This window comes from Roseovarius litorisediminis, assembly GCF_900172295.1.
Classification (GTDB): Bacteria; Pseudomonadota; Alphaproteobacteria; order Rhodobacterales; family Rhodobacteraceae; genus Roseovarius; species Roseovarius litorisediminis.
In genome coordinates this window covers 1-57047 of record NZ_FWFL01000004.1, presented here as the reverse complement: position 1 = coordinate 57047, position 57047 = coordinate 1, and the positions used below count along the sequence as shown (strand labels likewise).

The 57047-nt window shown below is 57.8% G+C and carries 54 protein-coding genes, 1 tRNA gene and 1 pseudogene (1 of these 56 running past the window's edge); 33 read left to right on the top strand and 23 right to left on the bottom strand.

Annotated features, from left to right (window positions below; genetic code table 11):
- The 4 genes from dusA to PEL8287_RS08765 all read left to right on the top strand — a co-directional run.
- Positions 1-613, top strand: the 3' portion of a protein-coding gene (gene dusA, locus PEL8287_RS08785; RefSeq protein ID WP_085892026.1) for a tRNA dihydrouridine(20/20a) synthase DusA. Its footprint begins 404 nt before the window's first position; the window shows 613 of its 1017 coding nt (coding positions 405-1017); its start codon lies off the left edge, out of view; the stop codon is at positions 611-613.
- A gap of 109 nt (positions 614-722) precedes the next feature.
- Positions 723-1547: a sulfite exporter TauE/SafE family protein gene (locus PEL8287_RS08780; protein WP_085892025.1), complete on the top strand. Its 825-nt coding sequence runs from the start codon at positions 723-725 to the stop codon at positions 1545-1547.
- A gap of 5 nt (positions 1548-1552) precedes the next feature.
- Complete coding sequence (locus PEL8287_RS08775; RefSeq protein ID WP_085892307.1) at positions 1553-2329, top strand: hypothetical protein; 777 nt, start codon at positions 1553-1555, stop codon at positions 2327-2329.
- Between the two features lie 851 nt (positions 2330-3180).
- The gene (locus PEL8287_RS08765) at positions 3181-3858 is read left to right on the top strand and encodes a hypothetical protein (RefSeq protein WP_139837745.1); all 678 of its coding nucleotides are present in this window, start codon (positions 3181-3183) and stop codon (positions 3856-3858) included.
- A 55-nt stretch (positions 3859-3913) separates the two neighbouring features.
- On the opposite strand, the gene PEL8287_RS08760 is transcribed toward PEL8287_RS08765, so the two are convergent.
- From PEL8287_RS08760 to ccmI, 3 genes are read right to left on the bottom strand one after another with little or no spacing between them, the layout of a single operon-like run.
- On the bottom strand, positions 3914-4150 hold the full coding sequence (locus PEL8287_RS08760) for a DUF1289 domain-containing protein (protein WP_085892022.1): 237 nt from the start codon (positions 4148-4150) through the stop codon (positions 3914-3916).
- Positions 4147-4623, bottom strand: a complete 477-nt coding sequence (ruvX, locus tag PEL8287_RS08755; RefSeq protein WP_085892021.1) for a Holliday junction resolvase RuvX — start codon at positions 4621-4623, stop codon at positions 4147-4149. The genes PEL8287_RS08760 and ruvX overlap by 4 nt, the downstream gene beginning before the upstream one ends.
- Positions 4620-5852: a c-type cytochrome biogenesis protein CcmI gene (gene ccmI, locus PEL8287_RS08750; RefSeq protein ID WP_085892020.1), complete on the bottom strand. Its 1233-nt coding sequence runs from the start codon at positions 5850-5852 to the stop codon at positions 4620-4622. The genes ruvX and ccmI overlap by 4 nt, the downstream gene beginning before the upstream one ends.
- Positions 5853-6064: 212 nt before the next feature.
- On the opposite strand from ccmI, the gene PEL8287_RS08745 reads away from it, so the two are divergent.
- The 8 genes from PEL8287_RS08745 to rarD all read left to right on the top strand — a co-directional run bounded on the left by PEL8287_RS08745 (position 6065) and on the right by rarD (position 15012).
- Positions 6065-7309 carry a sarcosine oxidase subunit beta family protein gene (locus PEL8287_RS08745; RefSeq protein WP_085892019.1) on the top strand — a complete coding sequence of 415 codons (1245 nt, stop codon included), beginning with the start codon at positions 6065-6067 and terminating at the stop codon, positions 7307-7309.
- Positions 7310-7478: 169 nt separating this feature from the next.
- Positions 7479-7727, top strand: a complete 249-nt coding sequence (locus tag PEL8287_RS08740; RefSeq protein ID WP_085892018.1) for a hypothetical protein — start codon at positions 7479-7481, stop codon at positions 7725-7727.
- A gap of 114 nt (positions 7728-7841) precedes the next feature.
- Positions 7842-8171, top strand: coding sequence for a sarcosine oxidase subunit delta (locus PEL8287_RS08735; RefSeq protein ID WP_085892017.1), 330 nt, complete (start codon positions 7842-7844; stop codon positions 8169-8171).
- Between the two features lie 61 nt (positions 8172-8232).
- Positions 8233-11244, top strand: a complete 3012-nt coding sequence (locus PEL8287_RS08730; protein WP_085892016.1) for a sarcosine oxidase subunit alpha family protein — start codon at positions 8233-8235, stop codon at positions 11242-11244.
- A complete protein-coding gene (locus PEL8287_RS08725) occupies positions 11237-11806 on the top strand; it encodes a sarcosine oxidase subunit gamma (RefSeq protein WP_085892015.1) in 570 nt (189 codons plus the stop codon). Before PEL8287_RS08730 ends, PEL8287_RS08725 begins: the two co-directional genes overlap by 8 nt.
- 95 nt (positions 11807-11901) lie before the next feature.
- The gene (locus PEL8287_RS08720; protein ID WP_085892014.1) at positions 11902-12501 is read left to right on the top strand and encodes a superoxide dismutase; all 600 of its coding nucleotides are present in this window, start codon (positions 11902-11904) and stop codon (positions 12499-12501) included.
- Between the two features lie 146 nt (positions 12502-12647).
- On the top strand, positions 12648-13898 hold the full coding sequence (locus PEL8287_RS08715) for an Hsp70 family protein (protein WP_085892306.1): 1251 nt from the start codon (positions 12648-12650) through the stop codon (positions 13896-13898).
- Between the two features lie 217 nt (positions 13899-14115).
- Entirely contained in the window at positions 14116-15012 is an 897-nt protein-coding gene (rarD, locus tag PEL8287_RS08710) for an EamA family transporter RarD (protein ID WP_085892013.1), read from the top strand.
- Here the strand turns inward: rarD and PEL8287_RS08705 are convergent.
- On the bottom strand, positions 14973-15524 hold the full coding sequence (locus tag PEL8287_RS08705; protein WP_085892305.1) for an LOG family protein: 552 nt from the start codon (positions 15522-15524) through the stop codon (positions 14973-14975). The genes rarD and PEL8287_RS08705 overlap by 40 nt on opposite strands.
- Positions 15525-15627: 103 nt before the next feature.
- Here PEL8287_RS08705 and PEL8287_RS08700 point away from each other — a divergent pair, with 103 nt between their 5' ends.
- Positions 15628-16953 carry a LysM peptidoglycan-binding domain-containing protein gene (locus PEL8287_RS08700; RefSeq protein ID WP_235862257.1) on the top strand — a complete coding sequence of 442 codons (1326 nt, stop codon included), beginning with the start codon at positions 15628-15630 and terminating at the stop codon, positions 16951-16953.
- Positions 16954-17134: 181 nt separating this feature from the next.
- Complete coding sequence (locus PEL8287_RS08695) at positions 17135-18955, top strand: ABCB family ABC transporter ATP-binding protein/permease (RefSeq protein ID WP_085892012.1); 1821 nt, start codon at positions 17135-17137, stop codon at positions 18953-18955.
- A 21-nt stretch (positions 18956-18976) separates the two neighbouring features.
- Here the strand turns inward: PEL8287_RS08695 and PEL8287_RS08690 are convergent, their stop codons facing one another.
- Together PEL8287_RS08690 and PEL8287_RS08685 are read right to left on the bottom strand one after the other, a co-directional pair.
- Positions 18977-22768 carry an efflux RND transporter permease subunit gene (locus PEL8287_RS08690; protein ID WP_085892011.1) on the bottom strand — a complete coding sequence of 1264 codons (3792 nt, stop codon included), beginning with the start codon at positions 22766-22768 and terminating at the stop codon, positions 18977-18979.
- Positions 22765-24006: an efflux RND transporter periplasmic adaptor subunit gene (locus PEL8287_RS08685; protein WP_085892010.1), complete on the bottom strand. Its 1242-nt coding sequence runs from the start codon at positions 24004-24006 to the stop codon at positions 22765-22767. Before PEL8287_RS08685 ends, PEL8287_RS08690 begins: the two co-directional genes overlap by 4 nt.
- Before the next feature lie 211 nt (positions 24007-24217).
- On the opposite strand from PEL8287_RS08685, the gene PEL8287_RS08680 reads away from it, so the two are divergent.
- The 4 genes from PEL8287_RS08680 (at position 24218) to PEL8287_RS08665 (ending at position 29024) form a co-directional block, all read left to right on the top strand.
- Entirely contained in the window at positions 24218-24883 is a 666-nt protein-coding gene (locus PEL8287_RS08680) for a tetratricopeptide repeat protein (protein ID WP_085892009.1), read from the top strand.
- A 58-nt stretch (positions 24884-24941) separates the two neighbouring features.
- Positions 24942-26273, top strand: coding sequence for a PQQ-like beta-propeller repeat protein (locus PEL8287_RS08675; RefSeq protein WP_503167647.1), 1332 nt, complete (start codon positions 24942-24944; stop codon positions 26271-26273).
- A 50-nt stretch (positions 26274-26323) separates the two neighbouring features.
- A complete protein-coding gene (gene der, locus PEL8287_RS08670; protein ID WP_085892007.1) occupies positions 26324-27781 on the top strand; it encodes a ribosome biogenesis GTPase Der in 1458 nt (485 codons plus the stop codon).
- A 112-nt stretch (positions 27782-27893) separates the two neighbouring features.
- Positions 27894-29024 carry a T6SS phospholipase effector Tle1-like catalytic domain-containing protein gene (locus PEL8287_RS08665; RefSeq protein WP_085892006.1) on the top strand — a complete coding sequence of 377 codons (1131 nt, stop codon included), beginning with the start codon at positions 27894-27896 and terminating at the stop codon, positions 29022-29024.
- Here PEL8287_RS08665 and serS read toward each other — a convergent pair.
- Positions 29021-30313: a serine--tRNA ligase gene (gene serS, locus PEL8287_RS08660; RefSeq protein WP_085892005.1), complete on the bottom strand. Its 1293-nt coding sequence runs from the start codon at positions 30311-30313 to the stop codon at positions 29021-29023. The genes PEL8287_RS08665 and serS overlap by 4 nt on opposite strands.
- Positions 30314-30696: 383 nt before the next feature.
- Here serS and yajC point away from each other — a divergent pair, with 383 nt between their 5' ends.
- The 9 genes from yajC to PEL8287_RS08615 all read left to right on the top strand — a co-directional run bounded on the left by yajC (position 30697) and on the right by PEL8287_RS08615 (position 37530).
- Positions 30697-30978: a preprotein translocase subunit YajC gene (yajC, locus tag PEL8287_RS08655; RefSeq protein WP_085892004.1), complete on the top strand. Its 282-nt coding sequence runs from the start codon at positions 30697-30699 to the stop codon at positions 30976-30978.
- Between the two features lie 38 nt (positions 30979-31016).
- Positions 31017-33650 (top strand): protein translocase subunit SecD, encoded by a 2634-nt coding sequence (gene secD, locus PEL8287_RS08650; RefSeq protein WP_085892003.1) that lies wholly within the window; start codon positions 31017-31019, stop codon positions 33648-33650.
- Positions 33643-34404: a sulfite exporter TauE/SafE family protein gene (locus PEL8287_RS08645; RefSeq protein WP_085892002.1), complete on the top strand. Its 762-nt coding sequence runs from the start codon at positions 33643-33645 to the stop codon at positions 34402-34404. The genes secD and PEL8287_RS08645 overlap by 8 nt, the downstream gene beginning before the upstream one ends.
- A gap of 1 nt (position 34405) precedes the next feature.
- Complete coding sequence (locus PEL8287_RS08640) at positions 34406-34759, top strand: Mth938-like domain-containing protein (RefSeq protein ID WP_085892001.1); 354 nt, start codon at positions 34406-34408, stop codon at positions 34757-34759.
- A 67-nt stretch (positions 34760-34826) separates the two neighbouring features.
- The gene (ccmA, locus tag PEL8287_RS08635) at positions 34827-35444 is read left to right on the top strand and encodes a heme ABC exporter ATP-binding protein CcmA (RefSeq protein ID WP_085892000.1); all 618 of its coding nucleotides are present in this window, start codon (positions 34827-34829) and stop codon (positions 35442-35444) included.
- On the top strand, positions 35441-36097 hold the full coding sequence (gene ccmB, locus PEL8287_RS08630) for a heme exporter protein CcmB (RefSeq protein WP_085891999.1): 657 nt from the start codon (positions 35441-35443) through the stop codon (positions 36095-36097). The genes ccmA and ccmB overlap by 4 nt, the downstream gene beginning before the upstream one ends.
- A gap of 14 nt (positions 36098-36111) precedes the next feature.
- Positions 36112-36849 (top strand): heme ABC transporter permease, encoded by a 738-nt coding sequence (locus PEL8287_RS08625; protein WP_085892303.1) that lies wholly within the window; start codon positions 36112-36114, stop codon positions 36847-36849.
- Complete coding sequence (gene ccmD, locus PEL8287_RS08620) at positions 36849-37004, top strand: heme exporter protein CcmD (RefSeq protein WP_085891998.1); 156 nt, start codon at positions 36849-36851, stop codon at positions 37002-37004. The genes PEL8287_RS08625 and ccmD overlap by 1 nt, the downstream gene beginning before the upstream one ends.
- Positions 36997-37530 (top strand): DsbE family thiol:disulfide interchange protein, encoded by a 534-nt coding sequence (locus tag PEL8287_RS08615; RefSeq protein WP_085891997.1) that lies wholly within the window; start codon positions 36997-36999, stop codon positions 37528-37530. Before ccmD ends, PEL8287_RS08615 begins: the two co-directional genes overlap by 8 nt.
- 93 nt (positions 37531-37623) lie before the next feature.
- Here PEL8287_RS08615 and PEL8287_RS20445 read toward each other — a convergent pair whose 3' ends face one another.
- From PEL8287_RS20445 to acnA, 3 genes are all read right to left on the bottom strand, one after another.
- Positions 37624-37758 (bottom strand): hypothetical protein, encoded by a 135-nt coding sequence (locus PEL8287_RS20445; protein WP_268877801.1) that lies wholly within the window; start codon positions 37756-37758, stop codon positions 37624-37626.
- A 135-nt stretch (positions 37759-37893) separates the two neighbouring features.
- Entirely contained in the window at positions 37894-38286 is a 393-nt protein-coding gene (locus tag PEL8287_RS08610) for a Hint domain-containing protein (RefSeq protein ID WP_176228593.1), read from the bottom strand.
- Between the two features lie 357 nt (positions 38287-38643).
- Complete coding sequence (gene acnA, locus PEL8287_RS08600; RefSeq protein WP_085891994.1) at positions 38644-41391, bottom strand: aconitate hydratase AcnA; 2748 nt, start codon at positions 41389-41391, stop codon at positions 38644-38646.
- Positions 41392-41610: 219 nt separating this feature from the next.
- On the opposite strand from acnA, the gene PEL8287_RS08595 reads away from it, so the two are divergent.
- Positions 41611-42306 carry a DUF1223 domain-containing protein gene (locus PEL8287_RS08595; protein ID WP_085891993.1) on the top strand — a complete coding sequence of 232 codons (696 nt, stop codon included), beginning with the start codon at positions 41611-41613 and terminating at the stop codon, positions 42304-42306.
- A gap of 32 nt (positions 42307-42338) precedes the next feature.
- On the opposite strand, the gene PEL8287_RS19975 is transcribed toward PEL8287_RS08595, so the two are convergent.
- Both PEL8287_RS19975 and purB read right to left on the bottom strand, forming a co-directional pair.
- Positions 42339-42506, bottom strand: a complete 168-nt coding sequence (locus PEL8287_RS19975) for a hypothetical protein (protein WP_176228594.1) — start codon at positions 42504-42506, stop codon at positions 42339-42341.
- A 62-nt stretch (positions 42507-42568) separates the two neighbouring features.
- A complete protein-coding gene (purB, locus tag PEL8287_RS08590) occupies positions 42569-43876 on the bottom strand; it encodes an adenylosuccinate lyase (protein WP_085891992.1) in 1308 nt (435 codons plus the stop codon).
- An 81-nt stretch (positions 43877-43957) separates the two neighbouring features.
- Here purB and PEL8287_RS08585 point away from each other — a divergent pair, with 81 nt between their 5' ends.
- Both PEL8287_RS08585 and PEL8287_RS08580 read left to right on the top strand, forming a co-directional pair.
- Positions 43958-44386, top strand: coding sequence for a DUF6314 family protein (locus tag PEL8287_RS08585; RefSeq protein ID WP_085891991.1), 429 nt, complete (start codon positions 43958-43960; stop codon positions 44384-44386).
- Positions 44387-44389: 3 nt separating this feature from the next.
- Positions 44390-45127, top strand: a complete 738-nt coding sequence (locus tag PEL8287_RS08580; RefSeq protein WP_085891990.1) for a heme-dependent oxidative N-demethylase family protein — start codon at positions 44390-44392, stop codon at positions 45125-45127.
- Between the two features lie 20 nt (positions 45128-45147).
- On the opposite strand, the gene PEL8287_RS08575 is transcribed toward PEL8287_RS08580, so the two are convergent.
- The 6 genes from PEL8287_RS08575 to PEL8287_RS08550 all read right to left on the bottom strand — a co-directional run bounded on the left by PEL8287_RS08575 (position 45148) and on the right by PEL8287_RS08550 (position 50455).
- Positions 45148-45582: a glyoxalase superfamily protein gene (locus PEL8287_RS08575; RefSeq protein ID WP_085891989.1), complete on the bottom strand. Its 435-nt coding sequence runs from the start codon at positions 45580-45582 to the stop codon at positions 45148-45150.
- 204 nt (positions 45583-45786) lie between these two features.
- A complete protein-coding gene (locus PEL8287_RS08570; RefSeq protein WP_085891988.1) occupies positions 45787-46521 on the bottom strand; it encodes a hypothetical protein in 735 nt (244 codons plus the stop codon).
- 130 nt (positions 46522-46651) lie between these two features.
- The gene (locus PEL8287_RS08565; protein ID WP_139837766.1) at positions 46652-47440 is read right to left on the bottom strand and encodes a lytic murein transglycosylase; all 789 of its coding nucleotides are present in this window, start codon (positions 47438-47440) and stop codon (positions 46652-46654) included.
- Positions 47441-47570: 130 nt separating this feature from the next.
- Entirely contained in the window at positions 47571-48434 is an 864-nt protein-coding gene (locus tag PEL8287_RS08560; RefSeq protein ID WP_085891986.1) for a hypothetical protein, read from the bottom strand.
- Between the two features lie 222 nt (positions 48435-48656).
- A complete protein-coding gene (gene glnA, locus PEL8287_RS08555; protein ID WP_085891985.1) occupies positions 48657-50063 on the bottom strand; it encodes a type I glutamate--ammonia ligase in 1407 nt (468 codons plus the stop codon).
- A 53-nt stretch (positions 50064-50116) separates the two neighbouring features.
- Positions 50117-50455 carry a P-II family nitrogen regulator gene (locus PEL8287_RS08550; protein WP_085891984.1) on the bottom strand — a complete coding sequence of 113 codons (339 nt, stop codon included), beginning with the start codon at positions 50453-50455 and terminating at the stop codon, positions 50117-50119.
- Positions 50456-50627: 172 nt separating this feature from the next.
- On the opposite strand from PEL8287_RS08550, the gene PEL8287_RS08545 reads away from it, so the two are divergent.
- On the top strand, positions 50628-52199 hold the full coding sequence (locus PEL8287_RS08545) for an NAD(P)H-hydrate dehydratase (protein WP_085891983.1): 1572 nt from the start codon (positions 50628-50630) through the stop codon (positions 52197-52199).
- Positions 52200-52353: 154 nt separating this feature from the next.
- Here PEL8287_RS08545 and PEL8287_RS08540 read toward each other — a convergent pair whose 3' ends face one another.
- Positions 52354-52857, bottom strand: coding sequence for a Hint domain-containing protein (locus tag PEL8287_RS08540; RefSeq protein WP_085891982.1), 504 nt, complete (start codon positions 52855-52857; stop codon positions 52354-52356).
- 176 nt (positions 52858-53033) lie between these two features.
- Here PEL8287_RS08540 and PEL8287_RS08535 point away from each other — a divergent pair.
- Positions 53034-53117, top strand: a tRNA-Leu gene (locus tag PEL8287_RS08535).
- Positions 53118-53210: 93 nt separating this feature from the next.
- Here the strand turns inward: PEL8287_RS08535 and PEL8287_RS08530 are convergent.
- From PEL8287_RS08530 to PEL8287_RS08515, 4 genes are all read right to left on the bottom strand, one after another.
- On the bottom strand, positions 53211-53552 hold the full coding sequence (locus PEL8287_RS08530; RefSeq protein ID WP_085891981.1) for a DUF427 domain-containing protein: 342 nt from the start codon (positions 53550-53552) through the stop codon (positions 53211-53213).
- A gap of 53 nt (positions 53553-53605) precedes the next feature.
- On the bottom strand, positions 53606-55408 hold the full coding sequence (locus PEL8287_RS08525) for an aminopeptidase P family protein (RefSeq protein ID WP_085891980.1): 1803 nt from the start codon (positions 55406-55408) through the stop codon (positions 53606-53608).
- Positions 55409-55964: 556 nt separating this feature from the next.
- The gene (locus PEL8287_RS08520; RefSeq protein WP_085891979.1) at positions 55965-56351 is read right to left on the bottom strand and encodes a hypothetical protein; all 387 of its coding nucleotides are present in this window, start codon (positions 56349-56351) and stop codon (positions 55965-55967) included.
- A gap of 27 nt (positions 56352-56378) precedes the next feature.
- Complete coding sequence (locus tag PEL8287_RS08515) at positions 56379-56600, bottom strand: hypothetical protein (protein ID WP_139837744.1); 222 nt, start codon at positions 56598-56600, stop codon at positions 56379-56381.
- A 41-nt stretch (positions 56601-56641) separates the two neighbouring features.
- Here PEL8287_RS08515 and PEL8287_RS08510 point away from each other — a divergent pair.
- A pseudogene (locus PEL8287_RS08510) lies at positions 56642-56866 on the top strand (transposase); the annotation flags it as partial.
- Positions 56867-57047 lie beyond the last annotated feature (181 nt).

The window sequence follows — 57047 nt, the reverse complement described above, 5'->3', positions numbered from 1 at the left end:
ATGCCGTATCGGCGTTGATGACCAAAATCCCGAGATCGTGCTGCCAGAATTTCTCTCGCGGGTCAGCGCTGCAGGGGTCGGGCGGTTTGCCATCCATGCGCGCAAGGCCTGGCTTAAAGGGCTCAGCCCGAAGGAAAACCGCGATATTCCGCCGCTGGATTACGATCTGGTGCTGCGGATGCGCGGGCTTTTCCCCGCTCTGCATCTGAGCATAAATGGCGGTATCACCACGCTGGATCAGGCCGAGGCGTTTCTGCAGGCGGGTCTTGATGGGGTAATGTTTGGCCGGGCCGCCTATCACCAACCTGCGGATGTTCTGTGCCAGGCCGACCGCCGGATATTTGGTGCCGAGGGGCCCGACACCACGCCCGAGGACGCCGTGCGCGCCATGTTGCCCTATATTGAAAGGCATTTGTCCCAAGGCGGCAAGCTTAACCAGATTACCCGGCATATGCTGGGGCTCTTCTCGGGCCGTCCCGGGGCACGGGCCTGGCGGCGGATGTTGTCCGAAGGCGCCCACCTTGCGGGGGCGGGCCCCAAGCTTGTCGAACAAGCCCTGGCTCGGATCACAGACGAAACGGATGCCCGGGAAGTTGCCAACTTGCCGGAATAAGGGGCGCGACCGGGTCTGCCCGATCTGAAACTCCGGCGTGTAAGCATCCGCTTTCCCTTGTGCTCACACCCGTGTAATCCTGCCCATGGACAGGACAAGGAATTCCCCGATGCCCGATACTATGTTGCTGATGCAGATGCTGGCCCTCCTGCTGGTGATCGGCGCCTTTGCCGGGGTCCTTGCGGGCCTTCTGGGAGTGGGCGGCGGTATCGTGTTGGTCCCGGCATTTTTCTATGCTTTCCAGACTCTGGGATATGAGGGGCCGCAACTGATGCAGGTCTGCCTTGCCACGTCGCTGGCGACAATCATCGTCACCTCTTTGCGGTCGGTGCTTAGCCATAACAAAAAGGGTGCGGTGGATTGGGATATTCTCAAAACCTGGGCTCCGGGTATCGCCATCGGTGCAGTTCTGGGGGTTCTGGTGGCTTCCAGCCTGCGCTCGACCACGTTGCAGGGCGTGTTTGGTGTTCTGGGCATTGTGATCGGCGCCTATCTGGGGCTGGGCCGGGCCCATTGGCGGCTGGGACAGGCGATGCCAAAGGGCTTCGCCCGCGCGATCCTGTCACCGATCGTCGGGTTTCTGTCTGTCCTGATGGGAATAGGCGGCGGCAGTTTTGGTGTGCCTCTGATGAGTCTGTACAACACTCCCATCCACCGCGCCGTGGCAACGGCTGCCGGGTTTGGCATTACCATTGCCGTGCCGTCGGTCATCGGGTTCCTGTTTCTTACCATCGCGCCCGAACACCGGCCGCCCTATACCCTTGGGGCGGTTAATCTTGTGGCCTTTTTCATCGTCATTGCGATGACGTTGATCACCGCGCCCTGGGGGGTGAAACTGGCGCACGCGATGGACCCAAAACCGTTGAAACGGGTTTTTGCCGTTTTTCTCACACTGGTTGCGCTGAACATGTTGCGCAAAGCCCTGGGATGGTAGCGGCGATGCTGGACAGGGGCTGGGCCCGGTTTGGGTTCGACCCGGCGGTGCTGGGCTGGGCCCGGCACGCCCGGCATGCCGCTCTTTCCCGTATCGCCGACCCCACGCAGCAGGCCCAGTGGCTGCAATGCGAAGGCACGTGGTTTGTAGGTGTCGATACCCTTCCCAATACCCCTGATGGCGCACTGCCGGACGGCATGCCCCTTACGGGGCAGGCCTATGCCGGCGCGCGGCAGCTTTACGGCCAGTTGCCGCTGCACCCCGGTCAGGTGTCGGTGATCTATCCCGGCTATCCCAAGCCCCGCAAAGGCGAGGGCCCGGGCGCTTTTAAATACCGCCTTAACCGTGATGCGGCGCATGTGGATGGCCTGCTTGCCATTGGCGATGATCGCCGCCGGATGCTGAAAGAACAACATGCCTATATCCTGGGGCTGCCATTGACCGATTGCAGCGCGGATGCCAGCCCTCTTGTGGTGTGGGAGGGAAGCCAGCGGATCATGCGGGAAGCCTTCAAGTCGGTTCTGGAACCACTACCGGCCGCAGAGTGGGACAGCGTTGATCTGACAGACGTTTACCAGGCCGCGCGTCGCGAGGTTTTTGACAGGTGTACCCGTGTCACGGTGCCCGCCAAACCCGGCGAGGCCTATCTGGTGCATCGCCACGCCCTGCACGGCGTGGCCCCGTGGGCCGCTAATGCCACAGCCCCGTCAGAGGGCCGGATGATCGCCTATTTCCGCCCGGAATTGCCAGCAGGTTCCCGCGATTGGCTATGCGCGCCCTGATATCGCTTTGATCGTGAGAAATTAGCTTTCAAAAAACTTTGGAAATAGTCAGCAAGTTCCGCTTTGAGCTCATTTTGACGAGTGCTGCAATAATCTCGAATGTCGGCTCTCCTCGTGGTGGGGTCAAAAACGTTTTAAAACCTCTGAGTTTTGCATGGGGGTGGTGACACGGCTAAGCCGTTGATCCTGCGTAGGGCAGGATGGCGTGTCAGACCTACCGTTTTTGGCACAGCCTTCGGGCAACATCACACCCAATGGTTGTGGAGCAACGTTGCAACCGAGGTCGGCTTCGAGCCCAATGCAGACCACTGTTAGCGGCGTCTTATTAAGTCCCGGCGCAGGACAATGTGGACGACAGCGCATACCGGCAACCAGATGGGTGCGAAAAAAGCTCCACCAAAAAGGTTCCAGAAGAGTGCCTCGCCCCCGCCCGAGAACCCATTCGCGATACCAGAAGCCAGAAACGCCGTAAAAAATGCGGTCAGACAGGTTAACAGGAAAGACAGCCATGGCCTCATCGGCATGCGCCTCACGAAAAAAATAGATAACGCCACGGAGACCAAAGCGATGAAAATGGAGTAGGGCAACCACGGCTCGCCGAGCAAATATCTGTAGCCAAACATTTCCATGTTTTTGAGTTATATCCTTATTCCCAGAAAATGTCTTGATATCCAGTGACAGGTCATGCGGTTATTCTGTGACGAGTGAAAGCTTCCAGAACGACGCTACAGACCAGAAGAAGCCGCCATGTGTCCTGGCGAAATTAATTCAAATCAAGGAGTTGCTCCTCCGCCCAGTCTAGCCTGCTCACTATCGTAAAAAGCTGAGCGCCAAACAAGAGGAGCAATGCCGTGTCTAAGCCATCCGCAACAGTTTCAACGCCTTTTGGTTATGTGATCCTTTTCGCGGCGATACTGGTTTTTGCCTTTGGGCTATTTGATGCAAGCTATTCCGGGCCAGGTATCAAAGCCACGTCGTCGTTCAAGGCACCCAAAGGCTGCAAGCCCGATAGCAGGCTGGCGGCGCAGTTCAATGCTGTGCAGGCTTGTATAGAGCGTTTCTCGGATACTCATGAGTTTGTGCTTCTTTTGCAGGAGAAGCGCTACAGCACGGCCGCGACCTCAAAAAATGAGGCACGTAAGTCGGTTAAGAAGATCGCAAGAAGTTACCTTTCGGACTTAAGAAGAACAAATTCCAAGGCTGTCGGGCAGTCAATGGAGCTTTTTAAGTCTTTCGACTACAAGACATCTGCTGTGTTGCCGATCGGGGCCGAGTTTTGCACGTCGGCAAACGCTATCGTTATTGACCGACATGTGCCGGGTTACATTGGAGACGAGTTTCGCATCTGGATGCAAACAGATGTATGTACGAGGTTCGACCCCGAAAGCCGCACAGTACAATTGGTAGAATTACGGGCAAGCGAGCGGTTTCGCGTCGCGACTGCGGGTTCTTTGGTGCTTGAAAGGTTCAAGTATCTTACACCGTTGGGCATGCATCAAAAGGCGATGAAGACACTGCGCCTCTACTAACGATTTTTTTTTACGATCTTTTGTCCGCATAGTGGCAACAGACATCCACAAGGTTTTAACCCCGGGCGATGCGCGCCGCACGTCCGCCACGGCGTTTGCGCAGCATCGAGGACCGGTCGGGCAGGACGGCCATGATCTCCTGCCGCTCTTCAGGGGTCATTTTCGACCAGCGCGAAATCTCGTCGGTGGTGCGGTTGCAGCCGGTGCAGATGCGCGCCTCGGGGTGCACGACGCAGATACGCACGCAGGGGCTTTCGATCTCGTTGCGTTTCCAGACTTTTTGGTCGTTCAATTTGCCGTCCTCATGTGCCTCAAGCGGTCAAGCACCCCTTGCAGGATATACGACGCGGCGATGCTATCGATGACCTCGGCGCGACGTTTTCGTGACGCATCCGCCTCTAAAAGGGCCCGTTCTGCCGCCACGGTCGAAAGCCGCTCATCCCAAAAGCCGATCGGCAGCTCCGTCAGCCGTTCCAGATTGCGGGCAAAGGCGCGGGTTGACTGGCAACGTGGCCCTTCGCTGCCGTCCATGTTGCGCGGCAGGCCAAGGATGATCCCGCCAACGTCGCGCATTGCAACAATTTCAAGCAGTCGCGCGGCATCTGTCCCGAATTTCTTGCGCCGCACGGTCTCGAACGGGCTGGCCACCGACAACAGACTGTCCGATACCGCAACGCCAATCGTCTTGTCGCCCAGGTCCAGCCCGATCAGGGCCCGGCGCGGGGGCAGGGCGGCGGCGAAATCGGCCATGTCTTCGATGATCATTCGGCAACGCCTGCGCTTACCGCTGCGGGCCGGATCTCATCCAGCGCGCCGGAATTGCCCTCAAACACCTGCTGTGCCTCATACCAGATCTCTGCCGCGCGTCCGGTTTCCCCCAGAACGCCGTAAGCACCAATCAGCCGCGCCCATTCCGCCGGGCTGCCGCCATCCGTGGCCAGCCGTTCGGACAATCGCTGCACCATACCGCGAATCATCTCGGCCTGATCCTGCTCCGACATATCTCCGGCGGCTTCGATATCCCCGGCGCTGGGGCCTGCCAGTGTCTCAACCGGGGGCAGCTGATATTTCACCCCCGCCATCTGTGCCACTGTTTCAAGCTGGGTCCGGATTGGCGGAACCCAGGGCGCGTCGGGCTGACTGTCCTGCAACAGCTGTTCCCAGGTGCGAAATGCGCCGTCGGGGCGATCCACCTGGATCAGATAGAGGCCAAGATAATAACGTGCCGTAGGTTGGGTTGGATCACGCTGCAACGCCGCGCGCAGCACGGCCTCGGCATCAGACGAAACATACCCGGCAGCGGCGTTGATCATCAGATCAGCCCTCAGGGCATAATCGTTTGCGGTCGCTTCGGCACCAAGCTGCTCGATCAGCCGCGCCTGCGCCTTGTGGGCGGCGGCCAGATTTCCAAGGGCGGCTTCATTCCGTGCCAGAAGGCGCAGCCCCTGAACATCGCCGGGGCGTGACTCAACCGTCTGGCGCAGTTTTTCCATCAGGGCCATGAACTCGGGCGTGGCCTGCGGATTGACCTCGGCAGGGGGCAGATTGGCGGCGTCTTCGGCAGCAGCCTGATCCAGCCGGGTGGCCCGCGCCTGATCCGAAGCGGCAATTCGTGCTTCCAGCGGCAGATCCGGATAACCCGGCGCGCCCAGCTGACTGTAAAGCAAAAGTGCGCCACCACCCACCAGAATGGCCAGTATGCCCGCCATTGCAGCAGTTACCCCGCGTGGCTGTCCGCCGGATTCGCCCCCCGCCTGCAACTGCGCATCAGCGCTCAGAACACGGCGCGACACTTCGGTGCGCACGCGCTCGGCATCCTCGGCGCTGATCACACCGCGTGCCAGGTCGCGGTCAACCTCTTTCAGCTGATCGCGGTAAACCCTAAGGTCATAAGCTGCAGGCGGGGCGTCGCCCACCCGGCCCCTGATCAGGGTCAGGCCCAGTATGGCGGCAACGCCCAGGGCTAGCCCGGCAATGATGATCCAGAAAACCATGATCTCTCCCGTTTCTGCCTCCCATGTAGCCGCGCCGCGCCGCGGAAAAAAGGCCCAACTGACCACAATGGCCCCGGCGGGCAGCGCCTTGATGTCGCAATGTCGCGAATCGCATGTGTTTTGCCGCGCCGGGTATCCTTTCCAGATCAGGTCTGACGCATTACGCTGACAATGCAGACTGTCTGCGATTCCAACCTGACCTGAGAGCGCGCATGAAACGTTATTCCGCCTTTGCCATCGCCCGCGAAGCCCTGCGTAACCACATGGGGTGGGAACGGGCCTGGGCCTCGCCCGAGCCAAAGAAGAAATACGACGTCATTATCATTGGCGCCGGCGGCCATGGCCTGGCCACCGCCTATTACCTGGGCAAGAATTTCGGCATCACCAATGTGGCCGTGCTGGAAAAGGGCTGGCTGGGAGGTGGCAACACCGGCCGCAACACCACCATCATCCGCTCAAACTACCTGCAGGACCCCTCGGCGGCGATCTACGAAAAGGCCCGTTCGCTTTATGAAACCATGTCTCAGGATCTGAACTACAACGTCATGTTCAGCCCCCGTGGCGTGATCATGCTGGCCCAGACCGAACACGAGGTGCGCGGCTACAAGCGCACCGCTCAGGCCAATGCCCTGCAAGGGGTGACAACCGAATTCATCTCGCCCAAGCGGGTCAAGGAAATTGTGCCGATCATCAACCTTGATGGACCGCGCTACCCGGTGCTGGGCGGTCTCTGGCAGGCGCGCGGCGGCACTGCACGCCACGACGCCGTGGCCTGGGGGTATGCGCGGGCGTGCTCGGACATGGGCATGCACATTATCCAGAAATGCGAAGTTACCGGCATCCGCTCCGAGGGGGGCAAGGTAAAAGGCGTGACCACCAGACGTGGCGATATCGACTGTGACAAGCTCGGCATGGTCGTGGCCGGCAACGCAGGCCACGTCGCAGGTATGGCGGGTTTCCGCATTCCGGTTGAATCCGTGGCACTGCAGGCATTGGTATCCGAACCAATCAAACCCTGCATGGATTGCGTTGTCATGGCCAACACCGTGCATGGCTACATGTCCCAGTCTGATAAGGGCGAAATGGTGATCGGTGGCGGTACCGACGGATTCAACAACTACACGCAGCGGGGCAGTTTCCACCATATCGAGGAAACCGTGCGCGCCCTGATCGAGACTTTCCCGATGGTTGCCCGCCTCAAGATGCTGCGCCAATGGGGCGGTATTGTCGATGTCACCGGGGACCGGTCGCCGATCATCGGCACCACGCCGGTTGACGGTATCTTCATCAACTGCGGCTGGGGCACTGGCGGCTTCAAGGCAATTCCGGGTTCAGGCTGGGGCTTTGCCGAGCTGATGGCCAAGGGCCATTCCCCCCTGACCGAAGCCTTCGGTCTCAACCGTTTTTACGAAGGCCGCTTCATCGACGAATCCGTTGCCGCCGGGGTTGCGCACTGATGAAAGCACCACGTGCCCCCTGTGATCGCGCTTTTCGGGCGGAAACTGGCCGAGGTCAGCCCGCAGGACCCGCGGGGTTTGGCGCATTTCACCCGGGGATTTCCGCTTATTCTTTTCAACTGACGGCCATGTGCCCATCCTTTCCGATACATGGAAAGGAGGACACCCCATGTCCGACTACGATCAATCCCGCTACAATCGAAACTTCCCGCATACGCCAATCGATTCCGGCGGCAGCGGAACGGGCCTGTTGTGGCTTCTCTTCGTCGTTGCAGCCCTTGGGCTTCTTGTACTCATCGGCAGCTTCGGTGTTGGCTCAACGCCGGTTGGAAACCCCGGCGGCACGGGTGCCGAACAGGCCATCACACCGGACGATCCAGCTGCGAACACGACTGGCACTGCGACAGTCATCGAATAAACCTGCCACTCACGTACACGCAATGGACGGGTGTCTTTCGGCGCCCGTCCTTGCTGTGCGCGTGTCTGATTCACAGGCGCGAAACGTCAATCATTTCAACTTCGGGAACATGCCATGCTCATCCTGACCTGCCCCAGCTGCGGCGTCACCGGCGAGGAAACAGAATTCCACGCAGGCGGCGAGGCGCATATCAAACGTTTCGGTCCCGGTTCGGATGACGACCAGTTCCACAGCTACCTGTTCGCCAAGGAGAATCCCAAGGGCGTGCATTTCGAACGCTGGCGCCACAACAATGGCTGTGGCAAGTGGTTTCATGCTGCCCGTGATACCATGACGCTCGAAGTGTTCGGCACCTATCCGGCGCAGACCCTTGAGCCGCCCAAACAGATCCGGGACAAGATCACCGCCAAACACCCCGGCTGGAAATGGAGAGAATTCTCATGAGCTTTCATTTTTCCACAAATACTCAAATTCTTCCTGCAGCCACAGGCATGAGGGTCTCAGCATGAGCACACGTCTGGCCACGGGCGGCCGCCTTCTTGAAACAGGCCGCGCTGTGAACTTCACCTTCAACGGCAAGCGCCTGACCGGGTACGAGGGCGACACGCTTGCCTCGGCCCTGCTGGCCAATGATCAGATGCTGGTCGGCCGTTCGTTCAAATACCACCGTCCGCGCGGCATTGTCGCCAGTGGCGGGGAAGAGCCCAATGCGCTTGTGGGTCTGGGCACCGGTGCGCGTTTCGAACCCAACCAGCGCGCCACCACGACCGAACTGTTTGATGGCCTCACCGCGACCAGCCAGAACCACTGGCCCAGTCTCGAGTTTGATGTAGGCGCTGTAAACAGTAAGCTGGGTCGTTTCCTGACGGCAGGTTTCTATTACAAGACGTTCATCAGCCCCCGGCCGTTCTGGAAACATATCTACGAGCCGATCATCCGTCAGTCCGCAGGTCTGGGCAAAGCACCCAAAGATCGCGACGAGGATAAATACGAACATTTTTATGCCTTTGTAGATGTTGTGATCATCGGTGGTGGTGTGGCCGGTCTTCAGGCCGCCCGCGCGGCGGGTCAGGCCGGGGCCAAGGTTCTGCTGATGGAACAGACCGCCCATTGGGGCGGGCGCGCGCCGGTGGATGGCGGAAGTGTTAACGGCCAGCCTGTGGATAAGTTCGTGGACGAAATTGTCTCCGAATTGGAAACAATGGATAACGTGACCCTGCGCACCCGTATGATGGGGGCAGGGGTTTATGACCACGGATATGTGCTGGGATACGAACGGGTTAACGATCACCAACCCGACGCACCGGGCCCGCGCCACCGGCTTTGGCGTATCCGGGCCGGTCAAATTGTTACCGCTACGGGGGCAATTGAACGCCCGCTCAGCTTTGCCGGAAACGACATTCCGGGCGTCATGCTGGCCTCGGCCGTTCGGGATTATGCTGTAAATTACGGGGTTTCCATTGGCGATCGCACTGTTGTCGTCACCAATAACGATGACGCTTACCTAACGGCAATTACCCTTAAAAACATGGGCCTTGATGTGCCCGTAATCCTTGATGCCCGCGCTGGCGGGGGCGGGGCACTGGCCGATCAGGCGCGCGATTTGGGTATCCGCGTCGAAAACGGCAAGGGCATTGCCAAGGTTCTGGGCGGAAAGCGTGTAAGCGGTGTAGCGGTCTGTGCGCAGGCAGGTGAAGGGGCCGTCGTTGAGGAAATCGAATGCGATGCTGTCGCGATGTCTGGCGGCTGGTCGCCGGTGGTGCACCTGTGGTCGCATTGCGGCGGCAAGCTGATCTGGGACGACGCCCAGGCCCATTTCCGCCCTGATGTGGATAAAGCGCCCACCGGTGCGCAGGGTGAGGCGTTTGTCGCGGTTGCGGGCACCGCCAATGGCCATCTCGATCTGGCCGCGGTTCTGGCGGATGCCGACGCCGTGGGCAAGGCCGCGGCCAAAGCCACCGGCTTTAACCCAAAACGCAAAGCCGCGCCTGTGGCCGAAGCCACGCAAGCCGCCCCGGTCGAAGCGATCTGGCTGATGCCGCAGGGTGCAGGCATCAATCTGCGGATGAAATCCTGGCTGGATTATCAGAACGATGTGAAAGTCAGCGACGTGCAACTGGCGGCCCGCGAAGGATTCGAGTCCGTTGAGCACGCCAAACGCTACACCACGCTTGGCATGGCGACCGATCAGGGCAAGCTTAGCAATATCAACGGGCTGGCCATTCTGTCGGATGCGCTGAACCAGCCCATTCCGCAGACCGGTACCACCACCTTCCGTCCGCCTTATACACCGATTTCACTATCGGCGATCGCCGGGCAGGCGCGCGGTGAGATTTTCCAGCCGATCCGCAAAACACCGATGCACAGCTGGCATCAGGAAAACGGCGCGCATTTCGAACCCGTCGGCCAGTGGCGTCGGCCCTATTGCTATCTGCAATCGGGCGAAAGCACCAAAACCGCCGTCCACCGCGAGATCACCCAGACCCGCAACAGCCTTGCACTGCTGGATGCCTCGACCCTTGGCAAGATCATCGTCAAAGGTCCGGATGCCGGCAAATTTCTCGACATGCTCTACACCAATATGATGTCGACGCTGAAACCGGGTAAATGCCGCTATGGGCTGATGTGCTCTGAGAACGGCTTTTTGATGGATGACGGTGTTGTTGCACGCATCGACGACGATACATTCCTGTGCCACACCACCACTGGTGGTGCTGAATCGATCCATGGCCACATGGAAGAATGGCTGCAGACCGAATGGTGGGACTGGAAGGTTTACACCGCCAACGTCACCGAACAATACGCCCAGATCGCCGTGGTCGGCCCCAACGCCCGCAAGGTGCTGGAGAAACTAACCCAGGATGACATCAGCGCCGATGCGCTGGCGTTCATGTCCTTTGCCGACATCACGCTGGCCGGGATCAAGGCGCGCGCTTACCGGATCTCGTTTTCAGGTGAACTCAGCTATGAAATCGCGGTTTCCGCCTCCGAGGGCCGCGCGCTTTGGGATAAGTTGCTGGAGGCTGGCGCCGAGTTTGACGTCACCACCTACGGCACCGAAGGGCTTCACGTGATGCGCGCTGAAAAAGGCTTCATCATGATCGGTGATGAAACCGATGGCACTGTGATCCCGCAGGACCTGAACATGCAATGGGCGATTTCCAAGAAGAAAGACGACTATCTTGGCAAACGTGCGCAGGAACGCAGCCACATGACTGACCCCACCCGCTGGAAACTGGTCGGGCTGGAAACCACCGATGGCTCGGTCCTGCCAGAAGGGGCTTATGCAACAGCCCCCGGCACCAACGCCAACGGCCAGCGCAACACCCAAGGGCGGGTTACCTCGACCTACCATTCTCCGACCTTGGGCAAAGGCATCGCCATGGCGCTGGTTCTGAACGGGCCGGATAGGATGGGCGAAACGCTGGAGTTTCCAAAGGTTGACGGCACCGTGGTAACGGCGAAAATCGTCGATCCCATCTTCTATGATAAAGACGGGGAGAAACAGAATGTCTGATGCAGTCAGCGCACTGAATGGTGCCACCTACAACGGTTTTGTCACAGTCACCGAACTGGGCCTTCGCGGCATGATCACCCTGCGCGGCGATCTGTCCTCGGCGGGTGTCAAGAATGCCGCAATCGGTGTCACGGGCGTCGATATGCCCGGCCAGCGTCAGGTCCATACCGTCAAAGAAAGCGGCCTGGCCTGGATGTCCCCGGATGAACTGCTGGTCATGACCCCCTATGCGGAGGTCGGCGATAAACTCGCTCAGATCGACAAGCTCCTGAAAGGGAAGCACTATCTGGCCGTAAATGTCTCGGATGCCCGTGCAATGTTTCGCATTGAGGGCGCGGGCGTACGCGAGGTGATGGCCAAGCTGTGCCCGGTCGATATGGCACCTGACGCGTTCACTCCGGGCGTGTTCCGCCGCACCCGCATGGCGCAAATCCCCGCGGCCATCTGGATGCCCTCGGACGATGCCGTGCAGATCATCTGCTTTCGCTCGGTTGCTGACTATGCCTTTGGCCTGCTCAAGGACGCCGCCGAACCGGGCAGCGAGGTGGGCCTCTTCGCCTGATCAAATCTGTCGGAAATTCTCGGCATAGGCCTTGACCTTACGGGGTCAAGGCTACCATGTAGGGCATATGAATTTTCAACGAACAGGGGGCCCAAATGGCTTTTGAACTTCCCGATCTTCCTTATGCCCATGACGCGCTTGCCGCCAACGGTATGTCCGCCGAAACGCTGGAATACCACCATGACCTGCATCACAACGCCTATGTCACAAATGGCAATAAGCTGATTGAGGGCACCGAATGGGCCGACAAGTCGCTTGAGGAAATCATCACCGGCACCTACGATAAATCTGCGGTCGCCCAGAACGGTATATTCAACAACATCAGCCAGCTTTGGAACCACAACCAGTTCTGGGAAATGATGGGGCCCGGCGCCTCGTCCATGCCCGGTGAGCTGGAAAAGGCCATCACCGACAGCTTTGGTTCGGTGGACGAGTTCAAATCGCAGTTCTCGGCCGCTGGTGCGGGTCAGTTTGGCTCGGGCTGGTGCTGGCTGGTCAAAGATACCGATGGCAGCCTCAAGGTCACCAAGACTGAAAACGGCGTGAACCCGCTTTGCTTTGGCCAGACCGCCTTGCTGGGCTGCGACGTGTGGGAACACTCCTATTACATCGACTTCCGCAACAAACGTCCCGCCTATCTGACCAACTTCCTCGACAATCTGGTAAACTGGGAAAACGTCGCCTCGCGCCTGTAATCCCGACCACATATTTCGATCCAAAGCCCTCTGGCACGCGCCGGGGGGCTTTTTTGTGGGCGCCCACAAACGTCTCTTTACGGTCACTTGACAGCAAAGGCACTGCCAGATACCCCGGCTTTCTTTTGGCAGCGTTGGATACGGACATGGCACAGCGTGGCCACACTTTGGGTATCGATTTCGGCACCTCCAACTCGGCCGCGGGCTATCTGAAGGACGGCCAGCCGCTATTGATCGAGATGGCTCCAGGGCAGACCACCTTGCCCACCACTTTTTTCTTTGATTTTGAGACCCGGCGCACCCTGATGGGCGAACCCGCCAACCGGGCCCTGCTGGACGGGGCCGAGGGGCGATTCATGCGCGCCCTGAAACGTGTGCTGGGCACCCCGTTGATGCATGAACAACGCCAGATCCTGAACCAGCGTGTCACTTTTGTTGAAATCATCGCCCGTTTCCTGGCTCATATCAAAACCCGCGCCGAAGCTCAGACAGGGTTGACGTTCACCCGCGCCCTTTCCGGGCGCCCGGTGGTGTTCCACGGCGCAGGTGACCCACGCGAGGCACAGGCCGAAGACGATCTGCGCGCCTGTTATCTGGCGGCAGGTTTCATACAGGTCGATTTCATGGCTGAACCTCAGGCTGCAGCCATCGCCAGTGGTGCGCTTGATACATCGGGCCAGATCGGGCTGATTGTCGATATCGGGGGCGGCACCTCGGATTTTTCGCTGTTCCGGTCAGACACTACCGGCGTAACAATCCTTGCCAATCACGGTGTCCGCATCGGGGGCACGGATTTTGACCGCTCGATCAGTATCGACCGGGTGATGCCCTTGCTGGGCAAGGGCACGCAATTGCGCAAAGTCATGGGGGCAGGCTTTACACCTGTGCCCAATGCCATTTTCAACGATCTGGCCACATGGGAAAAAATCCCCTTTCTCTACACCGGCCAGAACCGCCGCCAGATCGCTGAAATGGTCCGGTTGGCAGATGAGCCGGAAAAATTGGGTCGTCTGGCAAGCGTCTTGCAGGACGAGTTGGGTCATGATCTGGCCTTTGCAGTTGAGCGTGGCAAGATTGCGGCCAATTCCGGCGCCGCGTTGCCCGTCATCGCGTTGGACCAGATCAAGCCGGACCTTTGCGCGCCATTGTCCCCCGACGCGCTGACGGCCTGCCTTTTGCCTCATGCGCAGTTGTTGTGGGCGGGTGCACAGCAGACCTTGCAGATTGCAGGCCTCCCGGCATCCGGCGTTGACCGGGTGATCTATGTTGGTGGCTCAAGCCTGATGTCGATGGTGTCGCACACGATGCAGGCGCAATTCCCGCACGCGCAACATTCCTTTACCGAGGTGTTCACTGCCGTGACAGACGGATTGGCAATGGCAACGGCGGGGCGCTGACCGCAAGCCGCCCCTTTCCGGCAGCTCCCACCCGCCCACCCCGCTCCCGGAAAGGGGCGGGGGCACATACGTACGAAACGTACACCCGTTTCTGAAATCTCTCTGCATCGCGTACGAAATCCAGGTACGTTTGGTACGTTTCGTACACTTTGCTTCTTGTCATTGGGTGGCGCTTGGGCCAGCAGTGAAGCAACTGATTTCCGGGGGACGAGTGGGCATGCAAGAGGCAACCAAAGGCGTTTGGGCAATGGTGCTGGCCTGCACCTTCTGGGGCCTGTCGCCGCTATATTACAAGCTGCTCGAACACGTCCCCCCGATCGAGATCCTGGCCCACCGAACGCTTTGGTCCGTCGGATTTTTCACTGCGATCCTTCTTTTTCAAAGGCGAATTTCCACGCTGTATCAGGTGGTTGCAAATGGACGTTCATTTCTGATCCTCAGTTTCGGGGCACTGATGATCTCGTTTAACTGGTTTATCTTCATAACCTCGATTCAGGTCGGTAAAGCGGTCGAGGCCTCGATGGGCTACTATACATTCCCGCTTGTCGTAGTGCTTTTTGGGGCCATTTTCTTTGGCGAAAGGTTGGGTCGGGCGCAGTTGCTGGCGGTGGCCCTGGCGGTGGTTGCGGTTGTCACTCTGACAGCGGGCCTTGGCGTCGCACCCTGGATTGCACTGCTTATCGCCACGTCATTTGGCCTGTATGGTGTTGTAAAGAAAAGACTTTCCATAGGCCCCGTGGTATCGGTCACTGCCGAGGTTATGCTTTTGTCACCCATCGCCATTGTGATTTTGTGGTCCACCCACAAGACCGGAGCAGGCGCCTTTGGCGCCACGATTTCCGACAGTCTTCTGCTGGTGTTGTCGGGGCCAATAACGGCCATCCCGCTGATCACCTTCAGCTATGCCACCAAACGTGTCTCTTTGGCGACGATCGGGTTGGTTCAATACCTTAACCCCACCCTGCAATTTCTTGTTGCAACATTGATTTTTCGCGAAGCGTTCAGTTTCTGGCACGCCGTTGCCTTCGCCATGATCTGGACTGCGCTGGCGATCTATACCGCCGCCATCTGGGGTCAGGACAGGGCCGCGCGCAGGGCCACGCCAAGCCCCTGAACATCGTGGACGGGACGCATGAAATCCAGCAGGCCCGCGTCGGCAAAACCCTCGGCGATCACATGGTCCAGAAGTTGTAGTAACGGGTTCCAATATCCGTCTGTATTCAAAAGGAAAATTGGTTTCGTGTGCAGCCCCAGCTGGCGCCATGTCAGCACTTCAAAAAACTCATCCAGCGATCCTGCCCCCCCGGGTAGCACCACAATCGCGTCCGAGTTCATGAACATGACCTTCTTGCGCTCGTGCATGTTTTCGGTCACCACAAACTGTGTCAGGTCGGTTTTGCCCACTTCGGCCCTCATCAGGTGAACCGGGATGACACCAAACGTTTCGCCCCCCGCCGCCTGCGCGGCCCGCGCCACAATGCCCATCAGCCCCACATCGCCTGCGCCATAAACCAGTCGCCAGCCATGGGCGGCTAATGTTTCGCCCAAAGTGGCGGCTTCTTCGGCGTAGCGGGAATTTGCCCCGCTACGTGAGCCGCAAAAGACACATACTGATCCTGCTGGCATGAAATCACCTGTCGGTCTCAAAGGGTTGCTTTGACCGGTGATACCCTTGTTGATATTCTTCGACAACCGTGCAGCAAAATTCGACGCGGGCGGAGGGGAATACATGAATAAACAGGCAGGTCTGGCGCGGGTGCCAACCCTTGCATTTGTGGGTGCGCTGGTTGCGTGCATTATTGGCGCGGGGCTTTATTTCTCCGGGGTTTTCAAGTCGTTTGAACCGGTGCCACCATCGACTGTCACCCAGATCGAACCGACAGCGGAACCCGTTGAAACTGTTGTGGAAACCCCGACGCCAGATGTTGGTGATCTGGCGCAGGAAACAACCGAATCCCAACAGACCGAGGCAATGGAACGGCCATCCCCCCCGTCGATTGATACTTTCCGCCTGGAACCCGATGGAAACATGATCCTCGCAGGTCAGGCTGCGTCGGGATGGGAGGTGAATATCTTGCTCGATGGTTCTGATCTGGCCACGGCTGATCCGGATGGCAATGGCAAGTTTGTTGCATTTCTGGACGTCGCAGCCAGTGACGCACCGCGAATTCTGTCGCTTTCCATGCGCAAGCCCGACACCGGCGAGGTTATTGCGTCGCTCGACGAGATTATTATCGCACCAACACCGAAGAAGACGGTTGTCGCTGAAAACACTGTCGAGGTGCAGGTGGAAAACCCCGAAATAGCTGACATGCCTGCTACGACGCCCGAGGCTGAAACAACTACAACGCAAAAGCCTGTTGCGTCGCCAGAACCATCGGGGGACGGGGTTGCTGAGGTTACACAACAGGCACAACCGGACGAAGTTGTAGCTGAGGTCGCACCGGAACCTACAATACAAGAGCCTGAGGTGGACATTCAACACGAGCAGGCAACGACTGAATCTGTCGCCTCAACCGTTTTGCTGGCGGATGAAACCGGGGTTCGTGTCCTGCAACCGCCCCCATCAAAGGATAACGCGCCAGAGCTGATGTCGTCCGTTGCCTTGGATGCCATTACCTATTCCGAAGAAGGTGAAGTTCAGCTTTCCGGACGTGGCCAGGGCCGCGGGTTTGTTCGGGTCTATCTGGATAATGCACCAATAACCTCTTCTAAAATATTGGAAAATGGTGCCTGGAGGTCTGAACTGCCGCAAGTGGATACGGGCATCTATACCCTGCGTGTGGACGAGGTGGACGAGCATGGCAATGTCACGTCGCGGGTTGAAACCCCCTTTAAGCGCGAGGACCAGAACGTACTGGCACAGGCCGAAACCGTCGCCACCCAGACAAGAATCAGCGCCGTCACAGTGCAGCCCGGCTCGACCCTTTGGGCGATCTCACGGGCTGCTTATGGTGAAGGTATTCTTTATGTCCGCGTGTTTGAGGCCAATCGCGACCGGATCCGTGACCCTGACCTGATTTATCCAGGACAGGTCTTTACGCTCCCCAACTAAAGCGTTTCGGGATGAACCTGAATCATGGGTTCGTCGCGAAACGCGCGTAACCTGTTGATGTTGCGGGCGCTTCGAAAAACTTGGGTCTCGGGGCTATTTCTGAGCGCTTTCGTGGCCAAGGCTGGCAATCCCGGTCTGTGCGCCCTATCTGTGGGCGACGTGAATTGACCAGGATGCCTTGATGCGCCGTTCCAGCCTGACCACTACTGAAATGCCCAAAGACGGCTGGCGTACGATACGGCGCGTGGCGCCTTATCTTTGGCCCGACGGGCAAGCTTGGGTGAAACGCCGTGTGATATTTGCCCTGATCGCGCTGTTCGTCGCCAAACTGGTCGCTGTTGGCACACCGCTTTTTTACAAAGCAGCGGTTGATGCACTGGCGGGCGAAGGCCAGAACGCCGCCTGGATGCTGTCCTTCGGTGCGATCGGACTGACTGTGGCCTACGGGGTGGCGCGCCTTATGAACGTGGGCTTTCAGCAGCTGCGCGATGTCATCTTTGCCCGGGTTGGCCAACGCGCGCTGCGTTCGCTTGCGCTGGAAACATTCACCCATATCCATCGCATGTCGATGCGCTATCACATTACCCGCAAAACCGGTGGCCTGAGTCGAATCGTCGAAAGGGGCGTGAAAGGTGTGGATTTCCTGCTGCGCTTTTTGCTGTTTTCGATCGGCCCGTTGGTTTTGGAACTGTTGATGATCGGCGTGGTGCTGTGGGCGCTGTTTGATTTCTGGTACCTGGCTGTCGTCATGGGCGTGATTGCCGCCTACGTCGCCTTTACTTTCAAGGTGACCGAATGGCGGGTGAAATTGCGCAAGCAGATGAACGATCAGGATACTGACGCCAATCAAAAAGCCATCGACAGCCTGCTGAACTTCGAAACTGTAAAGTATTTCGGCGCCGAGGGCCGCGAGGCCGCCCGGTATGATGCCGCGATGGAGGGGTATGAAACTGCTGCGTTGCAAACTTCCTATTCTCTGGCGTTTCTGAATTTTGGTCAGTCTGTGCTGATCACCAGCGGTTTGGTGATTGTCATGGTCATGGCCGCCGTAGGTGTTCAGGGAGGCCAGTTGACGGTGGGCGACTTTGTCATGGTGAACGCCTATATGATCCAGATTACCATGCCGTTGAACTTTCTGGGCACGGTTTATCGTGAAATCCGTCAGGCCTTGGTGGATATGGGGGAAATGTTCGATTTGTTAGAGCAATCACCAGATGTGGTTGATAAATCTGATGCAAAAGTTCTTAATGTGAAATCAGGCTCTGTGCGTTTTCAGGATGTTTTCTTTGGCTATGATGTTGAGCGACCCATTCTTAAAGGTGTGACTCTGGATATTCCCGCCGGACAAACAGTGGCTGTTGTTGGCCCGTCGGGATCGGGTAAATCTACCATCGGCCGGCTACTTTTTCGATTCTATGATGTGCAGTCGGGTGCCGTGATGATCGACGGGCAGGATCTGCGCGATGTCACTCAGAAAAGCCTGCACGACGCCATCGGCGTGGTGCCGCAGGATACCGTGCTGTTCAATGACACAATCGGCTACAATATCGCCTATGGCCGCGATGGGGCTACCCAAGCCCAGATTGAAGGCGCGGCCCGTGCGGCCCAGATTCACGATTTTATCCAGCAACTGCCCGATGGTTACGACACCCAAGTGGGTGAACGCGGGTTGAAACTGTCAGGCGGCGAAAAACAACGTGTGGGCATTGCCCGAACGCTGCTGAAAAACCCGCCCATCCTGTTGCTTGATGAAGCGACCAGCGCCCTGGACACCGAGACCGAGCGCGACATTCAGGGTGCCCTTGCGGTTGCAGGCGAAGGGCGCACAGTGATTACGATCGCGCACCGTTTGTCCACGGTGGCCGATGCGGACAGGATCGTGGTGCTTGAAGAGGGCAGGATCGCCGAAGAGGGGACCCATTCTGAGCTTCTGGCCCGTGATGGCCGCTATGCCGGGCTTTGGCAGAAACAGGCGAGCGAGCGCGACGAGGCCGCTGCCTGATATGTTCATTCTCCTGCGGAATTACTCTGCTGCGCGCAGGGGTTTGCCATCTGTAGGTAGTTGCGCATCCTTATCTCGGTGCTTCAGAATGCGCTTTATGTCGTCTGCCTCGGGTTCGTCGTCTTCGACAACATAACCCTTATCCCGATCGCGTTCGTCGTCCCAAAGAATTTCAGGCGCTTCGATGCGCCGCGCTGCCCGGGTGAGGGCCCAGTCACGCGCCGCGCGGCTGCTGGCGCCCATCGAGAGCTTGGCCATCAACTGCGCAATCCACTGAACGTAAGTCCCCGCCCAGATCCGCAACGCCAGCATCGACGGGGTAAAGATCAGGGTCAGCACCGTGGCGATGCCAAGGCCAAAAACAACCGCTGTCGCAAGTTGTTTCCACCACAGGGCTGTCGGGCTGTTAAAGGAATAGCCGCCATTGACGAAATCAAGGCTAAGCCCGAACATCATTGGCGCAAGTCCTGCCATCGTGGTGATTGTGGTCAGCATAACCGGGCGAATCCGAGCCTCGGCGGTGCGGGTAATTGCCTCTATCCGGGGCATGTACCGGCTGAATTCCTGATAGGTGTCGATCAAAACAATATTGTTGTTCACCACGATTCCTGCCAGTGCGACTATGCCGGTGCCGGTCATGATGATTGAAAAGGTCTGGTCCATGACCAACATCCCGATCAGAACGCCAGTGGTCGACAGGACCACTGCCATCAGCACCAGAGCCGCGTTGTATACGCTGTTGAATTGCGCCAGCAGGATAATGAACATTAGCCCAAGTGCGCCCAGAAAGGCCTTTTGCAGGAAAGCGCCGGATTCTTTCTGATCTTCGGCGTCTCCGGTCCACTCATACTCCAGCCCGGCAGGCAGAACGCCGCTGTCCAGCCATTTCGTCAATTCTTCTATTCGTTCGTTAGGAGTGACGGGAACCTCGCTTTCCTGACCTTTTTCATTGATGACGGTCCTGGTCAGCCCATCCTGAACGCCTGCTTTGATGTCGAAATACCGGGTCTGATCCACCCGGTCGATTTGCGCCAGTTTGGCCACAGGCTTGCGGGTGATAAAGTTGCTGAGCGGGATAAGCCCGTCCTCGGTCCGTACTTTCAGTGTGTCTAGAGTGCTGAGCACCCGGTCACTGGCGGGCAGGCGCACGCGGATATCGATTTCTTCGTCGCTGGACGGCACCCGCATGGTATCAAGCAAAATACCACGCGTCACGAGTTGCACCATCGCCCCCACGGTGGCCACATCGGCGCCGTAACGCCCGGCCTTTTCCACATCCACGTCAATCTGCCAGTCGATGCCGGGCAGGGGCAGGGTATCTTCGATCAGCTTCAGTCCCTGGGTTTCGTCAAACTTTGCGCGAGCCTTTTCCGTAAAGGCCTTCAGCGTTTGCCAGTCATCCCCCTTGATCCGCAGATGGACGGGTTTGGCCGAAGCCGGACCGCGGGCCTGCGACCGGATATCGATCATGATACCGGGAATTTTCTCCAGCTCGGTCGTCAACTCGTCGATGATGGTATTGCCATCCAACTCGCTGGCCTTGATCTTGCGCTGCCACAGGCCAAACAACCACGGTTCGGTGGTGTTGGCACGGTCCTCCCACGGGATGGTTTCAAACTGCACCTGACCAATGGTATCAAGCGGCGGGCCTGCGCCTCTGTCGTTGTTGGTCAGCCCGCCGTCTCCGGCAAAGGAAAACGCGGTCTGAACGCCCGGATGGGACATGACCACCTGTTCGACCTCGTCCACCAGCTTGTCTTTTTGCGCCAGCGACAGGTTACCGCGACCACGGACATAGACGATGGCCTGCTCGGGCTCGGTATCGACAAAAAACTCTGTGCCCTTGTTGTGGCCGATGAAATATATCAGCACCGAGCCGACGAGGACAAAGATCGCGCAGAACGCCATCAGCGGCGCCACCGGATTGGCCGCGATCAGATGGATGAACCAGCCAAAGAGCGAGCGGCGATACCCCGATTTCACTTTTTCCGGCCGGCTGGGCCAGATTTTTTGCCTGAGCCAGCCCAGGAAATTGGCAAACCGGCGCGGAATCGCCAGCAGGCCCAGAAGGGCGGCGACTCCGCCTGCTACCGCCAGCGCCGCCATCGCAACGATGCCCAGGGACATCACAAAGGCCGAGGCCAGAGTCGGCACGACCGATGCGAATATTTTTGACGTGTCCAGCAGGCCGAGTCTGCCTGAGACGGCCAATAACAACAGATAAGCCGCTGCCGCCCCCAAAGCCGCGGCGATCCCCGCCAAAGGAAACAGCGCGGCATGCCAGCCCCTGGCGGCCCCGGCGATCTGGTCGATCCGGCAGTTGAACCACCGCTCCATTCGACCGGTGACTCCACCCATCACCGGCAGATAGACCAATGCCACCAGCAGTGACGCACTCAGTACGAAAATCAACGTGACCGGCAACATGCCCATGAACTGCCCCGGAACCCCGGGCCAGAACAGCATCGGCAGAAAGGCACACAGCGTTGTCGCGGTCGAACTGACGACCGGCCAGAACATCCGCTTGGCGGCCTCGACATAGGCGTGCATCGGGCCGGTCCCCTCGGCAATCCGTTTGTCAGCGTATTCCACCACAACAATCGCGCCGTCCACCAGCATGCCCACTGCCAGAATAAGCCCGAACATCACGATGTTAGAAACCGCCACACCCATAATTGCCAGCAGCGCAAAGCACAGCAGGAACGAGGTGGGGATCGCAAAGCCAACCAGCAGGGCAGGGCGGACGCCAAGCGTGGCAAGAATGACGATCATCACCAACGCAATCGCCGTCAGAACCGAGCCTTCCAGCTGACTGACCATCGAAGCCACAGTGCGTGACTGATCGTTCGACGTACCGACCTGAACCGCCGCCTGCAACTTTTCAGGCCATTCCGCCTTGGCCCTGGCCACGTTCTCGCGCACCAGATTGGCGGTGTCGATGATGTTGTACCCCTTGCGCTTGACCACCTGCAGGGCGACCGTGTTTTCACCGTTGAACCGTGCGGTGCCGATCCGGTCTTCGAAGGTCAGGTTGATTTCGGCCAGATCGCCAAGTGTGACCACCCGGTCACCATTGGTCTTGACCGGCAGGTCATATATATCGCGGGTCTCGTCAAAGGACGACGGGATCTTGACCGAGAATGTGCCTTGATCGCTCTCGACCTCGCCTGCGGCAATCAACCGGTTATTATTGCGAACCACATCGATCAGTTCCGGAGCAGTAACGTTATAGGATTCAAGGCGCAGCGGGTCGATGACAACCTCGACCATCTCGTCACGATTGCCGGCGATGCCCGCCTCCAGCACAGGCTCCAGTGCCTCCAGCGTGTCCTGCAAATTTTTAGCCAGCCGCGCCATCGTGCGTTCCGGCACCGCCCCCGTCAGATTGACGATGATGATCGGGAATTCGCTGAAATTCACCTCTGTGAGGGTGTATTTCTCGGCCCCATCCGGGAAATCCGCCTCGGCGTTGTCCATCGCATCGCGCACATCTGCCAGAATTTTGGTCTTGTCCCAACCAAACTCAAACTCCAACGCGACACCGGCATAGTTTTCAGCAGCCGTGCCGGAAATTTTTTTCAGGCCGTCCAGATCGCTCAGTTCGGTCTCCATGACCTTGACCAGCAGTTTCTCGCTGTCTTCGGCAGAGATACCCGGGAACTGAACCGAAACGAAAAGAGCCGGGATCTCGATGTCTGGTTCACCTTCCTTTGGAAGGCCGACATAGGCCAGGCTGCCTGCCAGGAGAGACAGGACAATAAAGGCAATGACCATACGTGCCCGGGCAGCAGCCCAGTCAACCAGTCCTGTCATTGGCCGATCTCCTGATACGAGGCTGCTACCGGCACTCCGTCTGTTACATATTCCTGGCCAACGATGATCACATCAGCCTTTTCAGGCAGTCCAGACAGCCAGACACCATTGATTGTATCGCGCAGCAATTCGACCGGTTGAAACTGCGCGGCGTTTTCCTTTGTGACCAGACGTACACCAAGCGTGCCTTCATCGTTCAGTGTCAGGGCAGACTGTGGCAGCAGATGCGCTTTGGAACCATCCGCGCTGATTACGATCTCGGCGGTTTGCCCGTCGCGCAGCCTAAGCTTGGGGTTGGGGACTTCAATTTCGACACGAAAGGTGCGGGTGGTTTCATCGGCGGCACGTGACAGGAACGTAACATGTCCCTCTACCCGTTCACCTGACGCAAGTTTTGCCATGGCCCCGGCGCCCAGTTCGACCCGGTTTACCTGAGTCTCGGGTACAAACCCAACCAGCATGATGGGATCCAGCTGAATAACCGTGGCACAGAGCGCCCCGGGTTGCAGAAGGCTGCCCAGTTCAGCAGTGTCGGATTCCAACAACCCCTCGAAGGGGGCTGTGATGGTCAACCGCTCAATCTCTTTTTCAGCTGCAGCCACCGAGGCTTCTGCAGATTGGATGCCCGAGCGTGACGCCTCAACCCCTGTGCGCGCCGATTGTACTCCTGCCTGCGCAGAACTTACGGCGGCCCGGGTCGACGCAACCCGCGTTTCAGAAGCAAATCCTTCTTGTGACAGTTTCTCGGCTGCATTGTCGTTAAGTTGCGCTTCGGTCAGTTGGGCAAGTGCCTCCTGCAGTCGCGCTGTGGCCTCGGGCAGGCGCGCACGCGCTTCGGCAAGACGCGATTGAGCTTCAGCTAAAGTGGCGGCGCGAGTCGCCGGATCCAGAACACATAACATCTGCCCCTTTTCGACGAAGGCGCCTTTGCGTAAAGGTTCAGAGATCACCCGACCCGAAGTTTCCGCCCGAAGCTCGACCTGCCTGTCCGCTTCGGTCTGACCGCGCAAAATTACGGCGCTGTCGATTTGTCGTGCTACAGAATGTACGGCAATCACGCCAACTGAATGCGCGGTTCCTGCTTTCGATTCAGCGGTTGGCCCGGAGGTGTCTCGTGCTTCTGCCGAGGCGTTTCTTTCAGAATTCGGCGCTGTTACCAGAAACCTGTCCCGTTCGAAAATAAAGACATAGATCAGGCCCGTCACCAGAATGGCGGCAAGTATCGGAAAGATTCGCATGTCTCTACCTTCTGAACCAACCCCCCACATATTCCCAAATATGTGGGACCGCACCGGCATGTTGCAATGCCCGCATACGCTAAACTGACCGGTTCAGATTATACTTTTCCATGTGCCGCTGCAATATGAGGCCTTGATGCAACACTGACCACCTCTTGGCAGGGCCACGGCGACACGCTAAGAGGGGGCGAAAACCCAAGGGGAAACACGCGTGAGCAATACCGATAGTTTCATTGATGAGGTCACCGAAGAGGTCCGCCGCGACCGCCTGTTCCGGCTGTTCCGTCGTTACGGCTGGATTGCTGTACTGGGCGTTTTTGTACTGGTTGGTGGCGCGGCCTGGAACGAATGGCGCAAGGCGCAGGACCGGCAGGCAGCCGAAGATTTGGGTGATGCAATTCTGGCCTCACTGGAAAATGTTGATGGACCGGCGCGTGCAGCTGCATTGGAAGCAATAGAGGCCCCAAATGCAACAAGCCAAGCGGTCATTGATCTTCTGGCCTCCAGCGAAGAAGCGTCTCAGTCGCCGAAAGATGCTGCAACCCGCCTTCTCGCGCTGGCAGACCGTGACGGGGTGCCGCCAATCTATCGGCAGATCGCCACACTCAAGGCAACAAGTATCCCAGAGAGTGGCCTTGCGGTTGATGAACGCCGCGCGCGCCTGGAAGGTCTGGCGCTTTCTGGCGGTTTGACGCGACTTCTGGCCGAAGAGCAACTGGCGCTGATTGAAGTAGAGCTTGGCAATAACGATGCGGCGATCAAACGGCTGGGGCAGATCGCCACCGATGCCGAGGCCACGGCGGGCTTGCGTCGCCGTGCAACACAAGTGATTGTGGCTTTAGGCGGTGATTTGCCTGAAGTGCCGCTGAGTGAATAGAATAACCAATGCCGGGATGTGCCCGGCTTTTGGTTTGAAGGGATAAGTGGGGGCAAGAGTGTTGAAAACGAACGGACTTATCCTGGGGCTTGCAGCAATCCTGAGCCTTACTGCTTGTACCAAGAAGGAAGCGATTCTGACGGGTGAGCGCGAAAATATTCGCGATGTGCTTACAAATGCGGATGGTGCGGCAATTCAGTTGGAAAGCCAGGGCAATCTAAACCTGCCCTTGTCGTTGACAGCGGCACAGGCGAACACGGACTGGGTGCAGCGCGCAGGTTCGCCAACGACACGAAACGCTCATCCCGCGCTTGGCAGCAACCCGCAACTTGTTTGGTCTGTTAACATCGGTGCGGGCGATGGTCGCAAAAACCGCATCACTGCTGATCCGGTTGTGGCAGGCGGGCGTGTCTTCACGCTTGACGCTCAGGCTAAAGTGACTGCTGTCTCGACCTCGGGTAAGGTGCTATGGAGTCGCGATCTGACGCCGCCTAATGACTCGGGTCCTGATGCAGGGGGCGGTGGGCTGGCTTATGGCGATGGCAAGCTTTTTGTGTCTTCTGGATTTGGCCTGATGACGGCACTGGATCCTGCGACCGGTGGTGAGATCTGGCAACAGAACCTGCGCTCCACGGGAACCGGCAGCCCAACAGTGATGGACGATCTTGTCTATCTGGTGTCGGGAGACGAAATTGCGTGGGCGCTTGATACCGGTAATGGCCGCATCCGCTGGCAATTGTCGGCAACACCCGACATCAACAACGTAATGGGTGGCCCGGCACCTGCAGTTACCGATAAATATGCCGTGTTCGCCTTTGGCTCGGGTGAGTTACAGGGGGCATTCCGGAAAGGCGGCCTGCGTCTGTGGGACACTCAGGTTGCGGGGCAGCGCCCCGGGATCGCGAGTGCAAAGGTTGGCGATATTACCGGTGATCCGGTTGTTGATGGCGATAAAATCTACGTCGGAAGCCACTCTGGCCGCACGGTCGCACTTGGTCTGGGTAATGGTAAACGGTTGTGGACAGCCAACGAAGGCCCGCTTAATCCGGTCTGGCCTGCAGGTGATTCGATCTTCATGGTGTCAGACCGCAACGAGCTTTTGCGTCTGTCCGCCGAAGACGGCACGCGTATCTGGGGGCAGGAACTGCCGCTATTTACCAAAGACCGCCCGCGGAGGCAGACCGAAATTTTCGGCCACTACGGACCAATTATTGCAGGTGGCCGTCTGATTGTGGCTTCCAGCGACGGGCAGTTGCGGTTTTTCGATCCTGCTTCGGGGGCTGCGAAAGGCACTTTGCCTTTGCCGGGCGGGGCAACGACGAACCCGGTGGTCGCGGGCAATACGCTTTATGTGGTTTCGACCAAAGGGCAATTGCACGCTTTCCGTTGACGCACGCGTGGTATAACAGGACGGCTTGATCCGTTCCGGAGCCTGAAAAGATGACGTTCACCCTTGCCATCGTGGGGCGCCCCAATGTGGGTAAATCCACGCTATTCAACCGACTTGTCGGAAAACGACTGGCTTTGGTCGATGACCAGCCGGGCGTTACACGTGACCTGCGCGAAGGCGCGGCGCGCCTGGGGGACCTTCGCTTTACGGTGATCGACACCGCCGGTCTGGAAGAGGCGACAGATGAATCCCTTCAGGGGCGGATGCGAAAACTGACCGAACGTGCGGTTGATATGGCCGATATCTGCCTGTTCATGATTGATGCCCGTACCGGCGTAACTCCAACGGATGAAGTGTTCGCCGAGATCCTGCGCAAGCGTAGTGCCCATGTCATTCTTGCGGCAAACAAGGCCGAGGGTGCCGCGGCAGATGCCGGTGTGATCGAGGCATATGGTTTGGGCCTGGGAGAACCCATCCGCCTGTCGGCTGAACATGGCGAAGGTCTGAACGATCTTTATTCGCAGCTCATGCCACTGGCTGACAAGTTCGAAGAACGTGCCAGGGCTGACGCCCCGGAAACCGATGTATCACTGGAGGACGGGGAAGACGACGGGGTGCGCGTCCCAACCGCTTCAAAGCCGCTGCAGATCGCAGTGGTCGGCCGCCCGAATGCCGGGAAATCCACACTTATCAACCAATTGCTGGGCGAAGAACGTCTACTGACCGGGCCTGAGGCCGGGATTACACGCGATGCTATCTCGGTCCAGATGGATTGGGATGGGCTACCGGTACGTATTTTTGATACGGCAGGTATGCGGAAAAAGGCGCGCGTGCAGGAAAAACTTGAAAAACTTTCAGTCAGTGACGGTCTGCGGGCTGTCAAATTTGCGGAAGTTGTGATTGTGCTGCTGGATGCGGCCATTCCGTTTGAACAGCAGGATTTGCGTATCGCCGATCTGGCCGAGCGCGAAGGCCGCGCCGTGGTTGTGGCTGTCAATAAATGGGACGTGGAACCTGAAAAGCAGGCAAAACTGAGGGATCTGCGCGAAAGCTTTGAACGGCTTTTGCCGCAACTTCGCGGTGCGCCGCTGGTGACGGTTTCAGCCAAAACCGGCAAGGGGCTGGACCGCCTGCGCGCGGCGGTTGAAAAGGCCAACGATGTCTGGAACCGACGGATCACTACCGCCCAGCTTAATCGCTGGCTGACCGGTATGCTTGAACAGCATCCGCCCCCTGCGCCGGGTGGCAAAAGGATCAAACTGCGCTACATGACCCAGGCCAAAACTCGACCGCCGGGATTTGTGGTGATGTGTTCGCATCCCGACAAGATGCCCGAGAGTTATATCCGGTATCTGGTAAACGGGCTGCGCACAGACTTCGATATGCCCGGCACGCCAATCCGTCTGCATTTGCGCAGCCAATCGGACAAGAACCCCTACAAGGCGAAAAAGAAGCCGGGCTCGTCGCGCCTGCGCAAGCACCTTTCGGGTAAGCCACCGTCGAAATAGGGGCAGTTCGCGCCATCCCGAACCAACCCACGCATGTGGTGAACCTTGTCTGAACGCCCCGGATGCGGCTAGACTGACTGTATTGATCCAAGTCTTTACGTCAGGCTGCATTATGAAACGCATAGCAATTTTCTGCGATGGTACGTGGAATCGTCTTTCTGCGCCACATCCTACGCATGTAGCGCGGTTATCGCGCGCAGTTCTGCCAAGTGCGGCAGATGGCAAAACTCAGCTTGTTTATTACCAGCAGGGGGTCGGTACCGGTCGCGGCTCAAACGCAGTGGCCCGAAAGATGGACAAATGGCTTGGCGGCGCACTTGGCTGGGGTCTTGATGACAATATGGCTGAAGCCTATCGGAATCTCGTGTTCTGGTATGAACCTGGCGACGAAATCTTCATCTTTGGTTTTTCGCGCGGGGCTTACACGGCGCGCTCACTGGCGGGATTGATCCGAACTGCGGGGATTCCCCCGCGCGACCGGTTGGACCGCATCGATGACGCGGTTGATAAATACCGTCGGCGTGATAAAAATTCGGGCCCCGATACCGAAGGGGGCCGACGTTTTCGTCAGGCGTTTTCACCCCAGACGGCGACCAGCATGGAAGACCTGAAATGGCGCCAATCACAGGGCGATCAGGACAGTTCTTTTTTGCGGCTGACCTATATGGGCGTATGGGATACCGTCGGTGCCCTGGGTATGCCGGGGATATTTGGCGCAATTTCGAAGCAGGTGAATCAGAAATATGCCTTCCACGATGCTGCCCTTTCCCGATCGGTACGCGCCGCGCGCCATGCGGTTGCAATTGATGAGCGTCGACGTCTTTATCCGCCGACTTTGTGGGATAACCTGGATGGGCCAAACGGACTTAACGGAGAAGTCACAGGCACCGAGCGACCGTATCAGCAGCTTTGGTTTCCCGGTCTGCACAGTGTGGTCGGTGGAAGTGGCGTCGTGCCGCAGCTTTCTGGTTTTACTGCCGAATGGATCGTTGCAGGCGCCCGGCAAATGGGGTTGGAATTCGACGCCGAGTTGCTGAACGAAGCAATTGAAAACAAAGACGCCGCCGCTGATGCGGCGCCTATGCTGCAAAAGGCCGGGATAGGCAATCTGGGTGGCTTATGGCTGGCCGACCGGGAGGGACCGGACCGTTTGTCCGATGTTGCCCCGGTAACGCGGGAAAGGGTCACTGCCAGGCCGGATTACCGGCCCGGTGCCCTGTCGCGCGTGTTGGATAAGTTTTAAATCAGGCTGCCCTCATTGGACAGAACGGATTTGCCGCCCAGATAGGGATGCAGCACCTCGGGCAAACGCACCGAGCCGTCGGCCCGCTGCCCGTTTTCAAGTACGGCGATCAGGCAGCGACCCACTGCCAGACCCGATCCGTTCAGCGTGTGCACGAATTGCGGCTTTCCACCTGCTGTTGGCCTGAAACGAGCATTCATCCGCCGCGCCTGAAAATCGCCGCAGATAGAAACTGACGAGATCTCGCGATAGGTATCCTGTCCGGGCAGCCAGACCTCGATGTCATGCGTGCGCTTAGCGCCGAAGCCCATGTCGCCGGTACATAGCACAACCGTGCGATAAGACAGGCCCAACCGTTCAAGAATGCCTTGGGCGCATTCCGTCATCCGGTCCAGTTCGGCACGGCTTTTATCGGGGTGGGTGATACTGACCATCTCGACCTTTTCGAACTGGTGCTGGCGTAGCATGCCCGAGGTGTCACGACCTGCGCTTCCTGCCTCGGATCGGAAACATTGCGTATGAGCCACATAGCGCCGCGGCAGATAATCTTCATCCACCGTCATGCCGTTGACGATATTGGTTAGCGTCACCTCGGCCGTCGGCACCAGCCACCAGCCGTTGGTCGTCTGATAGCTGTCCTCTCCAAACTTCGGTAATTGACCGGTGCCCAGCATCATCTCTTCGCGCACCAGCACCGGAGTCCAGGTTTCGGTCAGGCCATTTTCCTCGATGTGCGTGTCAAGCATAAACTGCGCCAGCGCCCGGTGAATCCGCGCCACACCAGCCGACAGCACGACAAACCGCGAACCGCTCAACTTGGCCGCTGTTTCAAAGTCCATACCCGGCTTTACACCTTCGATGTCGAAATGCTCTTTCGGCTGGAAATCCAGCGTTGCCGGTGTGCCCCAGCGGCGAATTTCGACGTTGTCGTTTTCATCAGCCCCTTCAGGAACGTCCTCAAACGGTAGATTTGGAATGCCTGAAAGGATCTCGGTCAGTCTGAGATCCAACTCTTTCGCCTCGGTCTGCATCGCTGCCATTTCGGCCTTTTTATCGGCGACTTCGGCCCGCAAACGCTCGAATTCGGCCTCATCGCCCTTGGCCTTGGCCGATCCCACCAGTTTCGCTGCTGTATTCTGCGCTGCCTGCGCGGTTTCCGCAGCGGTAATCTTGGCCCGCCGTGCCTCATCCAACTCAAGTATAGCTTGAGCCACCGGAGCCTCGCCCCGCCGGGCGAGAGCGTCATCAAAGGCTTGGGGGTTTTCACGGATGGCACGGATGTCATGCATGCGGTGGGGTCCTTTGGTTTTCTGAGTCGTTTCGGGGCGTTATGCACCAGATTTCAAGCGGCGTGTAGGGCTGGTTTCAACGTTGGATCTGCATTCGCTTACAATAAGGCCCTGTGCGCACCGACATTGATTTTTAAGACATAAGGACTCAATTCTTTTGGCAGCGTTAACTTTGACCCAGGGTGCCCAAATCATTCCTTACAGGAACAATTCTTTTAGACATGATAGCAAATCAACCTGAATCCTTCCGATTTTCGTAAACAAGAAATCACCGGCGCAGGGCAGGCAGCCGTTTTCGCGCCTTGCAAATGGGTCTTTGGGGCCATAGGTTCCGTCAAAATTCGCGGGGGTGTCCCCGCCCGAGACACGAAGGATATCACCCCATGGAAGCGTTCGGCCAATTTGTTCCGCTCATTTTGATTTTTGCGATCATGTATTTTCTCTTGATCCGTCCACAACAGAAAAAACTCAAGCAACACAAGGCAATGGTTGATGCCGTACGAAAGGGAGATCAGGTCATCACCCAAGGTGGTATGTTCGGTAAGGTCTCGCGGGTCAAGGATGCCGACGAAGTCGAATTGGAAATCGCAACCGGTGTCAAGGTTCGGCTGGTGAAATCCACCATCGCTCAGGTGTTGTCCAAGACTGAACCTGCTGACAGCTGATTTTACGCCCAAAATTAACCCGTTGAAAAGGCAGGACAATGCTTCAAATCGATCTGTGGAAACGCATCGTGATCTGGGGTCTCGTCGCCTTGGGTCTATTGATGGCCCTGCCGAACGGATTCTATTCCCGGGTTGAAAGCCACAACGACGCTGTCGCTGCCATTGCGGAAGGTACCAAGACTGCTGCCCTGACCGAACAGGCGGCGCAGTGGCCCAGCTGGATGCCTTCGGGGTTGGTTAATCTGGGTCTTGATCTGCGTGGTGGTGCACATCTTCTGGCCGAGGTCAAAGTGGCCGATGTCTATCAGTCCCGTATCGAAGGTATGTGGCCTGAAATCCGTGATATGCTGCGTGAAGAGCGGGATCGGATCGGTCCCATTCGTCTTCAGCAGGTAGATATACCCGAGCTTCGTGTTCGTCTTGTGGAAAAACCGGCAGAGGTTGAATACGCGGCTGGCCTCGTTCGCGGGCTTGCCCGCCCGGTCACCAGCCTGACGGGTGTTGGTGCCAGTGACATTGACGTGACTGTCGATGGTGATCAGATTGTCGTCACGCTGAGCGAAGCCGAACGTCTGGCCACCGATGAACGCACCGTTCGTCAGGCGCTTGAGATTATCCGCCGCCGGATTGACGAGGTAGGCACACGCGAACCCACCATTCAGCGTCAGGGCGCCGACCGCATCCTGATTCAGGTGCCAGGTGTCGGCAGCGCTGCTGAACTGAAACAGATTATCGGGACAACGGCGCAGCTTACGTTTCAACCCGTTGTCAGCCGCACCGGTAATGCCAATGAACGTGCCGGGGCAGGCAACGAGGTATTGCCGTCTCTGGACGAAGAAGGCAGCTATTATATCCTGGAATCTGCCGCTGTCGTGACCGGTGAAGAGCTTGTCGACGCACAGCCCGATTTTGACCAGAATGGGCGCCCGGCCGTGTCTTTCCGGTTCAACCCGACAGGCGCACGCAAATTCTGTACCTACACAGGTGATAACGTTGGTGCCCCGTTTGCAATCGTATTGGATAACGACGTGGTTTCGGCGCCACGTATCAACGAGGCGATCTGCGGTGGCTCTGGCATTATCACCGGAAATTTCTCGGTTGAGGAAAGCACAAATCTGGCGGTGCTTTTGCGCGCGGGTGCGCTGCCTGCCGGGTTGGATTTTCTGGAAGAGCGTACCGTCGGCCCGGAACTGGGCGCCGACAGTATTGAAGCGGGCAAAATTGCCTGCATTGTCGCGTTTGTACTGGTGCTGGTTTTCATGTTCCTCAGCTATGGCACCTTTGGTATTTTTGCCAATATCGCCCTGATCATCAACGTTGGCCTGATTTTCGGCCTGCTTAGCATGGTCGGCGCCACCCTGACTCTTCCGGGCATCGCCGGGATCGTGCTGACCATCGGGATGGCCGTGGATGCCAACGTACTGGTGTTTGAGCGCATCCGCGAAGAAATGAAAAGGGCACGTGGCCCGGCCCGGGCGATCGAACTGGGGTATGAAAAGGCACTAAGTGCTATTACCGACGCCAATATAACCACCTTTATCACTGCCGTGATCCTGTTTGTAATGGGGAGCGGTCCGGTGCGTGGTTTTGCAATTACCCTGGGTTTGGGTATCATCACCTCGGTCTTTACCGCGATTTTTGTGACGCGCGCGATTGTCGTAATCTGGTTTGATCGCCGTCGCCCGAAAACCGTGCTTGAAGGGCGTGCACTACGGATGGTGCCGAAAGAAACCAGATGGGATTTCTTCCGCCGTTGGAAAATGTCCATAGGCGCATCGGTTTTGCTGATTGTTGTCGCGGCAGCCTCGTTTGGGGTGCAGGGGTTAAACTATGGCATTGATTTCCGCGGGGGTACGACAATCCGGACGGAAAGTGCCCAGCCGGTTGATATCGCCGTATACCGGTCTGCGATCCAGACGCTGGAACTGGGAGATATCTCGATTACCGAGGTTTTTGATCCCACGTTCCGGGAAGATCAGAACGTAGCGATGGTTCGCATTCAGGCGCAGGACGGGGAAGAAAGCGTGTCCGCAGATGTCACTCGGACTGTTGAGGCCGCGTTGCAAGGCGCTGTCCCTGATCTCAAATTCACCTCGGTCGAAAGCGTTGGCCCCAAAGTTTCGGGTGAACTGATCCAGACGGCGGTGATTGCGGTGATCCTGGCCATCGCTGCGGTGCTGGTTTACATCTGGTTGCGGTTCGAGTGGCAGTTTGCCGTCGGCGCCGTTGCTGCACTGGTACATGATGTGGTGCTGACCATCGGTGTCTTTTCAGAATTGCAGATACAGTTTGACCTTGCGATCATTGCGGCGCTTCTGACAATCGTGGGCTATTCGCTTAACGACACAGTCGTGGTTTTTGACCGGGTCCGCGAGAACCTGCGCAAATACAAACAAAAGCCGCTGAGCGAAGTACTGAACCTGTCGATCAACGAAACCCTAAGCCGTACAGTCATGACTTCGGTCACCACACTGCTGGCGTTGCTGGCACTCTATTTCCTGGGCGGTGACGTGATCCGCGGGTTTGTCTTTGCGATGATCTGGGGTGTGGTCGTGGGGACTTACAGTTCGGTCTTTGTGGCCAGTACGATCCTGTTGTGGCTGGGGGTCAAGCGCGACTGGTCCAAACCGGATGCCAATACCGGTAACCAGTTTGCCAACGTGGATGCCTGATCTGCTTAATTCTGTTTTGGCCACACCTGGCCTGATCTGGTTGGTGCTGGCGATTGGCTGCGCAGGTATCGTACGCGGGTTCACCGGATTTGGCACCGCGCTGATTTTTGTGCCTGTGGCCGGTATTTTCCTGAGCCCCCAACATGTTATCGCAATCATAACATTGACGGGAATTGCCAGTACAAGCGCATTGTTGCCGCGTGCCTGGGGGCAGGCCAACCGGCCTGAAGTGGGTATTCTGGCACTTGCAGCTCTGGTCACTGTACCCGCTGGGCTTTGGCTGTTGGACCGGCTGGATCCGGTGACAATCCGCTGGATTGTTGCTGCCGTGGCCGCAACCACATTGTCGGCACTCGTGGCCGGATGGCGATTTTCCGGCCAAATGAACCGGCCGGGTTTGCTTGCCATCGGGGCCGTTGCCGGAGTGATCGGGGGTCTGACCGGGTTGACCGGGCCGGTCGTGATCCTGTTCTATCTTGCGGGGCAATCCGCAGCGCAATCGGTGCGGGCCAACACCATTCTTTTTCTGGCCGCGCTGGATTTCGTCATTGTTTCAAACCTTTTGCTGCGTGGTACGGTCGAATGGCCCACGGTTGCGCTGGCGGTGACTCTGGCGGTACCCTACTTCATCACCTCGCTGATCGGTCAATCCATGTTTGACCCAAAGCGCGAGCGTTTGTACCGATGGGCCGCCTATGGGGTAATCGGGCTGGCCGTTCTGAGCGGCTTGCCGGTATGGGGGAGCGGAGTTTGACATGCAGCTGAACGAGATCACCTTTTCTCAGGCTACGCCGATTGATGGCTATGGCCCTGGATTTTTTCGCGTGGGCGGACAGGTGATGCAGGGCGCGATATGTGTAACAGTATCGGGTGCAAATTCATGGGGTGGATATGCCGATCAGCAGGTTCTGCTGGACATGGCCGGTGATATTGATGTGCTTTTCATTGGCACCGGACCTGAAGTTGCCCATATGCCCGCAGAATTGCGAACCCGTCTTGAAGCGGCGGGGGTGGGCGTTGAAACAATGAATTCTCCCGCAGCCTGCCGCACCTACAACGTGCTTTTGTCCGAAGGGCGCCGCGTGGCGGTGGCCCTGCTGCCGGTGTGAAAAGTGTCGCGGTGCAAGAGGCGTATGCGCCTTTTCGCGCCCCATTCTTTGCGCTAAGCACATGCCCATGGGGATAAAGGTTTCCGATCTGACAATTGCGCGTGGCGGCATCAAGGTGCTGGAAGGTCTCTCGTTTCAGCTGGCGGCGGGACAGGCGCTGGTGCTGCGTGGGCCTAATGGTGTGGGCAAGACAACGTTGTTGCGCACCATTGCAGGCCTGCAACCACCAGTCTCTGGTCGTATAGAATCTGCGGTCGACACGTTGGTCTATGCGGGACATGCGGATGGAATCAAGGCCACGCTGACGGTATCCGAGAACCTGAAGTTCTGGGCGCAGGTCTTTGGGAACGCGGATATTTCTGCAGCTCTTGAAGCATTTGAGCTAACGCCTTTGTCAAACCGGCCTGCGGGGGCGCTGTCGGCCGGGCAGAAACGGCGGTTGGGGCTGGCGCGGCTGTTGGTTACGGGGCGTGATGTCTGGATTCTGGATGAACCCACCGTGTCGCTGGACGTGCAGGCGGTTGAGATGTTTGCGGCTGCCATCCGCGAACATTTAAGGCAAGGGGGATCGGCCCTGATTGCCACCCACATCAACCTTGGCTTGGACGAGGCCCGAATATTGGACGTCGGTCCTTACCGCGCCAAAGCCTTGGAAATAGATGATTTTGACGGAGCCTTTCTGTGATTGCCTTGCTCATCCGTGATCTTCGGTTAGCGATGCGCGCCGGCGGTGGTTTTGGTCTGGGGTTGGCATTTTTCCTGATCGTCGTTGTGCTGGTACCCTTTGGCGTCGGTCCGCAAAGCACGCTTTTGTCGTCCATCGCGCCGGGCATCCTGTGGCTGGGTGCGCTTCTGGCATGCCTGCTGTCACTGGATCGGATCTTTGCCCTGGACTGGGAGGACGGCAGCCTGGATCTGCTGGCCACGGCCCCCCTGCCGATGGAGGCAATTGTGACCATCAAGGCACTGGCCCATTGGCTGACCACGGGCTTGCCCCTGGTTTTGGCTGCGCCGGTCTTCGGCCTATTGCTCAGTTTGCCCGAGGCAGGATATAAACCGTTGATATTATCACTCTTTTTGGGCACGCCCGCGCTGAGCGTCATCGGGACGTTTGGTGCCGCCCTGACTGTAGGATTGAAACGCGGCGGGCTGCTGCTAAGCCTTCTTGTTTTGCCGCTTTATGTGCCCACATTGATCTTTGGGGCCGAGATGGCGCGCCGAGGGGCGGCGGGACTGGATGTGACGACGCCATTGCTGATGCTGGCAGGGATCACCTGCGGCACCATCGCGCTTTTGCCTTTTGCTTCGGCTGCGGTACTAAGGGTCAACTTGCGCTAGGTATGGGAATAGGGATGAACCTGAACGCACTCTGGGAATATGCCAATCCCAAGAAATTTATTTCGACAACGGACCGGGTTCTGCCTTGGGTATCGGTGCTTTCGGTAACAGCTTTGGCCGCCGGACTGATTTGGGGATTCTTCTTTACACCCGAAGATTACCGGCAGGGCTCGACCGTAAAAATCATTTATATTCACGTGCCTAGCGCGTTGATGGCGATCAATGCCTGGCTGATGATGCTGGTGACTTCGCTGATCTGGATTGTCCGGCGGCATCATGTGAGTGCGTTGGCGGCAAGGGCGGCCGCACCCGTGGGGATGGTGATGACGGTGATTGCGTTGCTGACCGGCGCGATCTGGGGGCAGCCGATGTGGGGCACATGGTGGGCATGGGACCCGAGGTTGACCAGTTTTTTGATCCTTTTTCTCTTTTATCTAGGATACATAGCCCTTTGGGAAGCGATCGAGAATGACGACACAGCTGCTGATCTGACCAGCATACTGTGCCTTGTCGGGTCAGTTTTCGCCCTGCTTAGCCGCTACGCGGTGAATTTCTGGAATCAGGGATTGCATCAGGGCGCATCAATGAGCCTGGATAAAGAAGAGCATGTTGCCGATGTTTTCTACTATCCGCTACTGGTTTCTATTGCTGGATTTGTATTACTTTTCATAGCGCTAGTCCTGTTGCGCACCCGTACGGAAATCCGCGCACGGCGGATGCGGGCGCTGCTGGCGCGCGAGAGGATGGGATAATGCCTGATCTGGGAAAATATGCCGAAACCGTTTTGTCGGCCTATGCGGTGTCGATTGCGCTGTTGATTGTGCTTGTTACGGTTAGCTTGTGGCGCGCAAAACGGGTAAAAAAACAGCTGGAAGACGTTGAAATGAAAGCGAAAAGGAATGGCTAAATTTTCACCTTTGATGGTTTTGCCAGTGGTGATTTTCGCTGGCTTTGCCGGGTTGGCCTTTGTCGGGCTGAAACGCGAAAATCCGGACGGGCTGCCGTCTGCGCTAACTGGCAGGCCAGCACCAGCGGTTGAAGTCACTCAGCTGGGTCGGGAAAAAGTATTTAATGACAAAGACTTGCGCGACGGTGAAGTAAAACTGGTCAACTATTGGGCCAGTTGGTGCGCGCCGTGTCGGGTGGAGCATCCCAATCTGGAGAAACTGGCCGAAAGTGGTGTCACGATTTATGGGGTGAACTACAAGGATAAACCCAGTAACGCTTTGAAATTCCTGGAAGAACTTGGAAATCCCTATGCCGCCGTAGGCGCGGATGAAAGCGGCCGCATGGCACTAAACTGGGGTGTTTACGGTGTGCCCGAGACGTACATCATTGATGGCGAAGGAAAAATCGTCTTGCGCTTTGCCGGGCCGATCACCAGTCGGGTGATGGAAAGCACCATCCTTCCTGCCATTGAGGCCGCGCGCTGAATCGTACGATTTGCACGCATCGTACGCGGATTTCGTACGCGATTCAGGGAGTTTGCCGGATACCGCGTACGAAACGCACGAATTGGGCGCGGATCAGCGATCGCAGCGCTCTTCGAACGAGGTTCCGGAAAGCGAACAATGTTCGGCCGATCCGGTTTCGCCCTGTGCGCCAATCACAGCCACAAATGTTAGGATCGCTGCCTGAATGATGATGAGTGTCATACGCATGTCGCCAGCTCCTGAAACCTGTTGCAAACAGATTTAGGTGACATGGATATCGATTGAAGGGGAAAACCCGCCGTGTTGCCGTCACAGCTGCGTTATCGGCGGGTTTCCGTCAATGCGAGGAAGGGGCCGGGCCGCTTATGCGATCAACGGTTCCGGGCTGCTCTCGGGTTCGCCAATCGAAATTCCCATCCTTTCAAGGACAACCTCTGGCACCAGCCGCTGCTTGGAAATCCGCGGGGCGGGCATCTCAGCAATAATCCGTTTGGCGCCGTAGAGATCGAGATATTCGGGGTAGTTGTCAAAAGCTTGCCTGCCGATGTAGTCGACAAAGGTCCCAGTTGGGGCGCCATTGGCGAGGATGACGTCGTGGTTTTCGGTCTCGATGTGGTAGACGGTGAAGTTGTCAGGCAGTTCGGCCATGGGTGCTAAATCAATGTTGGTGCCAATGACCATTGCCGAGGCGTTGATCACCGGCCCGTCGATGATAACGCCGTCGGCGGAGCCGTCCCGGGCATCCGCCGCCGCCATCTGCGCGAAATGCCCCGATGATCAGATCGGCATTGCCGTCGCCATCAATATCCCCTGCCGAAGAGACGGAAATACCCGCCAAGTCACCTGCTTCCGTACCAATGAATTTGTACCCAACCATTTTTCTCTCTTTCGTTGAATCACCTTTGGCGAATTCGCGCGACCTGTGCGGACCTTATTGGAAGCCTGGATCGGAAAGCAAGAGCAGGAAGGCGAAGTGATGGGCTTTGGGCACCTCTGGGGTACGGCGCGGGACAGAAACGCTGGCCAGTGTCGCTAGGCAGAAAAAAAGGTGGGCAATTTTGCCCACCGTATCTTTGCAACGTAGTGGTGGGCTGCGTGGCCCACCATCGGAACTCAGGCCGATTTGGCCAGGTTGCGCAGCACGTAGTGCAGCACGCCGCCGTGTTCGATATATTCGATCTCGATCGCGGTATCGATCCGGCATTTGAGCTGGATCTCACGAGTACTGCCATCGGCCATGGTGATGGTGCAGGGCACCTCTTGCAGCGGCTTGATCGTATCGAGGCCCGAGATTGAAACCGTTTCGTCCCCGGTAAGACCCAGAGACTTGCGGTTGTCGCCGCCGGTGAATTCGAACGGGATGACACCCATTCCAACCAGATTGGAGCGATGGATACGCTCAAAGCTTTCGGCGATCACGGCCTTGACGCCCAAGAGGGCAGTGCCCTTGGCGGCCCAGTCACGCGACGACCCGGCGCCATACTGCTCGCCACCAAAGACAACCAGCGGGGTGCCGTTGGCCTGATAGGCCTCGGCGGCGTCAAAGATCGAGGTCTGTGCGCCATCAGGGCCTTTGGTATAGCCGCCTTCGACGCCATCCAGCATCTCGTTCTTGATGCGGATATTGGCGAAGGTCCCGCGCATCATCACCTCGTGGTTGCCACGACGCGAGCCGTAAGAGTTGAACTCGCGCACCGGCACCTGACGGTCGGTCAGATACTTGCCTGCTGGAGTTGATTCCTTGAACGATCCGGCGGGCGAGATGTGATCGGTCGTGACCATATCGCCCAGCAACGCCAGAACCTTGGCACCTTCGATATTGCTGATGGTGCCCGGATCCTTGGACATGCCCTGGAAGTAGGGCGGGTTCTGGACGTAGGTTGATTGCGGCGGCCAGTCGTAGGTTTCACCGGTAGAGGTTTCGACGCCCTGCCATTTTTCATCGCCTTTGAAAACGTCGGCGTATTTCGACACGAAGGCCTCGCGGGTAACGGTTTTTTCGACCAGATCGGCAATCTCTTTCTGAGTGGGCCAGATATCCTTGAGATAGACATCCTTGCCCTCGGGCGTCTGCGCGATCGGATCTTTGGAGATGTCGATATTCATGTCACCGGCCAGAGCATAGGCCACGACAAGCGGCGGCGAGGCCAGATAGTTGGCGCGCACGTCGGGCGAAATACGACCCTCAAAGTTGCGGTTGCCCGACAGGACCGATGTCGCCATCAGATCGCCTGCGGAAATCGCCTTGGAGATCTCTTTCTGCAGCGGACCAGAGTTGCCGATACAGGTGGTGCAGCCATATCCGACAAGGTTAAAGCCGATTTTATCAAGGTCTTCCTGAAGGCCAGCGGCCTCAAGATAGGCGCTGACGACCTGGCTGCCGGGGGCGAGCGAGGTCTTGACCCAGGGCTTGCGGGTAAGGCCAAGCGCGGCCGCCTTGCGCGCCACAAGGCCGGCGCCGATCATCACGTAGGGGTTCGAGGTGTTGGTGCAGGACGTGATCGAGGCGATCACGACCGAACCATCACGAATCTCGTAATCCTCGCCTGCGACCTTTTGCGATTTGCGCGGGTCGATGATCGCATCAGGCACGGGGCCCTCGGCAGCCATATCCTCGGCGGCCTCGCTTTGGTCTTCGCCGCGGTATTCCGAGACCACGTTGAAAAAGTTGTCCGCTGCCTGATCCAGAGCCACGTAATCCTGCGGGCGTTTGGGGCCGGAAATGGCGGGCACGATGGTGCCCATGTCAAGGCTAAGCGTGGCGGTGTAGATCGGGGCGTAATCGACACCACGCCAGAACCCGTTTTCTTTGGCATAGGCCTCTACCAGTTGCACGCGGGCCTCGTCGCGGCCGGTGTTGCGCAGGTAACGCAGGGTCTCATCGTCGATCGGGAAGAATCCGCAGGTGGCGCCGTATTCCGGCGCCATGTTGGCGATTGTCGCGCGATCTGCCAGCGGCAGGTGATCAAGACCCGCGCCGTAGAATTCGACGAACTTGCCGACAACACCCTGGGCGCGCAGCATTTCCACGACCTTGAGCACAAGATCGGTGCCGGTGGTGCCTTCAAGCATCGCGCCGGTCAGTTCAAAGCCCACAACCTCGGGGATGAGCATTGAAATCGGCTGGCCCAGCATGGCGGCCTCGGCCTCGATCCCGCCAACGCCCCAGCCCAGGACCGCTGCGCCGTTAACCATGGTAGTGTGGCTGTCTGTGCCGACAAGTGTATCAGGGTAGGCGACATTTTCACCGTTCTGATCAACGTCGGTCCAGACGGTCTGGGCCAGATACTCAAGGTTCACCTGGTGGCAGATGCCGGTGCCGGGGGGCACGACGCGGAAGTTGTTGAACGCGCCCTGACCCCATTTCAGGAACTGGTAACGTTCCATGTTGCGTTCATATTCACGGTCGACGTTCATCTGGAAGGCGCGGGGGTTGCCAAACTCGTCAATCATGACCGAGTGGTCGATCACGAGGTCAACCGGGTTGAGTGGATTGATCTGCTGGGCGTCGCCGCCAAGGGCGACAATGCCGTCGCGCATCGCAGCCAGATCGACCACAGCGGGCACGCCGGTAAAGTCCTGCATCAGTACGCGGGCCGGGCGATAGGCAATCTCACGCGGGTTCTTGCCGCCTTTGGTGGCCCACTCGGAAAACGCCTTGATGTCATCGGTGCTGACGGTCTTGCCGTCTTCAAACCGCAACATGTTTTCCAGCACCACTTTCAGCGCTGCGGGCAGGCGCGAAAAATCGCCCAGGCCTGCGGCCTCGGCGGCGGCGATAGAATAATACGAAACGCTCTGACCATCTACGGTAAGTGTTTTGCGGGTTTTGGCGGTATCTTGTCCGACGGTAATAGGCATCTGAGCCGTCCTTTCACGATCAAGTCTGGAATTCTCTGGCCCGCTTCTGACCCATTTGAAGAGGTCGATCAAGAGGGCAAACTGTCTTTTGTATACTATTGCACACAATTTAGTCAGATTTCAAGATATCACCGGTGACTCGCGAAACCTTGATTGGTTATTTTCTACCCATCTACTTAAATTAGGCGACGGAGTATATGAATCAGGTTAAAGTGACCCATGCGTAAAATACTTTCCTCTTTGATTGCGGCACTCATGTTGTCGGGCTCTGCCATGGCACAGGATCAGCCGGTCGTGGTGGAACTGTTCACCTCGCAGGGATGCTCATCATGCCCCCCCGCAGATGAGTTGTTGCATGAATTGTCCAAGCGCGATGATGTAGTCGCCCTGGCGATGCATGTGGATTACTGGGATTACATCGGCTGGAAAGACATCTTTGGCAATCCGGCCCATTCCGAACGCCAACGCGCTTATGCCAAAGCGGGCAAGCGGCGGATGGTTTATACCCCGCAGATGATCGTGAACGGAAAAGAACAGGTTGTCGGCAACCGGCCCAAGGACGTGAATGACCTGATCGCCCGCCATCGTGCGACGCCCTCGGAGGTGACGCTGAACGTGGCACGAAACGGGGGGCAACTGAAGATTGAAGCAAGCGCACCTGCGTCAGTCGGCGGCCCGCTGACCGTGCAGTTGGTGCGTTACAAACCCGAGGCCACAGTGGATATCCTGCGTGGCGAAAATGCGGGCCGCACCATGAGCTATTCCAGCATCGTTACAGAATTGAGCATTCTGGAAGAGTGGGACACCAACAACCCCCTGTCGCTGGTAACGCCCGTGTCCGGCGACCTGCCTATTGTGGTGCTTATTCAGCATTATGAACATGGCCCGATTGAGGCCGTTGCGCACCTGCGCTGACGTCACCGAAGGGCCGTGGCCCCGGAAATCAGTTAGCTGGTGGTTTTGGGCAGGCAAGTGCCTGTTTCGCCATCCCAGATAGAACCTTCTGCGCAGGAAATGGCCTGCTTGTGATCGCTAAGATGGCAGCCGCTGCCAGCAAGTCCGGCAGCTGGTAAAAGCATCATTGCCACCACCGCCAAGGTCAGTTTCTTTGCCATGACTTTGCCCTTTGTGGTTGTTGCATTGAAACAACATACCACGAATCAGGGTTAAAAAGAACTCATGCGTCGCCGAATACCCGGGCAAAGATCGTGTCGACATGTTTGGTGTGGTATCCAAGGTCGAATTTCTCTTCTATCTCGGCGACACCTAGTGCCTTTACAACGTCGGCATCCGCCAGCAATTCAGTCTTGAAATCCTTGCGTTCCTCCCAGACCTTCATCGCGTTGCGCTGCACCATTTTATAGGCGTCTTCGCGGCTGACACCGGCCTGAGTCAGGGCCAGAAGTACCCGCTGGCTCATGACCAGGCCGGGAAACTTATTCATGTTTTCCAACATGTTCTCGGGGTATACCAGCAGCTTGTCGATGACCGAGGTCAGGCGCGACAGGGCGAAATCCAGGGTGATCGTGGTATCGGGGCCGATGTTGCGTTCCACCGACGAATGCGAGATGTCACGCTCGTGCCAGAGGGTCACGTTTTCCATTGCCGGCACCACGGCCATACGTACCAGCCGGGCCAGACCGGTCAGGTTTTCGGTCAGCACCGGGTTTTTCTTGTGTGGCATCGCCGACGAGCCCTTTTGCCCGACCGAGAAAAATTCGGCCGCTTCAAGAACCTCAGTACGCTGCATGTGACGGATTTCGGTGGCGACGTTTTCAATGCTGCTGGCAACAACGCCAAGGGCGGCGAAAAACGCGGCATGCCGATCGCGCGGGATCACCTGCGTGCTGATCGGTTCTGGTTCCAGTCCAAGTTTGGCGCAGACGTGTTCTTCGACAGCGGGGTCGATATTGGCGAAGGTGCCAACCGCGCCGGAAATTGCACCGGTGGCGACCTCCATCCGGGCTTTTTTCAACCGGTTCAGGTTGCGGTCCATCTCGGCGTAAAAGCGCGCGAAGGTCAGGCCCATGGTGGTGGGTTCGGCGTGGATGCCGTGGCTGCGGCCGATGCGAATTGTGTTTTTGTGTTCGAGCGCGCGGCGTTTGAGGGCGGCAAGCAGGCCCTTCATGTCGTCGATCAGGATATCGGCGGCGCGCACCAACTGCACATTGAAACAGGTATCAAGCACATCCGAGCTGGTCATGCCCTGATGCACAAAACGGGCTTCTTCACTGCCCACGTGTTCGGCCAGATGGGTCAGAAAAGCGATGACGTCATGTTTGGTTTCGGCCTCGATTTCGTCAATGCGGGCGACGTCGAATTCCACGTCTTTGGCTTTCCAGACCGCGTCAGCGTTTTCGCGGGGGATCACGCCCAGATCGGCCATGGCATCGCAGGCATGCGCCTCGATCTCGTACCAGATGCGGAATTTGGTCTGAGGCGACCAGATGGCAACCATTTCGGGGCGTGAATAGCGGGGAATCATGTGGCGGTCCTTTTGGGATGCTGTAGTGTTGCGCGCGGGTTTAGACTGTGGGCCGGGCGGCGGCAAGACAGGAGCGCCGAGATGAGACGTATTGACCGGACCAGGGCCGGAATTGAGCGCAAGCTGGCGGACTTTGCAGGAAACTGGCGGCTAGAGCGCAAGATCAGCCAAGCGGATGGAACCCGGGCGGTGTTTCTGGGGCAGGCGGACTGGCAGCCCAAGGACGACGGGCTGCTGTGTGTCGAGATCGGGGTGCTGACGCTGCCGGGGCAGGCGCAGATGCAGGCCGAGCGCCGCTATTTCTGGTCGGAGGACCTGTCGGTTTATTTTGATGACGGACGGTTCTTTCATAAGGTGCCTGCCCTAGGCGGAGAGACCGGACACTGGTGCGACCCGGATCAGTATGACGGGTGTTATGACTTTGGGGACTGGCCCGTTTTTCGTGTCACGTGGCGTGTGAAAGGGCCAAAGAAGGATTACAAGATGATCAGTGCGTATGAGCGTGAATGAAACATGAGTGGTATTTTCCAGCGGAGCATTCCGCATGACATCACACCGCGCGCCTTGCCGGGGATCGGGCCGCTTGACGAGGCTGATTGGTTGCAAGCGGATGAAGCGTTTGCGGGCCAGATGGCAGAGCGGGAAAGGTTACTGAGCGTGCGGCGAGATGAAGTGCTGGCGATGACACCGCAAGGTCTGGCGGCAGCGGATGAGTTGTTGAACTACGTGCTGGACTGGCTGGGTAAAAACGCGAAGGACTATCAGGTTTCAACGGATCAGGTGCGACGCCCGGACGGGGTAAGTGTGACGCTGGATCGGGGCGAACCTATGGCCACGCTGGGGCATCTGGTACAAGAGGATTTCTGCCTTTTGGAAAAGCACGGTGATGAACATGTGATGACCGCCGCCGTCCTGTGTTTTCCGGCGAGCTGGCGACTGGCGGATAAGATCGGACGGCCCCTGGGCGCAATCCATGACCCGGTTGAGGAATATGACGAAACGCTGGCCCGACGGGTGCAGCGGCTGTTTGACGGGGTGCAGGTGGGGCGACCGATGTGGCGGTTCAATCTGCTGCATTATGCTGATCCGGCGCTTTTCCAACCAAAGACGCGCACTGAGCGAGGGGGGCCTGAATACGGCACCGAATTCCCTTATCTGCGGTCTGAAAGGCAATCCGTATTACGTCTGCCAAAGTCACTGGCCTGCGTGTTTTCAATCCATACGTATGTGGTGCCGCGCGCCGCTGTATAGCGACGCACAAGCACGAGGCATCAGTCGAGATCAAGCACCACGTGGGGCTGACCGTCTGACGTTTTCTGGTGGGTAACACCATGGGCGTTCACCACACAATTCACCTGACGTCGATACGCGCTGAACCTGTCTGAGGTTACCACATCAACCGGTGCGTCAAAGACCAGTGTCAGGTGATGATGGCCGCCGCTGGCCTGCCGAACGGCCTTGATCCGGGCGGTAAAGGCATGGCCCAGATAGCGCCCCGAGACGGGCTGCCCTACCTGCCATTGCGCAAGGGGCATAGTGCGTGCCGTAGCCGACAGGGTATTCCAGTCGCGGTAGCCCCATTGCTGGGCAATCGCTTCAAGAGCTGTAGCATGGGCGATCGGGGTGCCTTTGTCGGTCAGCGTGGCGCGCAGGCGTCTGGCCTGCGCCTTGAGCGCATCACGGGTGGGCAGAGCAAAGTTGGTCATGGTTCATAATCCCAACGGGTCAATTGGCGATAGACGGGATTCGCATTGCCATCCGGTCATGACCCTGGTCAGGAACTGGAAGAAGAACGTCAGGGCTTCACCACAGCCATTGGGCCTGCGAACGGCGGGGGCCTGCACCCCGTGGGCCACGAATTAGGTAGTCGGGCGCACCCTGTCAAGGCCGTCGGATCAGATGCAAAAACCCTATGATATCGCAATGGCCCCGTCGCGCAGGGCGGCATAGGTCAGTAGAAAAGCGCCAAGCGGCGGGACCTGCAACGCCATGGTCATGCCAAGCGTGTAGATCGTAAGGCGTTTTGGCAGGGAAATTCCGTGCTCAGCCCGAAGGTTAACGTCGATTGGTGTGCTGGCGTGTGTGTCATCGTGATTGTGGGCCTCATCGGGTGGGGCGTGATGGCCGTTGGTTTCGAGAGAGGCGTTTAACGGACACATTTGCGTTCCGGTAACGATGAACCTGTCTTTGTCGCGCGGAAGTATGTCGTGCGGGACGGTATTTTCGCTAAACCGCAGCAAATCTGCGACGGTACGGATCACCTTGCTGCTGACGGGGCGGTTGACGGTGCCATGCAGTAGGGCATCATAGGGAAGCAGATAGCTGAAATGCCCCACGATATATTGGGCAAGCGAATCTATATATCCCGGCACGGGAGCAATATTGGCCTGCCGGGGGGTATGGCCCACAGCCACTATCAAGTGCCATGGCGCATCAGCTGCGGTTGGATCCAGCCAACCAAGAGCCACGCGAACAAGATCGCGGTCGATGATAACCAGATCGCTGCTGATCCAAGTCTGACTGCGTTCCTGGCCATCGACAAGTTGAAACGACGTGTCGAATTCCCTGACAATTGTCGCAAAGTCCAGCTTGGGGCGATTGGCGTATTGCAATGCCGCGACAGTTCCAAACTTATCCCTAGTCATATGTTTACCTGCTTCATTCTTATTCTTTTGGAAACAATAAACGATTGAATTTAGGGGTATTTTTGATCGGACTGTGACCGAACCATGATGCTTTGCGAAATTTTTAAGTCAAGTGTGGCGGTGACAGGGGTTACCCATCTATCTGCGCCGCCATGATGGCGATGGCTTTTTGATAAACGCTGGCAGCATTCCATTCCTTGATCACGGCAAAATTGGGCTGCCCCTGCTGATAACCTTTGCCGGGCTGCCAGCCCTTCTTGCGCAGGTAATTTGCGGTCGAGGCCAGCGCATCGGCCTGACTGTAGAAGTCAACGCGCCCATCTCCATTGGCATCGATGCCGTATTTCAACGCATTGCCAGGCAGGAACTGGGTATGTCCCAATTCGCCGTGTTTGGCGCCTTTGGTGCCGCCCGTGATTGATCCGCGATCGATGAGCGCAAGCGCGCCAATCGCATGGGGGACAAAGAAATCGGAGCGGCGGCAATCATAGGCCAGCGTGGTGATGGCTGAAACCACCGGGCTGTCGCCCATGAAGCCGCCAAAGCCGGTCTCCATCCCGTGAATGGCCAGCAGAACACCGGCTGGCACGCCATACTGGCGTTCAAGTGACATATAGAAATTGGCATTGCGCGCCTTGCGTTTGCGTCCCTGTGCCACGATTGTGGGTGCGCCGCGTATCTGCATGAATTTATCAAGGCTGTATTTGAAACTTTTCTGATTGCGATCTGCCGCGATGGTGCTCTTGGCATAGCGCGCCTCGGCCAGTGCCTGAAGGCCGCGTTGGCCGATACCGGCGCGGGCCGCTTCAGAAGCAAAGGCAGCTTTCCACGCGTCAAACCCACTTGCGTTATTTCCACATTTGGCAGCACGGGCTGGGCCGGTGGGCAAAACTGCGAGAATTATGGCAAGGACAGGCAGAACCGCCGGTAGTCGTGAAAGCACCACACACTCCTTCAAAATATACAGAGCGAGAATAACCGAGTGAAAATCATCGACAAAGACAATTCTGAGGTGAGCGAAGTTTAACCTGTGCGGTACGTGCCAAAAGTTAACCAAATATCCCCTGGACCATTTCCATCGCCTGTGCCGTGCTGCCGTGGATTTGCAAGGTGATGAAGGTGCCAGTCAGCGCGGCGGCCTGTGAGCACAGACGCAGGTTTTCCCCCCTAAGCAGGTTGAAGACAATCAGCGCGGCGCCCACCGGCAGGCAAAACAGCGCGACCGTAAAGGACAGCATCCAGGCGGACAGGCGCAGGGGCGCTGTTTTTTCGCGGATGTCATCCCCGGGGGCGGGCAGTACGCCTATCGCGTCGGGGTCGTCCAGAAAGATCGATCGCAATTCGCCGTGAAGGTCACCTTCGACATCCAGCACCTCGCGCTGGGACAGCCGATTTTGCAAGATGTCATTGGTTTCTTCTATGGCAGGCAGGTCATGCTGTTGAATCGGCGCGCCGCATTCTGCCTGAGCGCAGTGGGAGGGAAACGGCGGCTGGGGTTGGGATGTGGCGACGACAAAATCGGCACTTGAGAGAACAGCGTCTTTTTCGATCCATTGGATAAAGTCAGCTGAAAGGGTCCTGTGCAGTGTTTTGAGAACATGGGCCATAATGGAATCCAGTGTGGGTACGCCATCGTCGGGCACAGCCTTGCCCGGGGCGATGCGCACCGACAGGAAAAGCGCCGGTGGCGCACCGAGCGGGTTTACCGGATGGTCCTCTTGCGTGCTGATCCAGATCTGATAATGCGCGGACGTGATAAGGGAACTGTCATCCGACAGCACCCGAACGCTGGTCACAATCTGGTCGAGCCCCTCGAAGGTATTGCAAACGCGGTTGTTGACCTTGACGATGTCAATGTCGCGTGCGCCCAGAAAGACAAGCCCGGCGCTTACCCAGTTTTTCCCCGTCGCCATAAAAATTCTCAGTGCCAATGGTTTTCATACAAGACCAGTGATGGATGCAGAAATTGTGATCAGTTTGTTTCAAATACGGATACATTGAGGCAATCTTTGATTTTTCACCTTTTTGGTTCGAATTGCGAAACAACAGGAATGATCAACAAAAATGGGCGCCCCGGCAGGGGGCGCCCAAACTGTTCATGTTTAAAACAGGGCAGGTCGGGGTCTGTTATACCCTTAGCAGCTGTAATACATTCCGAATTCAACCGGGTGCGGTGTGTGTTCGTACAGGTGCACCTCTTCCATCTTCAGCGCGATATAGCCGTCGATCTGGTCTTTGGTGAAAACGTCACCGGCCAGCAGGAAGGCGTGATCAGCGGCCAGAGCATCCAGTGCTTCGCGCAACGAGCCACAGACAGTGGGGATGCCTTCAAGCTCTTCCGCAGGAAGATCATAAAGGTTCTTGTCCATTGCTTCGCCCGGATCGATCTTGTTCTTGATGCCGTCAAGGCCGGCCATCAGAAGCGCTGCAAAGCACAGGTAGGGGTTTGCGCTTGGGTCGGGGAAACGGGCCTCAACGCGTTTGGCTTTGGGGCTTTCGGTCCATGGGATACGCACGCAGCCCGAGCGGTTGCGGGCCGAATAGGCGCGCAGAACGGGGGCCTCAAAACCGGGGATCAGACGCTTGTAGCTGTTGGTGCCCGGGTTGGTGAAAGCGTTCAGCGTTTTGGCGTGCTTCAGGATGCCACCGATGAAATACAGCGCCTCCTGAGACAAATCAGCGTATTTGTCGCCCGCAAAAAGCGGCTTGCCATCTTTCCAGATCGACATGTTCACATGCATGCCGCTGCCGTTATCACCGTAAATCGGCTTGGGCATGAAAGTAGCGGATTTTCCGTAAGCCTGTGCCACGTTGTGGATCACATATTTGTATTTCTGCAGCTCATCCGCCTGATGCGTAAGAGTACCGAAAATCAGGCCCAGTTCGTGCTGACAGGACGCCACTTCGTGGTGGTGCTTGTCAACTTTCATGCCAAGACGTTTCATCGTGCTGAGCATTTCCGAACGGATGTCCTGGGCATCGTCGGTCGGGTTAACCGGGAAATAACCACCCTTCAGGCCCGGGCGGTGACCCATGTTGCCCATTTCGAATTCGGTGTCGGTGTTCCACGAGGCGTCGATTGCATCAACTTCGTAGGATACCTTGTTGATAGAATTCGAAAACCGAACATCGTCGAACAGGAAGAATTCGGCCTCGGGGCCCATGTAGGCCACATCGCCAATGCCGCTGGCCTTAAGGTAGGATTCGGCTTTCTGCGCGGTGCCGCGCGGGTCGCGTCCATAGGCCTCGCCCGTGTCGGGTTCAACCACCGAACAATGGACGCAGAGGGTTTTCTCGGCATAGAACGGGTCGACATAAGCGCTGTCGATGTCCAGCATCAGCTTCATGTCGGAAGCTTCGATCGACTTCCAGCCGGCGATCGACGAACCGTCGAACATGAAACCTTCTTCAAGGAAGTCCTCGTCAACCAGATCGGAAACCACGGTCACGTGCTGCAGTTTGCCGCGCGGGTCGGTGAAGCGGATATCGACATATTCGATATCTTCATCTTTGATCTGCTTGAGAATTGCGTCTTTGCTCATTCTCCTGGTCCTTCTTTAGCTTGGGAAATGTTGTTTTGGGATTGGGTTTGATATCAGAGTGCTTCTGAACCGGTTTCGCCGGTGCGGATGCGGATGGCCTGTTCAACGGGGCTGACAAAGATCTTGCCGTCGCCGATCTTGTCCGTCTTGGCAGCTTCGATGATCGCCTCGATGGCGGCGTCGACCTGATCGTCGTCCAGCACGACGTCAATTTTCACCTTGGGCAGGAAATCAACGACATACTCGGCACCGCGATACAGTTCAGTATGGCCTTTCTGACGGCCGAACCCCTTGACCTCGATCACGGAAAGGCCCTGAATACCGGCGTCCTGCAAGGCTTCTTTGACCTCGTCCAGTTTGAACGGCTTGATGATCGCCTCGATCTTTTTCATGTGGGGCCTCCTGTGGCTGCGGTGTTGCGGCCCCTCAGAACACTTCTAATTGGCGCGCTCAATCGGTTAGGGTTGATCAACGCGCGTGAGCGGGAGGCAGGATTTGTGTGTGCACAAAAAATAGGCAGATTGCACGCGATATAAGCGAAATTGAATCGCCGGTGAGGGATATATGACTGAATTACTGACTGCCGCGCAGATGCGGGCCATAGAAACCGCCGCAATTGAGTCGGGTGAGGTGACCGGGCTGGAGCTGATGGAACGCGCCGGGCGCGGCGTGGTTGAGGCGGTATTCGAGGAATGGCCGGAACTGGCCGCGACGTCGCATCGCGCGGTCGTGCTATGCGGGCCGGGCAACAATGGCGGCGACGGGTTTGTGGTGGCGCGATTGCTGAAGGAATGGGGCTGGGAGGTGGAGGTGTTTCTCTATGGCGATCCCGGGAAACTACCACCCGATGCGAAGGTGAATTGTGAGCGGTGGTTGGAGATCGGGGAAGTTGCTGAATGGAATGACAGCGCGATAGAGGATATTCTGGACGAAAGAACCAATGGCCTGGTGATTGATGCACTTTTTGGCACTGGTCTGACGCGTCCGATGCCAGATGACACCCTGCGGACGTGGCGCGGTTTTGTGCCCACTGTGACGCATTACGATACCGCAACCCGCCCCAAATATGTTGCCATTGATGCTCCCAGTGGTTTGTGTACGGATTCTGGTGCAAATTTAGGAGCGTTTCCCGCTGATCTGACGGTCACATTCCATACTGCAAAGGTTGGGCACTACTTGATCAGAGAGGCGCACTACGGTGGTGGCCCGGGGTTGAGTGGAACCGTCGTTGTCAAGGATATCGGTCTGCAACACGAGTATTGCAAAGACATCGTGCAGTTGCTGGAAGGTCCAAAACCGCTGCGACCCAAATGGATGAGCGAACACAAGTATTCGCATGGGCACGCCCTGATCCTCTCGGGCGGTGCAGGCAAAACCGGCGCGGCGCGTTTGGCGGCGCGGGGCGCGCTCAGGATTGGGGCAGGGGTGGTGACGCTTGGCGTGCCGGGGTCGGCACAGCTGGAGGTGGCGGCGCAAATCACGGCAGTGATGTTGAGGTGGGTTGAGGATGACGAGGCGCTGACGGCGGTGTTGGAGGATCAGCGGATCAAGGCGCAGTGTCTGGGGCCGGGGTTTGGATCGGGTGAGCGTGAAAAGGCGTTGATCGGTGCGGCGTTGGAGGCAAAGCGCCCGACGGTTCTGGATGCTGATGCGCTGTCGATCCTGTTTTTCGACGAGGCAGATGCACTGTTTGGCAAGTTGCATGAAAAATGCGTGCTGACACCCCATGCGGGTGAGTTCGCGCGGATGTTCCCGGATATTGCCGAAAAGCTGAACGCACCCGCCATCAAAGGGCCTGCTTATTCCAAAGTGGATGCGACGCGTGAGGCGGCGAAACGGGCCGGGTGCGTAGTGCTGTTCAAAGGACCCGATACGGTAATTGCAGCACCGGACGGGCAGTGCAGCATCAACTCGGCTCACTACGAGCGTGCCGCGCCATGGTTGGCGACAGCGGGGTCGGGCGACGTGCTGGCGGGTTTCATCACCGGGCTGTTGGCGCGGGGATTCCAGCCGATGCAGGCCGCCGAGACGGGGGCGTGGCTGCATGTGGAATGTGCCCGCAGTTTTGGCCCCGGTTTGATTGCCGAGGACCTGCCCGAGGAATTGCCAAAGGTGTTCCGGGATCTGGGCCTGTAGCGGTTCTGAAGGGGAGGGGCGACGCGCAGAGCGCGAAAATTCTGCGAATTTTCGGGTGCGGCTTATAGCAGCCTGCGGTCGGGGCATGCCCGTAAAAGAAAAACCCTCGGACCGCAGAAATCCGGGGGTTTTCCATTGCCCTGGAGGGTAACCTTCAGGCAGCTTTGGGTTTGGCTATTGCCGTTTCGGACGCGTTACTGGCGACCTCGAGCCCGTCGACATAAAGAACATGCGGGCGGTCGAAGGATAATTCATACAGCGTGGTGGTAATGGTGTCACCAAAGGTGACAAATTCGCCGTCCACCAGGCGAGAGGCGGGAACCAGCGCCCTGGAAACCCCAAAGAGTGCCTGCGCGCGCCAGTCGCGGATCAGGATGTTCTGGCCGGCGGACAGGGTGACATCACGCTCCGGGCGTGTATGGCCCAGTGAGCCGGCCTTGATATGTACCGATCGCATGTGAGCGGTATGAGACCGCACCGATTTGACAACCGCCATGCCGCTGTCGCGGGTTATGATGCGCTCACCGGGACATATATCCTGAACCTGTTTTTCGCCCTGCATGGTCATGACAATGCTGTCAGCCATCAGGCCGTTGATTTCTTTTGGGGACTGAGCGGCGGGTTTGCCGTTGTCCCGCCCGACCGTTTTCGGTTTCATGGCGTATCTCGCTTTGTGGCTATTCCGATGTATCCACCGGAATATGGCAAGATTTGGTTGCTGCTGTGCCCTTTCCTTGCCCGATACACCGTGGGGGGCTGCGCATTTTCCGCTCGCATCCGGTGGCAGGCTTTGCTAGAGACCGCGCCAGCGGCATGAAACATGTGGCTGAAATTGCGGGTGTGGCGGAATTGGTAGACGCACCAGATTTAGGTTCTGGCGCCTATGGCGTGGGGGTTCGAGTCCCTTCACCCGCACCAAATTCAATATAAAAAGGTGTTTGATGGCTTGGCCGCTGGCCCCTGCGCCGTGCCGCGCATCTGACAGCACTGCTGTATCGCCCGGGTTTGCAGTCAGACCCTTTCGACTGCGACTGTGTCGCTGGGGTAGAAAGCCAGACAGCCCTTGATGCGGACGGCGTCGAGAGTCGGGTTTTCATAGCTCCAGGCGGCGTTTTTCAAGGTCTGACTTTTGGTGATGATCGAGTAATAGCTGGCATCGCCCTTATGCGGGCAGTGGGTGCTATGATCACTGTCATCCAGAAATGCCATGGCAATATCTTCGCGGGGGAAATAAATCACCGGCGGATAATCGCCTTCGGTCAGTTCCAGTGCGTTTTTCGTCTCGGCCAGAACGGCCCCTCCGGCCCGAACGGTCCACGTACCTTCGGCCTTGCGTATCTTGATATGTCCCATTTTAACCCTCTCCTGAAGTCTTTTGTCTGGCCCCGTTTTGGTACACTGATGTGTCAGAGGAGCTCGGTTGCTTGTGCCAACCATAGACGAGCCGGCTGGGATAGCCGAGGCCCGATTTTGTCGCGGCAGGCGGCGTGATAGCTGTTCAGCCAGTCACGTTCAGGAAGACTTAGCATGTCGATCCGGATCAGGCGCCGGTCAATGGGCACGAAATTCAGGGTTTCAAAGCAGAATTTGCCATCGACATCGCCGCCTGGCAGTTTGTCGGCTTCTTTCACCACCAGCAGATTTTCGATGCGGATGCCAAAAGCGCCTTCGCGGTAATAGCCCGGCTCGTTCGAGACGATCATGCCTGGGCGAAAGGGCACCTCGCTGATGCGCGACAGGCGCTGCGGGCCTTCGTGTACGCACAGATGCACACCCACCCCGTGACCGGTGCCGTGGTTGTAGTCCTGATCGGCCAGCCATAAAGGGTAGCGCGCGATCACATCCAGATCGCGCCCTGCCAACCCCTTGGGAAAGCGCAGGCGGCTCATCGCGATCATGCCCTGCAACACGCGGGTAAAGGCGGCGGTCTCATCCGCGCCGGGGGTGCCCACCGGCAAGGTGCGGGTGATGTCGGTAGTGCCATCCAGATATTGCCCGCCGCCATCCAGTACCAACAAGTCGCCGTCTTGCAGGGTGCGGTTGGTTTTATGTGTCACCCGGTAATGCGCCAGAGCACCGTGTGGGCCCGAGCCTGCGATGGTGTCGAAACTGATATCCAGCAGCTTGCCGGTGGCAGCGCGGCATTCCTCCAGTTTGGTGATCACGTCAATTTCGGTGATGGTGCCAGCGGGCTGATCGTCAAACCACGCAAGAAATTCGCAGACCGCCGCCCCGTCGCGCAGATGAGCGGCACGGGTGGCGGCAATCTCGGCGTCGGTCTTGCAGGCTTTGGGCATCACACAGGGGTCATCGCCCCAATGATGTGCCACACCGGCATCGTCAAGTTGCTGCACGACCCATAAGGGCACCGATGTCTTGTCCAGGCGCACCGGGCCGGTCAGGCTGCGCAGGCCAGGGCCAAAGGCATGGGGCGGGCGGACCACCACGTCATCCCCCAGATGGGCGCGCAGGGTATCATCCACCTTGGCGGGGTCCGTGAACAGTGTCAGGTGGCCGTTGTCGTGCAGAATGGCAAAGGCATGAGCGACCGGATTTCGGGGGATATCGCGACCGCGGATATTGAGCAGCCAGGCGATTGAATCGGGGGGGGTTATCACTGCCGATTCGTGCCCCGCATCTTTCAGCGATGCAGCCAGACGGGTGCGTTTGGCGTCATGGGTGTTCCCGGCCAGATCGGCGGGATAGGGCGTGATCGCACCTTGGGGCGGGGCAGGCTGATCGGGCCAGATCCGGTCAATCAGGTTTTCGGTGGGCTGCAATGTGATCCCGCTTCCGGTCAGGGCTTTTTCCAGAACCTCGATCTGTTCAGCGGTGTAGTGCCACGGATCAAAGCCTACGATGCCGCCCTGCGGCAGGTGATCTTTCAACCAGTCCGCCAGTTTAATCTCGGGCCAGTCGACAGGGGTGAAATGGCGCGTGTCCACCTGCACCTTAGCCTGCACCCGGTAGCGGCCATCGACAAAAACACCTGCCTTGTCGGCCACCACAGCACAAAACCCGGCCGAGCCGGTAAAGCCTGTAAGCCACGCCAGACGGTCATCACAGGGAGCAACATATTCGCCCTGGTGGGCATCGGCGCGGGGCACCAGATATCCAGCCAGCCCCTTATTAGCCATCACCGTGCGCAGGCGTTTCAGGCGGGGCGGCCCCTGATCCGGGCTGGCAGTGTCGTCGAAAGATTGAAACATTTTCAGAAGTCCCCGGCTGATGGTATCGCCTCTTTTTCACCCAGTTGCGCGGAAATGACCAGTGCCGGGTGCAGCGGCGGAATGCTGGGTCTTGTTTTGCAGCAGATGACAAAGAGATTTGAGCCGTCTGGCGCCAGCCACCACATCTTGCGGCAAAAACATTGCGTAACCTTCCTGATCTGCCAGTGAACTGGACAGAGCAGCGTCAGGTACTTGGATTCCCGCACGACTGAGTTCGCGTTTTCCGGCCTAAGACCTCACCGGCAATCGCCCCGGACTCGCTCAGAATAGAGGCGATTTGTGAGGCCTTTGGTGTTCTTTCATCCCGCAACACACAGAAAAACAAACAATAATTTAAAAGTGCGTGGAAACAGCAATTTTAGGAGGACTGAGTGGTGGTGGATACAGTCTTTTGCGAACCGGTCTCATCATTAATTTGCCTGGAAACAGGGAATTTACAGAGAAATCTCGCGATTTTGGCCCATCCCAGCAAGGTTTTACGATTTTTGGCTCAGCTTGGCAGCGCAGTTTCAAAGGGTTATGGAGCAATTCCCTGTTATTGGAGGAACAGGGAATCTTCAGGGGAAGAACAGGGAACGCCGGGCGTAAGACAGGGAATGCCAATCTGATTACAGGGAAGGCATCGGCTGCGCACTCTCGGCGTCATCGAAACCTTGGCGGTTCCAACTCCGGGAGCAGGCTTTTTTTCGTCGCCGTCGTCCGCTGCGTCGGCCCAAGGCAGAGTGATCGCATGGCCGTTTGTCGCGACGCGGGTCTGTTCAAAAAGCTCGAGGTCCTGGACGTTAGTCCAGGCCATGGAGTGAGTTTCAGCGAATTCGGTGAAGCCTGGTTTGCGCTTTGAGATCGCCCGAAACGCTTGCGAGGTCTGCGGCAGCCGATCTCGGGTAAAAAGATTCACATAGGGAAACCCGCCATTGCGCATCGTGTAGCGTCCTGTCCCATCCTTCGATCAGATGGCGGCAAGCGGTTCGGAGCGCCGTTCGATCATCCGTCGGACAGAGGCTTTGAGGCTGAGATCGAGGCTGTCGCGCAGGGGCTCTCCGTCGCGCAGGTGCGCGGTTCGCGACAGGTGCGGGTCCACCATGTGAAACGGCGCCAGAAGTCCGATGGCAAACTGGTTGGCCTGGGTTTCCTGGCGCTGATGCTGCCGCTCTTCCCTGGTTTCACGCATGTCGCTGGTCCGACAAGTGAACCCCGCTGCACCAGACAGGACATGATGTTCCATCGGCGATGACACACCATTCGCATGTGCACGTTATCGTGCCGGGTGGCGGGCTGTCAGCGGATGGCGCCCGCTGGATCCGCTGCCGCCCAGGGTTCTTTCTGCCGGTCAAGGTCCTGTCTCGGTTGTTCTGCCGCCTGTTCCTCGAAGGACTGATGAGGTTGCACCGGGCTGGCAAGCTGCGCTTCTTCGGCGATCTGGTGGGACTGGCAGACCACGGATGACAGCACCAAGTTCAAGCATAAGCCCTTTGCGATGCTGCCATGTAGTGTCTGACGTCAGCGCTTATGGGTCCAAATAGGGTGATTTGATAAGGGAGTGTTCTTGGCTCATCGTAACCACTGAGGAGTGGACGATGAGAAAGACAACTGGAACCCGCAAAAGCCCTGGCGAGAA

Coding starts and splice junctions, on each gene's coding strand:
- PEL8287_RS08745 (WP_085892019.1), top strand. CDS start 6,065: ATGAAACGTTATTCCGCCTTTGCCATCGCCCGCGAAGCCCTGCGTAAC.
- PEL8287_RS08545 (WP_085891983.1), top strand. CDS start 50,628: ATGACTGAATTACTGACTGCCGCGCAGATGCGGGCCATAGAAACCGCC.
- PEL8287_RS08640 (WP_085892001.1), top strand. CDS start 34,406: ATGCAGCTGAACGAGATCACCTTTTCTCAGGCTACGCCGATTGATGGC.
- PEL8287_RS08515 (WP_139837744.1), bottom strand. CDS start 56,600: ATGCGTGAAACCAGGGAAGAGCGGCAGCATCAGCGCCAGGAAACCCAG.
- PEL8287_RS19975 (WP_176228594.1), bottom strand. CDS start 42,506: ATGGCAAAGAAACTGACCTTGGCGGTGGTGGCAATGATGCTTTTACCA.
- PEL8287_RS08700 (WP_235862257.1), top strand. CDS start 15,628: ATGAATAAACAGGCAGGTCTGGCGCGGGTGCCAACCCTTGCATTTGTG.
- PEL8287_RS08540 (WP_085891982.1), bottom strand. CDS start 52,857: ATGAAACCGAAAACGGTCGGGCGGGACAACGGCAAACCCGCCGCTCAG.
- rarD (WP_085892013.1), top strand. CDS start 14,116: ATGCAAGAGGCAACCAAAGGCGTTTGGGCAATGGTGCTGGCCTGCACC.
- PEL8287_RS08610 (WP_176228593.1), bottom strand. CDS start 38,286: ATGGCGGCGGCGGATGCCCGGGACGGCTCCGCCGACGGCGTTATCATC.
- PEL8287_RS08720 (WP_085892014.1), top strand. CDS start 11,902: ATGGCTTTTGAACTTCCCGATCTTCCTTATGCCCATGACGCGCTTGCC.
- ccmI (WP_085892020.1), bottom strand. CDS start 5,852: ATGGTTTTCTGGATCATCATTGCCGGGCTAGCCCTGGGCGTTGCCGCC.
- ccmD (WP_085891998.1), top strand. CDS start 36,849: ATGCCTGATCTGGGAAAATATGCCGAAACCGTTTTGTCGGCCTATGCG.
- yajC (WP_085892004.1), top strand. CDS start 30,697: ATGGAAGCGTTCGGCCAATTTGTTCCGCTCATTTTGATTTTTGCGATC.
- PEL8287_RS08550 (WP_085891984.1), bottom strand. CDS start 50,455: ATGAAAAAGATCGAGGCGATCATCAAGCCGTTCAAACTGGACGAGGTC.
- secD (WP_085892003.1), top strand. CDS start 31,017: ATGCTTCAAATCGATCTGTGGAAACGCATCGTGATCTGGGGTCTCGTC.
- PEL8287_RS08690 (WP_085892011.1), bottom strand. CDS start 22,768: ATGACAGGACTGGTTGACTGGGCTGCTGCCCGGGCACGTATGGTCATT.
- PEL8287_RS20445 (WP_268877801.1), bottom strand. CDS start 37,758: ATGCGTATGACACTCATCATCATTCAGGCAGCGATCCTAACATTTGTG.
- der (WP_085892007.1), top strand. CDS start 26,324: ATGACGTTCACCCTTGCCATCGTGGGGCGCCCCAATGTGGGTAAATCC.
- PEL8287_RS08585 (WP_085891991.1), top strand. CDS start 43,958: ATGAGACGTATTGACCGGACCAGGGCCGGAATTGAGCGCAAGCTGGCG.
- PEL8287_RS08705 (WP_085892305.1), bottom strand. CDS start 15,524: ATGCCAGCAGGATCAGTATGTGTCTTTTGCGGCTCACGTAGCGGGGCA.
- PEL8287_RS08560 (WP_085891986.1), bottom strand. CDS start 48,434: ATGGCGACGGGGAAAAACTGGGTAAGCGCCGGGCTTGTCTTTCTGGGC.
- PEL8287_RS08580 (WP_085891990.1), top strand. CDS start 44,390: ATGAGTGGTATTTTCCAGCGGAGCATTCCGCATGACATCACACCGCGC.
- serS (WP_085892005.1), bottom strand. CDS start 30,313: ATGCATGACATCCGTGCCATCCGTGAAAACCCCCAAGCCTTTGATGAC.
- PEL8287_RS08645 (WP_085892002.1), top strand. CDS start 33,643: ATGCCTGATCTGCTTAATTCTGTTTTGGCCACACCTGGCCTGATCTGG.
- purB (WP_085891992.1), bottom strand. CDS start 43,876: ATGATTCCCCGCTATTCACGCCCCGAAATGGTTGCCATCTGGTCGCCT.
- PEL8287_RS08695 (WP_085892012.1), top strand. CDS start 17,135: ATGCGCCGTTCCAGCCTGACCACTACTGAAATGCCCAAAGACGGCTGG.
- PEL8287_RS08665 (WP_085892006.1), top strand. CDS start 27,894: ATGAAACGCATAGCAATTTTCTGCGATGGTACGTGGAATCGTCTTTCT.
- PEL8287_RS08725 (WP_085892015.1), top strand. CDS start 11,237: ATGTCTGATGCAGTCAGCGCACTGAATGGTGCCACCTACAACGGTTTT.
- PEL8287_RS08740 (WP_085892018.1), top strand. CDS start 7,479: ATGTCCGACTACGATCAATCCCGCTACAATCGAAACTTCCCGCATACG.
- PEL8287_RS08715 (WP_085892306.1), top strand. CDS start 12,648: ATGGCACAGCGTGGCCACACTTTGGGTATCGATTTCGGCACCTCCAAC.
- glnA (WP_085891985.1), bottom strand. CDS start 50,063: ATGAGCAAAGACGCAATTCTCAAGCAGATCAAAGATGAAGATATCGAA.
- PEL8287_RS08520 (WP_085891979.1), bottom strand. CDS start 56,351: ATGCGCAATGGCGGGTTTCCCTATGTGAATCTTTTTACCCGAGATCGG.
- ccmA (WP_085892000.1), top strand. CDS start 34,827: ATGGGGATAAAGGTTTCCGATCTGACAATTGCGCGTGGCGGCATCAAG.
- acnA (WP_085891994.1), bottom strand. CDS start 41,391: ATGCCTATTACCGTCGGACAAGATACCGCCAAAACCCGCAAAACACTT.
- PEL8287_RS08775 (WP_085892307.1), top strand. CDS start 1,553: ATGCTGGACAGGGGCTGGGCCCGGTTTGGGTTCGACCCGGCGGTGCTG.
- PEL8287_RS08685 (WP_085892010.1), bottom strand. CDS start 24,006: ATGCGAATCTTTCCGATACTTGCCGCCATTCTGGTGACGGGCCTGATC.
- PEL8287_RS08575 (WP_085891989.1), bottom strand. CDS start 45,582: ATGACCAACTTTGCTCTGCCCACCCGTGATGCGCTCAAGGCGCAGGCC.
- PEL8287_RS08735 (WP_085892017.1), top strand. CDS start 7,842: ATGCTCATCCTGACCTGCCCCAGCTGCGGCGTCACCGGCGAGGAAACA.
- PEL8287_RS08780 (WP_085892025.1), top strand. CDS start 723: ATGCCCGATACTATGTTGCTGATGCAGATGCTGGCCCTCCTGCTGGTG.
- PEL8287_RS08615 (WP_085891997.1), top strand. CDS start 36,997: ATGGCTAAATTTTCACCTTTGATGGTTTTGCCAGTGGTGATTTTCGCT.
- ruvX (WP_085892021.1), bottom strand. CDS start 4,623: ATGATCATCGAAGACATGGCCGATTTCGCCGCCGCCCTGCCCCCGCGC.
- PEL8287_RS08570 (WP_085891988.1), bottom strand. CDS start 46,521: ATGACTAGGGATAAGTTTGGAACTGTCGCGGCATTGCAATACGCCAAT.
- PEL8287_RS08525 (WP_085891980.1), bottom strand. CDS start 55,408: ATGTTTCAATCTTTCGACGACACTGCCAGCCCGGATCAGGGGCCGCCC.
- PEL8287_RS08530 (WP_085891981.1), bottom strand. CDS start 53,552: ATGGGACATATCAAGATACGCAAGGCCGAAGGTACGTGGACCGTTCGG.
- PEL8287_RS08625 (WP_085892303.1), top strand. CDS start 36,112: ATGAACCTGAACGCACTCTGGGAATATGCCAATCCCAAGAAATTTATT.
- PEL8287_RS08595 (WP_085891993.1), top strand. CDS start 41,611: ATGCGTAAAATACTTTCCTCTTTGATTGCGGCACTCATGTTGTCGGGC.
- PEL8287_RS08730 (WP_085892016.1), top strand. CDS start 8,233: ATGAGCACACGTCTGGCCACGGGCGGCCGCCTTCTTGAAACAGGCCGC.